The organism is Nannocystis sp. RBIL2 (assembly GCF_026626745.1).
Lineage (GTDB): Bacteria > Myxococcota_A > Polyangia > Nannocystales > Nannocystaceae > Nannocystis.
The window spans coordinates 2,388,015-2,445,685 of sequence record NZ_JAPNJW010000001.1 but is presented as its reverse complement, the minus strand read 5'-3'; the positions used below and the strand labels follow the sequence as shown (position 1 = coordinate 2,445,685).

The following is a 57,671-nucleotide window of genomic DNA, read 5'->3' as shown; positions in this document are numbered from 1 at the left end:
CGTACGGATTTGGGTCAACACTGTCGACGGGGTGCTGCAGCCCTACGCGACGCCGGGCGATGTGCAGCAGATCGCCATGCACGGCTTCTGGGCGCTCATCCGGGCGTTGCGCCCGGGCCAGACGCTGGTCGACGTCCACCTGGTCAAGCAGGTCGGCGAGCTGTACGAGCGGACGTATCAGGCGATCGGCAGCGCCGCCAACCCCGCGGGGCAGGAGCGGGCCCAGGTGGGGCGGCAGGTGGTCGAGGAGGCGGTGGCGTCGGTGCTGCGATCGCCGGCGAACCCGAAGAACGCACCGAACGCGGCGCGACCGGGGAGCTGGTGAATTGGCGTACTGGCTGGCGCTGGCAGTCGTGACGCTGGCCGCGACGGCGGCGGCCATCGTGACGGCGATGGCGTGGCGACGCCGCAAGACGACGCCGCGGACGTTGTCGCTGGCGCTGTCGTGGGCGGCGTGCGTGGCGATGCTGGTGACGGCCGCCGACGCGTCGTTCGCCGTGCCGCGCGCCTTGTGTGAAGAGAGGCTGGCTGCCGGTGCCGAGAATGCGGCGCCGCTGGAAGAGCGCCTGCGGGCCGCGCTCGACCGCTGGACGTGGATGCTGCGCCCGCGTGGCCGCGTCGAAGTGACGGTCGAGCCCCGCGATCTGGTGGCCCCCATCGCGCTCGGCGATCTGGTCGAGCTCGCAGTTCGCGCCCGCGTGGCCGTCGATGTGAAGCTCGCCGAGGGGGTTCTCCCGACGACGGAGGAGATCCGACTTGCGCGCGCCGCAGACGAAGACGTTGAGGAGTGGTTTTCGGCGACGACTCCCATTCCACGATCGTACACCGACAAGATCTATCCCAAGCTGCCAGGCGCGCAGGGATCGATGCAGTGCCAAATCGACGACGAGCCGGTCGCTTCCGATCCGCGACTCGATCTGCTCATCGATCACCAAGATGAGGAAACAGAGAGAGAAAAGGTGCGGTTTCACCGCCTGCGCTGCTGGCCGAGCGAGCGGCCCGACGAGGCGGTGACGGCCTACGTGCAGATCGTGACCGCCGGGGTGGTATTCGCTTCCAGCGACGAAGCCTTCGTCAAGGAGATCGAGGCGGGCGAGGCGGGTAGCGGGGCGTGTTCGCAGAGCCCCGCCGACTGTCTGGGGATCCGCACCGGGCTCACGAAGTCGGCCGGGCTCGAAGTCGCCAGCGTCGTGATGGAGACGGACGCGCTGACGAAGGACGCGTCGATGCTGGTGCTCGACCGCCCGCGCAGGCCGGAGAGCTGCGAGGTGGCAGAGATGTTGCTCCGGCGAGGCGCGACGGTGGTCGTCGCGCAACCCGAAGGCGAGTTCTTCTCGAACTGCAAGCTGCCGATCCAGCGAATGCCTGAGGCCCAGGACGTCATCTTCGATCGGACGCCCCGGCTGACGTTCATGTTCGACGAGGAGTTCGAGAAGGGTCTCGACAAGAGCCCCACGGCCGTCATCGGCTGCGCCGAGCCGAACGTCTCTCGACGGTTGGAACCTTCGATCGAAGCGCAGAAGACGCTGGCTGCTGAGATCTGCAGGGAGACACAGTTTATCCGCGGACCCATGGGCACAGGTGACTGCTTGCCGAGCGACAAGGCAGCCGCGCGTGTGCGTCACCTGGGACGTGACACAACTCGTCAGGTCTCGTGCCCGGATAGCGCCGATTGCAAGCGGATCGAGCACAGCAGCCCGCGGTTTGCGGTCTCGGAGTACATGCGCGAGCGCAAGGCGCGAAGCGATGTCTGGGAGAACGAGCATCTCGTCATCTTCACCCACGACCCGCGCGAGGATCCTCCGCTCAGGTCGATAAAGTCGCTGCCTATATCGATTCATATGATAGGAATCGAAGATCCTTATGGGTCTTCCTTGTCGACGGCGTGGAAGGATCACCCGGGCGAGATGGATCCCCCTGGATGGCCTGATGTCGTCGCCGATCCCTCGATGCGTCTCTCCTCTGAGATCACATTGGATGCGCGGCCGCACCCGCCGCAGGAATGTTCTTTCACGAGGAGGATGCCTGCCCTCTTCGATATCCAGGCGAGCCAGTCCCGTGGCGCTTCGCAACTCAGCCTCGCCGCGCAGACGCGAGCTGCGTGGCAGCGGACCTCGGAGGTGTTCTCGCGCTTCCCGCACCCGGGCACGGCGAGCGACGAGGTGCCGACCGAGGCGCCGATTCGCTTCAACTGGTGGCAGCAGCCGCCGACCCGTGCTCTGCGAGTACGGGACATGGCCGTCGAGCTGGCGGCCACGACCACTGACGGAGGCCTCGTCGAGCGCCCGCTGGCCGTGGGGGCGATGGTCGGGCGGGGGCATCTGCTGCTCATGAGCTACTCGCCGTTCGAGGACGAGTCGAGCGGTGAGTCCTGGCGTGCGGGCGTCAGCACCCGAAAGCATGTCCTCGGCGGCATGGACCTGATCGAGGATCTCTATAAAAATACCGAGGCGTTCATCGCCGAGGTGCACGGCAAGATCGTCGGCGTGAAGCAACAGACGGACGGCGCGCTGTGGATCACCGTCACACGCGACGCCGTGGGGGCGCAGGGGCTCCGTGCGCTGAAGGTGCACACGAAGCAGATCGGCAGCATCGACGCGCCGTTGGTCGACTTCTCGAGCGAGCGCGGTCTCTACACCTACGCCCTGCCGGCGGTCGAGCTCGAGAAATTCGCCGAGTGCGAACCGCTGAGACCTCTCGGGACCGACGAGGCAGTCGTGGTTGCCTGCCCGCCCGTCAAGGTCGAGGGCACGAGCAGTCGCATGGCGGCCGTCCAGGCGCTGGAGCAGCTCGCGCGTTACTCGGGCGGCCGATTGTTGCTCGCCGGTGCTGCGGACATTCAGCCGCGCGTGCGCACGCGGACCTTGGGGCTCGGATTGCTCGCATGCGTATTTTTGGTCGCGTGGGGTCGTCGGGCGATTCGTCGCACGCGCGGCCGGGCGGCGGAGCGCCGATTGCGGCAGGCGGAGCAAATCGTGCAGCGGCGCTACGATCCGCCCGAGGCCGTCGTCGCCGCGGGGGGCGACTGGGACGGCCGGGCGACCACGTGGCCGCGCACGGGCGCCTTCGGAGGCTATCGGCCGATCGAGCCCGGCGATCGCGCCGGCGCGGCCGTGCTCAGCGACTTGCTCGTGCGTCAGCTGCAGGGCACGCAGGTGCTGCCGCGCGTGGCGTTGCGCATCGAGGAGGCGGCGCCGACGACGGGGATCTTGCTCAACCTCGGCGCGTCGATGCGGATGCCGGGGAGCGGCGAGCGCAGCAAGGGCCGGTGCGCGGGGCAGATCGGTATGCACATCGCCGCCTCGGCGTGGCGGATCGGCGGCGAGGTGGCGATGTCCGCGGTCGGGATCGCCGGGGAGACGGAGATCGTGCCGCCGCAACGCTTGAGCCCGGGCCACGAGGAGGCCGAGCAGAGCCTGCTGTTGCGACTGCGTCAACCACCGGTGCGCGACGCGACGCCGTGGCCCGCGGAGCTGCCGGAGAGCGGCGCGGTCGTGTATGTGTCCGACTTCCAGCACGAGGACGAGCGCGCGCTGCAGGCCTGGCTCGCCTCGCTGGAGGGCGCGGGGATCCGCGTGGGCGGCGTGATGATCTACAGCCCCGACGAATTCACGATGATCGAAGGTGGGCGCCTGGCGGGCTCGGGCGTATGGGTCGACCGCGCGGACTGGGATCCGGACGACGTGTTCGCCGCGTTCTGCCGCCGGCGCGACCAGATCGAGCGCATCTTCGAGATGACGACGGGCGGTCTGGCGGTGATCGCCACGACTTTTCACTCGCACGACGTCGAGCAAGCGCTGGCCGACGGCCGCTTGCTGCAGATCTTGAGGTAGCGATGATTTTTCTCGCCGTGATCGCCGGGACCGCTGCTTCGTTGTTGTGGATCGCGCTCGTGGTGATCGCGTTCGCCGCGGTGCTCTTGTACTGGCCGCGGCGCTTCTCCGGGCCGTTGACCGAGGACGAGCGGCGCCTCGCACATCGCCGTCTCGGGGGACGTTCGCTGGCGTGGGCGCTGGCGACGCCAGTGTTGACGATCCTCGGCTTCGGATTGCTGCTGCCGCCGTTCGTCCAGCTGCGCGTCGGCGAGGCGACTCCGGGGCGCGAGCCGCCGTGCGAGCCACCGTCGTCGCCGTGGGCGGCGATCTCCCGGCAGGAGGCGACGGATCGGTGGGTCGAGGCGGTGCTCTGTCACGTGCGCGATACGTCGCGGGAGGGCCTGGCGCAGGCGATCGTGGCCGCCGCAGCCGATCGCTTTTCGCGGGGCAGCCACTGCGCGCGGTCCGACGTGTCGCCGGCCGAGCGGGTGTCGATCGAGCTCAGCCTCGTCGAGCTCGCGGCGCGGGCGTATCAACTGACGAGCGTGGTCCTCGATCCGGGGCCGCGGATCGCGGATCCCGACCCGTGGGACATCATGAAGCGGACGCTCGACGCCCGCGAGGTCGCCACGTGCCGGCACGCGGAAGGCGACATCGAAAAGGAAGGCACGATCCTGCGGCTCGGGCCGGCGATGGTCGATTCGGACGGGGAGACGATCGAGGTCTCGGCGGTGGTGCTGGGCCGCATGGACGAGGGGGTCGACGGGAAGTTGTGGTCGCGGGACGAGACGATCGTCGGGGGCTGTCATCTCAAGCGTAGTGAGGGGGACGTCTCCGAATCCGGTCAGCGCGTGCTGCGGCTCAGGGGGCGGTGCGATAACCTCGCGCAGGGGGCGGTGCTATCCGCGGGGTTCGGGAAGACGCGGCTGCGTCGCCGCGATGTGCCGGTCGAGTTGCGATTCGAGCTGCAGGACGGCTCACTCGTCGAGCTGCTCACGGAGTTGGGGAAGGATGGCGACTTCCTGGCGGAGATGGGCCGCCGCGATTTGCAAATGCCGAGGGTCGTCGCGGATCTTGGTGATGCCAGCGTCGTCCGCCGCGAGGGCGAGACGCTGGTCATAGCGAAATCGACGGGAAGCTCGAGTGGGTCTCTGGAAGAGCCGTCAGCGATCATGCTGAGGCAAGGCCCGTTCTCCTGGGCGGGGTTTGCCAATGAGCCGACCATACAATGTTGGGGGGACAGGGTCGTCATCGAGCAGGCGGCGGCCATCCTCGATGGGGCGGCCGATCCGTCCGCCATGTATGCCTTGATGGGCTCGATCGTGTGGGCGGCGAACGTGCTGGCGACCGGCTCCTGTGAGCAGGTGCGGGAGAGCCCGGCGGACGTCGAGGGGGGTCAGCCGTTGCTGACGCCGGAGCAGATCGAGGAGGCCGTGGCCGCCATGCGGCAGGGTAGGGATGCGGTCGGGATGGTGTGTCTGGCGCTCGCCCTGGTCTCGCTGGCGCTGGGGCTGCTCCGCAGCGTCCGGTAGTGTCGTGAGCCCTGGGTTCGTCGGCTCATGCGAGCCAGAGGCGGAGCGCCCGCGGGGCGAACGAAGATCAATCGCTCGAGCTGCGATTCGGGTTCGCCAGCGCGCAGACTTTGTATGCCTGGGTCGCCCCCGGGTACTCCGATGCGGCCCAGGCGCCTCGGTGGTCGAGGCGCAGCCAGGGGAAATCGCCGCTCACGTGCTGGCACGAGGCCGGAGTCGCGGATCCACGCAGGATCGACCCGGAGCCCTGCGTCTGGACCTTGCTCAGCAACTCCGTGCATTCGCCGGCGAGACGGCGACAGGCGGTGTGGTCGGCGCCGGTCTGCGTCTTGTAGCAGAAGCACCACCATCCGTCGGGCTGCGGCGCGATGGACGGATTGTCGGCCCAGGCCCGGCGAGCGGTGAGCCCGCCCCAAACGTCGGGCTTTTCGGCGGGCGGCGGAAGGTTGACGGGCGGGGCGGGATTGTCGAGGCCCGGGCTGCGATGAGGCGATTCATGAGCGGCGCGATTGTCGGTATGCGGGGCGGGCGAAGACGACGAGGACGAGCCGAATGCCGCGAGCGTGGCGACCCCGCCGGCGAGCAGGAATGCGGCACCGAGGCCGCGGAGCCATCGGCGTGGTCGCCGGGAGGCGGGCTTGTTCCGCGGGGATTCAGGTGGTGATGGCCGGCTCGGCGCGACTGCCGGAGAGGGGGCTGATCCTTGCGTCCGGGCGTGCGGGGCTCGCTGACGCGCGGCCCACTGCTCGCGGGTCTCGGCCCGTTCACCGTGATGCTGAAAGCGAGGCTCGTGGGACATGGCGGCGCAGGTGAGGTTCGATGCGTCAAGCGCAGCGGCGCATCCGACCGGTGTTGACGCCGGCGCGCGCGGCGAGTGATAAGGCGGCGATGCACCGGCTCAGCATGGCCATGCAATGTATCGATCCCGCGCCTCCGACAGAACCCGGGCCGCGCCGCCGGTCCATGCGTGTCCTCACTACAATCGTGGTGACCGGATTGCTGGGCTGCGGCTCCGCGAGGACCGGCGCGACCACGCCGCCCGAGCCGGTCGTCGAGCGGGAGCCCGAGCCGCCGCGGGGACCTCCTCCGCCGACCGTCGAGCGCGGCGAATCGTCGTCGACCGTCGAGAGCCGGAGCACCACCACGGAGACCCACATCCGCGTGGAACAGCCGACTCCGCCGGCGTCGGAGCCGACGCCGGACGCGTCGCCGGCCAGCTCGTGCTGCCGCATGTGTCACAAGGGCAAGGCCTGCGGCAATACTTGCATCGCGCGCGACAAGGTGTGCCAAACGCCGCCGGGCTGCGCCTGCGACGAATAGTCGGAGGGGCCGGCTCGTGACGGCGAGCGAATGGTAGCGAGCCATCGACGCGACGGGCGGCGAGAGCTCCGGGGGCATCGCGCGGATTCGCGCGGTCCTGCCCTGCATTTCGCGTTACGATCCGGGCGGCCTGCCTGCAAGGAGGGGTGCGAGGAGCCTGCATGACCACGACCCCGCGGAGCCGCCCGATCGACCTCCTGAGCGAAGCCTGTGCCTGCCACGAGGCGTACCTGCGCGGGCGCCTGCGCGGCCTCGGGGTGCCGGAGGCGGGGCTCGACGACGCGGTCCAGGACGTGTTCGAGGTGCTGGTGCGGCGGATCGGGGCCTATGACCGGCGCTTCTCGCTGCGGCAGTGGATGGCCGGGGTGGCGCGCAAGATCGCGCGGCGGCACCGCGAGCGCGCCCAGCGGGCTCCGGGGGCGCTCGAGGAGGCGGAGCTGCCGGCGCCGGGGCTCGACCCGGAGAGCTGGTCGTCGCGGCAGGAGGCGCTGGCCGATCTGCAGGCGTTCCTGGGCGAGCTCGATCCGGACCGCTGGGCGGTGTTCGTGCTGTCCGAGATCGAGGGGCTGCGGGGGACGGAGATCGCGGCCGAGCTCGGGGTCAATCTGAGCACCGTGTACGCGCGGCTGCGGGTCGCCAAGGCCGGCTTCGAGCGGACGATGGCGCGGCGGCGGGGTGAACGGCGGGGCGCGTGGCTGTGGCTGCCGCTGTTCGGCGAATCGTCGCAGCGCGGCAGCCTGGCGCTCACGACCCCGCTGGCGCTGTTCGGGGTGCTGACTGCGAGCGCCGGCGGAATGTGGGCAGTGCGCGGGTGTGTGGCGAATGACGAGAGTGAGAGTCGAGGTGCGGCGGCCGGGGTGGGAGCGGAGCCGGCGTCGAGGATGGCCGGGGTTCCGGCGCGAGAGGTCGATCCCGCCGGGACCGGCGCTCTCGTGAATGGCGGCTTCGGCGACGCGCGAGCGGCCGACAACGACGGCGCGCTCGTGAATGACGGCTTCGCCGACGGGCGAGCGGCCGACCGCGCCGGCGCTTTCGCCGATGATCTCTTCGCCGGCGCGGGAGTGGGCGAGGCGTGGATCGGCGGCCCCAGCGGCTCGTCGTCGAGAGGGCGGGGGACGTGGCGCTGGCGGATGCGGTATCTGCTGCAGGGCGACGAGGTGGTCGTGGAGATCGCGTACGCGGGCGACGAGGCGATAGCGATGGACGGCGGGATTGGCTGGGTCGAGCTCGAGGGGCTGACGCGGGTCGAGGGGCCGGGCTCGTGGCCGATCGCGCTGGAGGCGGGCGAGCGACGGGTGGTCCGGCTGCGCCTGCGGGCGGGGCGGGACGGGGTGGTGGATGCCGTGTTCGGGGAAGGGCGGCAGTTCGGGCTGGCCAACGGCGGGTTCGGGCTGAGGCTGATGCGGGACGGGGGGCGCTTGCGGCGGTGCGGCGAGCGCGAGTGCTATCGCACCGCCGAGTCGATCGCGGACGAGCTGATCGGTGAGACGGTCCGCGTCGAGCTGCACAATCGGTGCAGCGAGGACATCGAGGTGGCGATGATGCCGTGCGAGCTCGAGGTGCCGCCGGCCGACGCGCCGCGCCTGCACCTCGCGGCCGACGAACTGCGCCCGATCACCGTCGATGCCGGCCTGTGCTTCGGACGCGTGCGGGATGACGGCAATGTCGGCAGCAGGGGCAGCGGCAGCGACGGGTTCGTGATCACGTTCTCCGGGGCGGGCTGCGGGACGGTGGCGGCGGACTCGAAACAGCCGTTGCCGGGGATGAAGCGCGGCGAGTAGGTCGCTGGCGGGCCCGGGTGATGCCCCGGGCAGGCGCCGGCTGGGAGCCGGCCTCGCTGCGCTTGCGGGCTGCCATGATGGGTGCTGCGATTCTTTGAATCATGCGCCCTGTGATTCGAGCTGCGCCGGATCCTCGTGGCTCAGCGTCTTCGCGGAGCTGCTATGATTGGTGATGCGAATCAGCGGATCAGGCGTCCTGGGATTCGAGCCGCGCCGGGTCGGCCGCCGGACCCTCGTGGATCAGCGTCTTCGCGGTGGTGATCGCCGCTTCCGAGCCCGTCAGCGTCAGGATGTCGCCGGGGCGCAGGAGCTCGCGCGGGGACGGGACCTCGGCGCTGGCGCCGTCGCGGCTGACTGCCAGGACGGTCGCGCCGGTGCGCACGCGCAGGTTGATCTGCGCCAGAGTCAGGCCGACCGCGGCGCTGCCCTCGTGCAGGCGCACCGGCGTCATGTCCGGGAAGCCGGGCAGCAGCGCTTGCACGTCGTCGAGCGAGCTCTGGGCCGTCGTCTCGCCGCCGCCTTCGCGGCTCTGCTTCGCCAGCACCTCGACGATGAGCTCGGTGCCGGCGCGGACGTGGCCGTGAAGGTGGGCGATGTTGCGCCACACGCTGATCACCAGCGCCACGACCACCACCAGCAGCACCAGCGGCGCGGCGCTCAGCGGCAGGAACGGCTGGGCCATGCCGACCAGCGGCAGGCCGACGACGAGGCACAGCGCCAGCTCGAGCACCAGCACGAACAGGCGGCGCGGCGCGGAGCCGAGGTCGAGCTTGCCGCCGCGGACCGGGATCACCATCTCGGCCAGGCGGTGGGCCAGCGCCGCAGCGCGCCGCAGCGCCCCGAGCAGGAAGATCGCGGCGAGCAGCAGCGTGCCGCCGAGCCACGTCAGCTCGACCAGCCACGGCGGCAGGGTGAAGCGCTCGGTGAGCTCGGTGACGACCCACCAGTGGACCAGGTTGGAGCCGGCGAGCACGGCCCACAGGAGCGCCGCGTCGAGCGCCAGCACGACCACGTCGCCGCGGATCTGCGACCACACCGAGACCGTGCGCGGCGCGCTGCGGAGCTGCTCGATCCACGACTGATAGAAGGTGATGAACGTCTGCAGCTTGGCCGGCAGCCGCTGCTCGAGCGCGAGCGCCACCGACTCCGAGCGGCCGATCATCAGCGGGGCGGTCAGCTGCGTCAGCACCGACACGCCGACGGCCACCGGGAACACCCAATCGCCGAGGATCCCCTTCGAGATGGCGAACGACGCCATGATGAACGAGAACTCGCCGTTGTGCGCGCAGCTCATGCCGGCGCGCACCGAGGCCTTGAAGCCGTTGCCCGACAGGAACGCGCCGATCGACACGCCGAGGACCTTGCCGACCAGCACCACGGCGGTGAAGATCAGCACCAGCGGCCAGTTGGCGAGGATCTGCAGCGGATCGATCTGCATGCCGATGGCGACGAAGAAGATCGCGGCGAAGATGTTGCGCACCGGCAGCACCAGCGGCTCGATGCGCCCGCCCTCGCCCGACTCGGACACGAGGATGCCGGCGATGAAGGCCCCGAGCGCGATCGAGTAGCCGGCCAGGGCCGCGAGCGACGCCATGCCGAAGCAGGCCGCGATCGCGGCGAGCAGCGTCAGCTCGTCGCGCCCGCGCCGCACCACCGCCCGGATCGCGCGCGGCACGACGAACAGGCCGCCGGCCAGCAGCGCGAGCAGGAAGCCGAACAGCTGGCCGACCGACAGCGCGAACTCCCCCGGGCCGAGGCCCGCGCCCGAGGCGATCGCGGTCAGCACCGCGAAGACCATGATCGTGGTCATGTCGTCGAACACGAGGATGGCGAAGGTGAGGTCGACGAAGCTGCCGCGCAGCTTCCGCTCCTCGAAGGCCTTGGCGGCGATCATGGTCGACGAGCTGCAGATGCAACCGGCGAGGAACAGGCTCTCGATCGTGCTCCAGCCCATCAGCGCGCTGACCAAGAACCCGAGGGTCATCATCAGGCCGATCTCGAACACCGCGGTGAGGCCGGCGCCGGGGCCGATGCGGGCGATCTTTCGCAGGCTGAACTCGAGGCCGACGCTGAACATCAGCAGGATGACCCCGAACTCCGACAGGTTTTGGGTCATGTCGAGGCTGTCGGGCCCGCCGAGCACGATGCCGGGCACGTGCGGGCCGATCAGCATGCCGGCGATCAGGTAGCCGAGCACTGGGGGCTGGCGCAGCGACTGCGAGATGAGGCCCGTCGCGGCCGCCGTGCCGAGGATGATGCTGAGATCACGGACGTAGTGCGCGAGGTCGGCGGCCATGCGCGAGCGACGATACACGCGCGGGCCGACCGCCGCACGGAGCGGGCAAAACATGTCCGAGATGTCATGCGCCGCGCAAGCTCGACGGGCCCGCGGCGTTCGTGGCTCCGTCGCGTCACGGCGAAACGGCTCGCGGTGGGACGGCTCACGCCCGCGAGCTGCTGCGAACGCGATGCGCAATGCGTACGACGGCTTGCAGGCGATGGGGTTCGCGCCGGTCGGGCCTCGTCGGTCTTGCCGGGAATGCCGGCGGCGGCGTACCGTGGCGAGGATGCGGCGCCTCGTGACCGTTCTGTTCTGCTTCGCCTGCGGCCCCGCCGCCCCGGGCGAGGACAGCGAGGGCGCACCCTCGGAGCCGGGCACCACCACGCATGCGACGAGCGACGGGGCAGAGACGACCGCGAGCACCGGCGTCGACCCGTCCGGCTTCGATCCGTCGCATGTCACGACCTCGTCGGAGTGCCGCAGCCTCGACATCCCCTGTCCCGGCTGGTGCGCGTACGATGAGGGCTGTCCTCTCGGACATGTCTGCGTCGACGCGAGCTGCACCGTCGCGCCGACGCTGCCCACCTGCGACGAGCTCGCGCTCGTGGCGGTCGACTGGGGCCTCCCGCACGCGCCCGGGGCCCTCGCGCTGGTCGATCTCGACAGCGACGGCGATCTCGACCTCGCGGTCGTCGAGCCCGCGGCGGCGCAGCTCGAAATTTTTCATAATGACGGCGCCGGCGCGTTCACGCCGGGCGGCGCCGTCGCGCTCGGACCGCCCTTCGAGCTGCCGGTGCTCGCCACCGGCGACCTCGACGGCGACGCAGACATCGACCTCGTGCTCGCGCGCGCCGACGCCGGCGAGGTGATGGTCCTGCTCGCCGATCAGGGAACATGGGTCGCGGGTCCGATGCTCGCCGGCTCCGTCGCGGCCCAGCTGTTCGTCGCCGACGTCGACGGCTTCGACGGCCGCGATGTCCTCGCGGTCAGCCTCGGCGATCCGGCGCTGACTCTGTGGCGCGGCGACGGCCTCGGCGGCTTCGCCGAGCGCCAGGACATGCCGGTCTCGCTGACGCCGCTGGCCAGCCTCGTCGACGTCACGCTCGACGGCTTGCCCGACGTAATTGGCCCCGATCCGTTCGGCGTTGCGATCTACCGCGCCCGGCCGAGCTCATGGTTCGACGACGAGGTCGGCTTCGGGTTCGGCGGCTACGAGGTCGTCTATCATCAGGCGCTCGCGACCCAGCTCGACGCGACCCCCGAGCTCGAGCTCGTCACCCTGCTCCGCGACCCGGCCGGCTCCGTCATCCACGTCCTGCGTCAGAGCGCCGACAGCCCGAGCGGCTTTAGCCCGTTCGATCACGGCCTGCGCCCCGGCGCCACGCCGACCTCCGCGCGGGTCGCCGACATCACCGGCGACGGTCACCCCGATCTGGTCGCGGTCACCACGAGCGACGCCCTGATGCTCCTCCCCGGCGACGGCGACGGCGGCTTCGTCTGCGAGGGCCTGGTGCCGATGCCGGCTCGCGTCACCCACGACCTCCTCGCGGTCGGCGACGTCGACGGCGACGCCCACCCGGACATCGTCGCGGCCAGCCCCTCGAGCCCCGCGCTGTGGGTTTTTCACGGGCTGTGAGGACACGGCCGAACCTGCCCGGTGGCCGGCCACGACGCCATGGGCGCGCGGGTCAGGGAGATCCCCGCAACGAGGAGCCGAAGACGAGCCGGCGTACGAGCAGGCCACGGAGCGAGCCGCGCGTCCTGCAGACGTCGTCCCTGGGCCGCTTGCGGTCGGGTAGCGTGACGCGCATGGCTCTCCGGCGCTGGCCCTTGCTCTTCGCGCTCTCCGGAACGTGCGCTGCGTTGTTGTCGGCGGAGGCGCGGGCCAACGGCAACGTCTCGCATCAGTGGATCTCGAAGACCGCGGCCGAGCTGGTGCCGGCGGAGGGGTCGCTGCGGGCGCTGGTCGGCGACCCGGCGCTGCGGCAGGCGCTGTACACGGGCACGATGTTCCCCGACTGGGGCTATACGCCGGGCGCGACGGCCGACGAGGGCGCGGCGGGCGAATCGTCGCACTGGGAGCCGGTGCAGGAGGCCTATCGCCGGTGGATCGCCGACAACTTCGCGCCGCCGTGGTCGGACGAGGCGCGGCTGCACCTGGCGTTCTACCTCGGCATGACGTCGCACGGGATCGCCGACCAGACTTATGATGCGATGTTCTTCGAGCGCTCGCGGTTCTACGAGGCGAAGGATCACTCGGAGTTCGATCAGGACTCGGACGTGATGTGGGCCGGGGCGACCGGGCCGGGCGAGGTGCCGATGGCGTGGCTGCCGACGGCACCGTTGCTGGCGCTGTTCGAATCGGTGGTCGGCAAGACGATCGACGGCGGGAGCATGGCGCAGAAGGTGGGCCTGGTCGGGTTCGCCATCCACGCGGTTTCGGCGATCGCGGCCGACCCGGAGGGGCTGGCCGACGCGGAGGCCGATTTTCCGTGGGCGGCGGCGCACGACGACGATCCGGCCGCTCCCGGCAATCCGCCCAGCGAGGCGGAGGTCGCCCGCCGCTACTGGCAGAGCAACTGGGCGCTGCTCCACGGCGAGCCGCTGCCGCGGCCGGTGCTGTGGACATTCCCGGCCGACGGCGCGAGCGGGCACGCGACCGAGGCCGCATCGATCGAGTCGTGGATCTCGATCGTGTTCCCGCGCGGGCTCGACGAGGCGGCGCTGAGCGCCGGCCAATTCCACGTGGTCGATTCGGCGGAGGTGGAGGCGCCGATCGAGATCGATCTGTTCTACGGCGACGATTCCCACGTGGTCCATGTCAAGCCGACCAGCGATCTGCTGGCCGACGAGGTCTACGTGGTGACCGTGGATCCCGGGGTGCAGACGATCCACGGCGAGTCGCTGGATGGCTGGAGCTTCACGTTCTCGACCGGGGCGATGGGCCCGCCGCCGGTGAACGACGATGGCTTCTGGGACGTGCCCGACGACTACGAGCCCGAGACCCCGGGCAGCAGCAGCGGCGAGGAGAGCGAGGGCGATGGCAGCAGCGGGACCGCCGATCCGACGAGCACGAGCACGAGCGGCGAGGCGGTGACGGGCGCGGGCGAGTCCGAGGCCGCGAGCAGCAGCAGCGGCGAGGCGACGAGCGGGACCGCGGCAGAGGACGCGGCGACGGCCGGGACGGACGCGGCCGAGAGCGGCTGCGCGTGCGCGTCGAGCCGCGAAGCGGGGCCGCTGGCGTGGCTGGTGCTGGTGCCGCTGCTGCGCCGGCGTCGCCGGATCTGACCGAATCCGTCGCCGGCGAAGACCCGACACGGTGACTCCAAACGCGCGACGAGGCGCTCGCGCATGGTCCAGACCGCCGGTCCGTGGCATGCTCTTCGGCATGCGCATACGCCTGGAATTACTGGTGGCAGGCCTTTGTTGGACGGCGTGCGGGCCGGATACCCAGGGCGAGACCGAGGGTAGTTCGGGGACGACGAGCGGCGGATCGAGCAGCTCCGGAGCGCCGACCGACGGGATGATCCCGCCCTCGGAAGACCTGCCGAATGATTCGTCCGATTACGTGGACTGTAAATGCCCCGTCGCGGGCGACACGCAGGAGTGCCAGGTCGACGGCCAGGCGGGCGCGCAGATCTGCGAGGGCGAGCCACAGCCCGAGATCTGCGGGCTCGACTGGTCGGAATGTCACGTGTGCGCGCCGGGCGAGCCGTGGCCGTGCAACTTCGTGCCCTGCGGGGGCGCCGACGGCGAATGCGGGGACAGTCAGGAGTGCAGCGAGGAGGGCTTTTGCAGGCCGCTCCCGGCGATCCCGACGTGTGAGCGCCAGCCCTTCGTGGTGTCGGAGTTCGAACTCCTCGGCAGGGCGGCCCAGGTGGAGCTGGTAGACCTCGACGGCGACGGCGCGCTCGACCTGGTGGTACTGCTCGCCGAGGACTCCCTGGTCGAGGTGGCGCTCGGCGACGGGGCCGGCGGATTTTTGCCCGGCACCACCCATTCGACCGGGCTGGAGATGTCGCATCAATCGCTGGCGATCGCCGACTTTGACAGCGACGGCTCGTTCGACCTGGCTATCGGTCGCGGGTGGGAGCCCGGGGCGATGAGCTTGCTCTTCGGCCAGGCGGCGTCGTTCGCCGAGCCGGTCGTGACGCCGACGACTCACCCTCCGATGGACCTGCGGGCCGGCGACTTCGACGGCGACGGAGACGCCGATCTGGTGGCGCTCGGCGGCTCGTACGAGGCCGAGATCGTGCTGTACCGCGGCGACGGAATGGGCGGCTTCGTGGTCGAGCCCCACGACGTGCCCGGTGACGAGTTCTTCTTCGCCGCGGTGGGGGCGGTGGCGGGCGAGCCGAGGCTCGACGTGGTGGTGACGCGCGCCTCCCCGCTGCGCGCGGAGGTCCTCGAGTACGAGCCGGAGACCGGTGTTTTTGCCACGGTGGCGACGATGCCCGGCGTCGGCGTCACGCCCTACGACGGGGTCGCGATCGGCGACATCGACGGCGACGCCGCGCTCGATGTGGTCGCCCACCGCGAAGTGGTCGGTGGCGGGCAGATTCAGACGTGGCCGCAGCTCATGCCGGGCACGGACCTCCCGGTCCAGCGGCCGATCCGCCTCGAAAGGATCGCCGACGTCGATGGCGACGGCCGCGGCGACCTGCTGGTCAATTCGTGGCACGCGTTGGCGGTCCACGTCGTCTACGTCGATGCGCCCTGCGTCCAGAGCAACGTCGGCGGGTACGCGTCGAGCCTGGCGGCAGGGGACCTCGACGGCGACGGCAAGGCGGACATCGTCGATGCCGTCGGCAACACGGTACAGATCCTGCTCACCGGGTCGTGACCCGCGCTCGGCTGAGGGCGCGGCATGTCTTTCGGGACATGCGCGCCCTCTCGCTGCACGCACGTGCGCGAACTCGCGCCGGGGCGCGTCGTGCACGTGCGCGGGTGGGGGCCGTTCGTGGTGTGTTTCGCGGCCTCAGGAGGCAAACCATGGCGATCCGGCAGGTCATCACGTTTCGCGTGCAGCGCGGCGCGGCGCAGGCGTTCATCGACGGGTTCGGCCCGATCATCGACAAGGTCCGCGGCGAGGACGGGTGCGAGCAATACGAGCTGTTCGTCGGCCACACCGACCCCGACGTGCTGGTGATGCTCGAGCGCTGGCGCGACGTCGCGGCCTTGCAAGGCGCGCTGGCGAAGCACTACAAGGGCCCGGACGACCCCTCGGTGGCATTTTTTAAATTGGTCGAGGGCCCGCCGGCGCGCGAGCGCTACGAGGTCTGAGTCGGCATGCCTGAACGAGAATGTCTGAAGAGACAGGCTCGACGAGCGCGGGCGAGCTGACCGGCGCGGACGCTCCGGCCGCCTGCGTCTGGACATGACGAGAAGGGCATGTTCGAGAGGGCATGTCCGAATGGACATGTCCGTTTTACTTCAAGCGGCCAGGATCAGCGCCGCGCCGAGGGCGATCGCGGCGGCCGCGGCGGCGCGCAGCGGGGTGACCTGCTCTTTGAGCCAGACGACGGCGATGACGGTGGCGACGAGGATGCCGGTCTCGCGCAGGGCGGACAGCGGGGCGGTCGGGCCGAGGCGGTACGCGGCGAGGGCGAGGCCGTAGGTGCCGATGCTGAGCGCGCCGGCGATCACGCCGGGGCGCCACTGCTCACGGGCGACCGCGAGGACGCCGCGGCCGCGGATGGCGGCGAACACGGAGCTGATGACGACGCCGTGGAGGACGAACAGCCAGGCGATGTAGCTCGCGCCGGACGGGGCCGCGCGCACGCCCCAGGCGTCGACGACGGTGTAGCCCGCGATGCACACGCCGGTCAGCAGCGACCAGCCGAGCGCGGCGCGGCTGAGGTGGCGACCGAGGCCCATGGCCAGCATGCCGGCGCCGATGGCGACGATGCCGACCCACTCGAGCGGCCGCGCGGGCTCGTGGAACACGCCGAGGACGACCACGGCGGTCAGCAGCGGGGCGGTCCCGCGGGCCACCGGGTAGGCGGCCGAGAAGTCGCTGACCTCGTAGGCGCGCACGAGGGCGTAGAGGTAGACGAGGTGGATCACCAGCGAGGCGACGAGCCAGCTCCAGGCGCCCGCCGGCAGCGGGACGAAGGCGAGCGCGGGCAGGACGAACGCGGCGCTGGCGGCGTCGATGAGGGCGCGGCCGACCAACTTGTCGCTGCCGGCCTTGAGGATCGCGTTGACCGTGGCATGCAGCGCGCCCGACACGAGCACGAGCGCGTAGGCGAGGTCGGTGCCGCTCACGCGGACGACGATAGTCGTTCGCGCCGGCGTCCGCCAAGCGCCGGCGCGTCGGCCGGGGCTCGCAGCACCGCGGCACCGTGAGCGTCACCACGAGCGCGCGAGGGATCCGTCGCGGCGGCGGGCGCCGCTATCTCGGCAAGCGGGGGCGCGAGCGCGGGTCCTGACGAGCGCCCGACGCTCTCCGACGGACACGCTGCGAGCGAACGGTCCTCGCCATTTTTTATGCCCGACGAATTGCGAGTGGTGCTGGACGGGGGACCGGCTGCGATCCTGGACGCGGCAGCGGTCCGTGCTCCCTTGAATTGGGGCGTCCTGGCCCAGGCCTGCGCGCGCAGGGCCTACGCCGCGGTCGCCTCGTCGCCGACGGGCCCGGCGCTCGACGTCGACGCTTCCGGTTGGGCGGAGGCCACGATCGTCTCTTATGATACGGCCGCCGCCGAGATCTCCGAGGCGTTCACGCGCCAGGGGCTCGAGTGCATCGGTCATGCGTGGCGGACGACGTGCATCCTGAACCGGGGCCTGGGCGACGGCCGAGCACGTGCGTACCTCGCCGAATCGGTGGCCTGGATCGAGGCGGGGATCGCCGCATTTCTCGGCCCCGAGTCGTTTCGCCGGCGCTTGCACGAGGACGACCTGTCCGAGAGCGGGGCCGAGGCGTTCTTGCTGCGCGAGCGACTGCAGGCGGTGGGCACGTTGTGGCGCGCCGGCGTGTTCCCGGCGGCGCTCGACGAGTGGTTCTACGCGGCCGGGATCCGCGGACCGCTCGATTAGTCGCGGGCCTGGACGGCGGCGCCGACGAGGCGCAGCAGCGTGTCGAGGTCGACCGGCTTTTGGATGCAGTCGAAGGCGCCGGCGTTGCGGCAGCGCTGCTCGGTGTCGTCGGACGCGTAGCCGGTGACGACGATGACCGGCAGGCGGGGGTCGAGCTGGCGCAGGCCCATGAGCGTGTGCAGGCCGTCGATGCCGGGCATACGCATGTCGGTGATGGCGACGTCGAAGCTGCCGCGGCGGCACAGCTCGATCGCCCGCTCACCGCTGTCGGCGACCTGCACCGTGTAGCCCTCGCTCTCGAAGAAGTCTTGCAAGATCTCGAGCATGTCGCGCTCGTCGTCGACCACCAGCACCCGCGGGAGCGCGCAGGCGTCGGTCGCTCCGCCGGCGGCGTCGACGGCGGTCACGGGGCCTCCTGGGCCAGGCGCGTCGGCTCGGGCGGCAGGGGCGGCTCGGGCGGCTCGGGCGGGACCAGCGGCAGCCACATGCGGACGGTGGTGCCGCGCCCGAGCTCGCTGTCGACGTGGATGGTGCCGCCGTGGGCCTGGACGAACTTCTGCGTCATCGGCAGGCCGAGGCCGGTGCCCTTGCCCGGGGCTTTGGTGGTGTAGAACGGTTCGAACACGTGGGGGAGGGCCTGCGGGGCGATGCCGACGCCGCTGTCGCGGATGAGGATCTCCGCGCCGTCGACGTCGTCGTCGCCGGCAGCGGCGCGCGCGTGGACCTCGATGATACCACCTCGGCTGGTGGCGTCGGCGGCGTTGCCGATCACATTCAGCAGCGCGGACTCGAGCGCGGGTCGGTGGACCACGAGGGCGGGCAGCTTCTCCGCCGCGAAGTCGGCGACGAGACGGATCCCGCGCTCGGCGGTCTCGGGGCGGGCGAGCTCCAGCAGCCACGTGAGCACGTGGCCGAGCTCGCAGCGCTCGGCGACCTGGGGCCGGCGGCGGCTGTAGGCCAGGAGCGCCTCGACCAGGCCGGCGCACCGCTGCGAGTGGCGATCGATCCGCTCGAGCGTGCGGCGGACGAACGGGTCGCGTGAGCCCCGGCGCAGCAGCATCTGCGCGCTCATGCGGATGATGGCCACCGGGTTGTTGAGCTCGTGCGAGAGGCCGGCCACGAGGGTGCCGACGGCGGCCATCTTGCTCGACTGGACCAGCTGGTCCTGGGTGTCCTTGAGGATGTGGAGGGTCTGCTCGAGCTCGTGCTTCTGGGCGACGACCTCGAGGTGGACGCGGTGCAGGCGGAGGGCCGCGCCGACGCGGGCGCGCAGCTCGGCGGGGGCGAACGGCTTGGGCAGGTAGTCGTCGGCGCCGATCTCGAGGCCGCGGACGGCCTCCTCGCGGCTGGCCTTGGCGCTGAGGACGACCACGGGGATGTCGCGCAGCTCCGGCGCGCGCTTGAGGCGGGTGACGAGCTCGTAGCCGTCCATCTCCGGCATCATGATGTCGGACACGATGACGTCGGGCCGGCGCTCGCGGATGGCCGCCAGCGCCTCGGCGCCGGTGGCCGTGAGGACGATGTCGTAATCGGGGTGCAGGACCGAGGCGATATAGGCCCGCATGTCGGCGTTGTCCTCGGCGACGATGACGCGCGGGCGGCCCGGCGCGGGCGCCGGGGATACGACGGGGACGGTGACCGCGGGGCCGACGGGCGGCGGGGGACGCGTGGGTCGCTGCGTCGGCGGGCCCAGCTGGGCCAGACGGTCGGCGTCGATCGGCAGGTCGACGACGAAGCAGGCGCCGGTCCCGAGCTCGCTGCACAGGTGGACGGCGCCGCCCATGGCCTCGGCGAACTCGCGGACGATGGCGAGGCCGAGGCCGGTGCCCTCGTGCTTGCGGCTGATCGAGCTGTCGAGCTGCTGGAAGCGCTGGAACACCCGCTCGTGCTCGTCCGGCGCGATCCCGGGGCCGGTGTCCCGGACGGACAGGCGCATGCGAGCGTCGCCGTGGCGCGCGAGCGAGACGGTGACCGTGCCGCCGGCGGGGGTGAATTTGAGGGCGTTGCCGAGGAGGTTGAGGATGATCTTCTCGAACATGCGCCGGTCGAGCGGCACGGTCCGCACGTCGCCGGCGAGCTCGTGGCGCAGGCCGATGCCGGCGCTGTGGGCGGCCGGCTCGGCGTCGAGGACGATGCCCTCGACGAGGTCGTGGACGTCGACCGGCTCCCACACGACCTTCATCTTGCCGGCCTCGAGCTTTTGATAGTCGAGGATGTCGTCGACCAGGCGGCCGAGGCGGGAGGCGTTGCGCCACGTGCGGGCGAGCGAGGCGCGGGTGCTGTCGCTGAGCGGCTCGGCCGGGTCGGCGAGCAGCGCCTCGAGCGGGCCGAGGATCAAAGTGAGCGGGGTCCGCAGCTCGTGGCTCATCACCGTGAGGAACTCGCTCTTGGCCCGCAGCGCGGCGTCGGCGGCCTCCTTGGCGCGCTGGACCTCGAGCTCGATGCGCTTGCGCTCGGTGATGTCGACGTAGATCCCGAGCAGCCCGGTGACCTCGCCGGTGTCGTCGCGGATCGGGACCTTGCTGGTGAGGATGAAGGTCTGGCGGCCGTCGGGGCGGCGCAGCGGCTCCTCGATGTCGAGGATCGGCACGCCGCTCGACATCACCCGCTCGTCCATCAGGCGGAAGAAGTCGGCCTCCTCGCGCGAGGCCCAGATGTCGTGGTCGGTCTTGCCGAGCAGCTGGTCCTCGCTGTCGAGGCCGGTGTGCTCGAGGAACTTCTGGTTGCAGCCGAGGAACCGCCGCTGGCGGTCCTTCCAGAAGATCGCCTGCGGCACGTTGGCGAGCAGGTACTTGAGGACAGCCTGCTGCGAGGCCAGCTTCTCCATCGCCCGCTCGCGCTCGGTGACGTCGAGGGCGACGCCAAGCACGCCGGTGATCTCGCCGCGGTCGCCGCGGACCGGCGAGTAGTGGACGTCGAACACGCGCCCGCGCAGCTCGCCGACGATCGTGACGGGCTGGCCGGCCAGCGCCTTGCGGATGCTGTCGAGGATCCACGGCACGTCGCGGTAGGCGTCGAAGCAGGAGCGGCCGACGTTGGTGCCCGGGGCGCGGCCGAGGAGGCTGAGGCCGTGGCCCTCGCTGAGGGTGATGATCGCGTCGGCGTCGACGGCGAACAGCACCACCGGCACGTGGTCGAGGATCGTGCGCACCACGTCGAAGTCCTTGAGCGCCGCGGGGCTCGGCTCGACCTGCCCGCGCACGAACACCCACGCGTCGGCAGCGCGGGGGACGATCCGGACCGCCACTGCGAAGCCGCGGCGGGTGGTCGCGCGCAGGCTCAGCTCGCGGCTGCCGGCGCACGCCTCCAGCAGCAGACCCTCGGGCGCGCCCACGAACAGCGACGCCAGGCCGCGCCCGATCAACGCGGTCCGCTCCGTCCCGAGCACGTGCTCGGCCGCGGGGTTGGCGGCCCTTACCCGGCCCTCGTGGGAGACGACCAACAGGCCGTCGTCGAGCAGCTCGGCCAACTCTGTCCCCGGAATCACGGCGACGACAAGGATACGTGAGCGCCGCCGGCTCCCTCGCGCCGGTCGCGAAAACGCCGTAGCCCCCCGTCATAAGCTCCGCGGGGGCTCCGCACCGGGCGCCGCGGGTTCGCCGCACCTCGCGCCGGCGCCCGGTGACGGCCGACACGGATGCGCTCGCCCGTACACGGAGCCGGCGCTCGCGCCAGCCAGGATGGCTCTTCGGGCATGTACTTCGGAGCATGTGCTGAGAGTCATGTCCCGGGGGAACGCGCGCGCGGCCTGCGGCGTGGCGCCCGCGGTGAAGTCGGTTATGCTCGCCCGCGCCATGGGAGATGTCCTCGGAGGGCTGTTGGAGCGGTCCTGGCTCGGGATCACGGGCCTGCAGTGGATGGCCGCGTCGGTGATCCTGCTGGCGATGACGCCGACGCTGATGCTCGTGCGGCGGACCTTGTGCAGGCGGGTGCGCAAGCACGCGGTGAAGACGGACTCGGACGTCGACGACGCGATCGCCGACTTGATCGAGCGCACGCGCGGGTGGTTCTTCGCGCTGCTCGGGCTGCGGCTGTCGACGCTGATGCTCGACCTGCCGGAGCGGTGGGACCATCGGGTCCACACGGCGCTGATCGTCGGCGGGATGATCCAGGGCGGGATCTGGGCCAGCACGGTGGTGCGCTACCTGGTCGACCACCGCTTCGCCCGGCACGTGCACGCCCAGGGCGCGTCGCCGCAGGTCACGCCGATCGCCCAGGCGCTGCTGCGCCTGGCCGGCCTCGTCATCGTGTGGTCGATCGTGCTGCTGGTGGCGCTGTCGGCGTTCGGCATCGACATCACGGCGCTGGTGGCCGGCCTCGGCGTCGGCGGCGTGGCGATCGCGCTGGCGGTGCAGAAGGTCCTGGGCGACATCCTCGCGTCGGTCTCGATCATCATGGACAAGCCGTTCCAGCCCGGCGACGCGATCCAGGTCGGCCAGCTCTCGGGCACGGTGCGGCGGATCGGCATGCGCAGCACGGTGCTCGCGGCCGCCGGCGGCGAGGAGCTGGTGCTGTCGAACAACGACCTGCTGTCGAGCCGGATCCAGAACTTCACCCGCATGCAGGAGCGACGGGTCGTGCTGCGCGTCGGCGTGGTCTACTCGACGCCGCAGGAGCTGCTCGAGCGGCTGCCGGAGCTGCTGCGCGCCGCCGTCGAGCGGCGCGAGCAGGTCCGCCTCGACCGCGCCGCGCTGGTCGCCCTCGGCGAATCGGCGATCGAGTACGAGGTCGTGTACTGGGTGACCACCGCCGACTATGGGGTGTTCGTCGCGCAGCATCAGATTCTGCTGCTCGAGCTGCTCCGCGACATGCGCGAGCTCGGCTACGAGTTCGCGTTCCCCAGCCGCACCCTCTACGTGGTGCCGCCGGAGGAGAGCACGTCGCCGGGTCCGAACAGTCCGGGTCCGAACAGTCCGGCGGTCGCCGCCGCGGGCTGACCCGCGCGACCAGGCCGGCGCTGCCGGCGCTCACGCGGGCCGCAGATCTCGGCGGCGAGGCAATTCCTCCCGCGTCCGGGTGCAGACAGTCTGCGCTGCGCGGGGCCCGTCTATCGTCGCGGTCAGACAGCGCGGGCGCGCGTCGATCGGCGCCCGGCGACGACGCGGGCGCGGAGCGACGGCGGCATGCGGCGATGTCGACGGATTGGCCTACATCGGCGCCGACGCCTTCGGCGACGACCTATCGTGACAGTAACCTGTCGTTTCAGACAGCGCGACAGCGGCGCTTGCGGCCGCATTCGGCCTTGTGGGCCGGTCCTGACGCGTGGCGGCGCCGGTAAGATCGATGCATGGATGCAGCTCTTCGCCGGCGCCTCGGCCTGGTCACTGTCGCATTGTCGATCGTCGCGTGTCAGGACGCGCTGCAGGATTACCCGGGCGCGCCGACGGGGGCGCAGGTCGACGAGGCCGACGAGGGCGGCGACGCGGACGACCCGCGGCACGGCGGCTGCGCCGGGCCGACCGGTCGCGCCAACGACGGCACGAAGTTGTTCGACGAGCTCGTCGGCGGGGCGCACGGAGGCTGCGATCTGCAGGCGCCGTCGACCGAGCCCGAGCCGCCCGAGCCGCCCGAGCCGCCGCCCACCCCGCCCGGGCCGTCGTTGCCGCTGTTCGTCGAGGGCTCGACGACCTTCGTGGTCCTGCCGGACACCCAGTACTACTCGCTGCGGTTCCCCGGGGTGTTCTCGAGCCAGACGAAGTGGATCGCCCGCAACGCGATCGATCGCAACATCGCCTACGTGTTCCACCTCGGCGACCTCGTGCATTACAACAAGGAGTCGGAGTGGAAGCGGGCCAGCGCGGCGATGGCGGAGCTCGACGGGATCGTGCCGTACGGGCTCGTGACCGGCAACCACGACTACGGCCCGTCGGGCGACGCCTCGACCCGCGAGACGCTCTTCAACCAATGGTTCTCGTTCGACGACACCGAGCTGATGCCGAGCTTCGGCGGCGCGTTCGAGGCGGGCAAGCTCGACAACAGCTTCCACCTGTTCGACGCCGGCGGGCACTCGTGGGTCGCCCTGCTGCTCGAGTGGGGCCCGCGCGACGAGGTCGTGGAGTGGGCCAACGACGTGATGGGGCTGTACGCCGATCGCCTGGGGATCCTCGTCACCCACGCGTACCTCAACCACAACGACCGGCGCTACGACCACGACGACGACATCTACCCGCAGGCCTACAACCCGCACTGGTACGGCACCCCGGGCGGGGTCAACGACGGCGAGGAGCTGTGGCAGAAGCTGGTCCGGCAGCACCGCTTCGTCCTCACCCTGAGCGGTCACGTGCTCGGCGACGGCACCGGCTACCTGGCCAGCGTCGACGACCACGGCCGGGTGGTCCACCAGATGCTCTCCAACTATCAGCACCGCGAGCTCGGCGGCGAGGGCTACCTGCGGCTGCTCGAGCTCGAGCCCGACGGGCGGACGATGCACGTGCGGACGTACTCGCCGTGGTACGATCAGTACCTCACCGCCGCCGACCAGGACTTCACGATCGAGCTCGACGTCGGCTGACGCGCGGCCCAGAAACGGCGGCGGGGCACCGCCGATCCGCCGCGCGGACGACGATGCCCCGGGCGCGCGGGACGAGGCTCAGTTCTTGCCGAAGTCCTGCGTCCAGTAATGCTTGTAGGTGGCGCCGGCGGCGTAATAGTAGCCGACGCCGAGGTGCTTGTAATTGCCGTTCATGATGTTGTTGCAGTGGCCGGTGCTGGTCATCCAGCCGGCGACGACCTGGGCGGCGGTCGAGTAGCCGGCGGCGATGTTCTCGCCGGCGGCCTTCCACACGTAGCCGGCGGCGGTGATCCGCTGGGAGAAGGCCGAGCCGTTCGAGCCGGTGTGGCTGAAGAAGTTGTTGACGCCCATGTCCTTGGAATGGTTACGGGCGGCGCAGCGGAGCTGGGCCTGGGCAGTGACCGCCGGGACGGGCGGCTTGCTGACGCCGCCACAGACGGCCCCGGCGGCGCGCTTCTGATTGACGAGGGTGAGCACCTGGTCCTCGAACGTGGCCCAGGCCGGGTCCCAGCCGGCGTCGCTGCAGGCGAACGACGGGTCGACCGCGTCGGTCAGCTCCTCGATGCCGAGATCCTCCATTTGGGTCGAATCGAGGCCGATGCCCACGACGCCCTCGCCGATGGCGGTCGCGGTTTCGTCGTCGACGTCGCAGGCGACGGGGGCGAGGAGGGCGAGGAGGGCGAGAATGCGCGAGGTGTTGTTCATGCTTGCATCTATATCATCACTGCCGCGATCGTCGGCGCGCATGTGCGGAGCGGCGCGGGCGTGAGCGCGCCCCGGCGATCGCGCGGGCCGCAGAACGCTGGTTATGGCGAGATTTTTGGAGATTATGGTTCAAGGGACATATGTCTATTGGCCGCGTGCGGTGTGGTGAGGCCGCGAGGCAACGCGTGAGGACCGGGCGGCCCAGCCCCGATGTCGCACCCATGCGAGGCACGGTCTCCCACTCGCGCGCACCTGTGATTTGCAATGCGCGTGTCGGCTCGTGTCCTTCCATTCGAATCGCATCAGGCCGGCGACCGTGCGCCGCGCTCGCGGAGCCAGGCCACGAGCTCGTGGGCGCCGCTGCGTCTCGCGGCGCCCAGCGGGGTCAGGCCGTCGTGGCCGATCCACTCGAGGTCGCCGCCGTGGGCCACGAGCAGCTCGGCGGTGTGACGCTGGCCGCCGTGGCAGGCGCACCACAAGGCGTTCGTGATCTCGGCCGCAGGCGGCCGGGCCGCGAGCGCCGCCTCGACCTGCGCCGACAGGCCCAGGGCTGCGGCCTGCCACAGCGAGGCCCGAGCGCCGCGCTCGATCAGGCGGCGCGCGGCTCGCCACTGGCCGAACGCCACCGCGTCGGCCAGCGGCGTGCCGCCGCCGATCACTGCGCCCGGGGCTTCGATGTCGGCGCCGGCGTCGAGCAGCGCGTCGAGGGCCGCGACGTCGTCCGCGCTGGCGGCCCAGTGCAGCGGCGTCTCTTGGTGGGCGCCGCCGCTGAACCGGGCGTGCACGTCGGCGCCGGCGGCGACGAGGGTGCGGACGAGCGCGGCTGCGTTGGGAACGTTCGCCGGCCAGTCGGTCGCGAGGTGCAGGAGGCTGCGGGCGCTGCCGTCGGCGCTCACGAGCTCCGCGGTCGCCAGATCGTCGTCGTCGCCGAGCAACCGTTCGAGGGTGGCGAGGTCGCCGCGGCGGATGGCGCTCGTGATCGCGTCGGCGAGCGGCTGGCCTTGCACGAGTCTGCGGGGCATGGCGGCGATCGTACCAGGCCAAGCGGCGATTCGGAATCAGCAGCTCGCAGCGATGGCCAGACTACTGACTTTTACGACGAGGGGGCGCGCGGTGAGCCTGCAATGTTTGCCGGGGCGGGTCGGCAGAGCCCGCTGCTTCTTTTGCGGTGAAGGTCGAATCGTGTGTGACTGCAGGGCCCACTCGCTGTATACGGACCTGTACTCGCCACGGGGCCTTCATGAAGAAACTCTGGACCGTGTTCGTGCTCGTCATCGTCCTCTCGTTCGGCGTCCTCGGCTGGGTCGGTGTCCGCATCTATCAACAGGCGCCGCCGATCCCCCGGCAGGTCGTGACGCCTGACGGCGCGGAGGTCATCGACGCGGGGGCGATCGAGCGCGGGCAGAACGTGTGGCAGGCGCTGGGGGGCATGCAGATCGGCTCGGTGTGGGGGCACGGCAGCTACGTCGCGCCGGACTGGAGCGCAGATTGGCTGCACCGGGAGGCGATTTACATCCTCGACGCGTGGGCCCGGGACGAGGGCGGCCAGAGCTATGCCGCGCTGCCGGACGAACGACGCGCGGCCCTCCGCTCGCGCCTGCAGGCCAGCATCCGCCCCAACGGTCACGACGACACGAGCGGCGTCCTGACGATCGAGCCCGTCCGTGCGCGCGCCTTCGCTGCCAACGCCGCGCACCTCGCCGAGGTGTTCGGCCGCGGCCGCGAGGACTATGCGATCCCGGCCGGCACGCTCACCGATCCCGGCGCGCAGCGAGATCTGGCCGCCTTCGTGTTCTGGTCGGCGTGGGCGAGCACCACCCTGCGGCCGGGTGACACTGTGACGTATACGAACAATTGGCCGCACGAACCGCTGGTCGGCAACACCATCACGGGGGACGCGCTCGTGTGGACCGGCGTGTCGGTGATCCTCCTGCTCGCGGGGATCGGCGCGATGGCGTGGTGGCACTCCGCGCGGCCGCCGGAGCCGCTCCCCGAGGCCACGCCGGAGTCCGATCCGCTGATCGGCGCCATGACGACGCCGTCGCAGCGGGCCACCGTGAAATACTTCTGGGTCGTGTCGGCGCTGATCCTCGTGCAGATCCTCCTCGGCGTGATCGCGGCGCACTACGGCGTCGAGGGCGACGGGTTTTATGGCATCCCGCTGTCCCAGGTGCTCCCGTACGTCCTGGCGCGCACGTGGCACACCCAGCTCGGGGTGCTGTGGATCGCCACGGCCTGGCTCGCCGCCGGGCTGTACATCGCCCCGGTGATCGGCGGCGCCGAGCCCCGCGGCCAGCGCGTCGGCGTCGACGTGCTGTTCGGCGCGCTCCTGCTGGTCGTCGTCGGCTCGATGGTCGGCCAGTGGCTGAGCGTGATGCAGAAGCTCGGGACCGGCGACGCGTGGTTTTACTTCGGCCACAGCGGCTACGAGTACATCGAGCTCGGCCGCGCGTTCCAGATCGGCCTGTTCGTCGGCCTGCTGCTGTGGCTCGGTCTGGTGGCCCGGGCGATCGGGCCGGCGCTGCGGCGGCGCGACGAGCAGCGACCGATCCTCGTGCTGTTCACGGTCGCCTCCGTGGCGATCGCCGGGTTTTACGGCGCCGCCTTGGCGTACGGCAAGCACACGAACCTGGCGATCGCGGAGTACTGGCGCTGGTGGGTGGTGCACCTGTGGGTCGAGGGCTTCTTCGAGGTGTTCGCCACGGTGGTGATCACGTTCCTGTTCGCGCGCCTCGGGCTCGTGCGCCTCGCCACGGCCGGGCGGTCCGTGCTGCTGGCGTCGACGATCTTCCTGTCCGGGGGCATCATCGGGACGCTGCATCACCTCTACTTCTCCGGCACGCCGACGTTCGTGCTGGCGCTCGGGTCGGTGTTCAGCGCGCTCGAGGTCGTGCCATTGATGTTCGTCGGCTTCGAGGCGTGGGAGAACCTGCGCCTGTCGCGGGCGAGGCCGTGGGTCCAGGCCTACAAGTGGCCGATCTACTTCTTCATCGCGGTCGCGTTCTGGAACACGATCGGCGCCGGCCTGTTCGGCTTCATGATCAATCCCCCGGTCGCGCTCTACTACATGCAGGGCCTCAACACCACGCCGGTGCACGGCCACACCGCGCTGTTCGGCGTCTACGGCATGCTCGGCATCGGCTTGATGTTGTTCTGCCTGCGCGCGCTCAGGCCCGGGCTCGCGTGGCGCGAGGGGTGGATCGCGGCGGCGTTCTGGGCGATAAACGGCGGGCTGGCGGCGATGGTGATGTTGAGCCTGTTGCCGATCGGCCTGCTGCAGACCCAGGCCGCGGTCGACGTCGGGTACTGGTACGCCCGCAGCTCGGAGTTCCTGCAGACTGGCGTGATGGACGTGCTCCGCTGGCTGCGGATCGTCGGCGACACCGTGTTCGCGCTCGGTGCAGTGACTCTGGTCGCGTTCGTCGGGGCGCTCGCCACCGGCCACGCCTATCGCCGGCCCTGACGCCAGGGCCAGCCGCGTGCGCGCGATTCTGCGACAGTCGCGAACGCGGAGATCACCGTCTCGAGAGGATTCTTGTAGTTCTCCGCCGAACCAGCCTCGAGATGCACATCGACGTAGTCGATTCTTTCTGTCCCGGTCGGGAGGGCTTGCCCGCGACTCGGTCGCCGATCGGCGCTCGCGGTGGGCGTTCGGGCGGCGCTCAATCGAAATTGTAAGGGCGCGAGATCTTGAGAGTCCCGCCGGGGAATGGCTTGACGGTCAACTCGCGGAGGGCCGCTTCGACTTGCGCCTGATGCCGGGTCCCCTCGAGGTTGCGCACGCGTAGCGCCTGCACCGCGCCTTCGGACGAGACTTCGAGGGTGATCTCGACGTGGCTGACATAACGGCGCAGCTCCAGTCGTTGCACGAGCTGCGACATCGCCTGCTCGAGCTGGCGCTGTCGGGCCTTGCGGACCGACGTCGACGACGGCCCCGACGCCGGCACAGGTGAGTCGAGGGGGGCGACGCTCGCTAGCGCCAGCGGTGCGCCCTCGGGCTCCATCTCCGGCGCTGGCGCGTCCGCGCGGGTGACCGACTCGCACTGGACGATCGTCGTCGTCGGCGGCTCATCCATGTCACAGCGGCCCTCGTCGACCTCGGGCATGCGCTGCACCGTCGTCGGTGGAGCCGCCGCGCTGTCCTCGTGCCTCGGCTTCGCTTCGGACGGCAGGGTTGCCCAGGCTACCGCGGTCGCACCCGAGAGCAACACCGCTGCTCCCAGGGCCCGGCGACGCCGGCCGGGGCGGGGCTGTGAAACGGTGCTCGCATTCGGGTCGGCCATCCGAATCACCGGGAGCGACAGGGACACGGCGGCGGGCTCGGGCTGGTGCTGCGGGCTGGGCAGGAGCGACGACTGGCTGGCGCTGGCAGGCTCCGGAAGGACCTCCTGGGGGGTGGTGGCCGAGCACGCTCGGAGCGCCGCTGCCAGCTCTCGCATCCCTTCGTAGCGGTCGTCTCGGCGCCAGGCGAGCGCGCGCCGGACCACGAGCTCGGCCGCTGCCGGGCAATCCAGCCGCTCGGCGACCGAGGCCATCGTCGGCGGCTCCATGCCGTTCAGTCGGGTCACGAACTCGAAGGGGCTTGCCCTGCCGAAGGGCAGGCGCCCCGTGAGCAGCTCGAACATCATCGCGCCCACGGCGTACACGTCGGCGCGCGCGTCGATGTCATCGCCGATGCACTGCTCGACCGGCATGTAACCTGGCGTCCCGCAGATCTGGCCGAATGCGGTCGAGTGGGCCTTGTCGCCCGCGCGATCGACGGGCCTCGAGACACCGAAGTCGAGGATCTTGAGCCGGCCGTTGTGCGCGAGCTCGAAGCAATTGGCGGGCTTCAAGTCGCGATGGACCAGGCCGCACTCATGGGCACGCTGCATGCCGTCGCACACTTGCAGCAAGAGCGCCTGCACGCGCCTCCAAGGCAGCCGGCCCTCCCGCTGCAACAACGCCGAGAGATCCTCACCGACCAGCAGTTCGGTCACCAGGTACGGTTCCGCCGCCTCCGGCTGCATGTCGATGAGCTCGACGATGTTGTCGTGCCGGGCCAGCGCCAGATACTTGGCCTCGCGTTGGAGTCGGCGAACGAACGCGAGATTGGCACAAAGTTCGGGGCGCAGGAATTTCACGGCGAGCGCCGCCTCTGTTTGCACGTGACGGGCCCGGTAAACGAGTCCCATGCCGCCCTCCGCGAGCCGTTCCACCAGCTCATAGCGGCGGTCCAGCACCCGACCGATGTTCCGATCCCAGCTCACCCCCCGGTCATGTTACCAGGCCCGAAGCGGGACAACCAGGAAATTTGCCAAGAGCCATCGCGGCTATCCAGTGCCGTTATGGTAATTTACCATACAAAAAGATCTGAGAAAGCACCCTCGCAATCGCCTGGATCTTGCCGTCGATCGGCCGTATCTTGGCCGCCTTTTGATGAAGCTCCTGATCGTGTGCTGCAGCGCCAGCCTCGGCAGCGCATCGGTTGCGCAGCCGATGCGCGAGTGTCCTCCTGGTGCCTCGGCGCTCGAGGCCCGGGCGCGCGAGTCCCGTGCCAATGCCGAGCACGCCGCCGGCAATTATGGGTCCGCCGGCGCGCTGTATGATGAATCTGCGCAGGAATATGCGGAGTGCGACAAATATCATTTGCGTCGCATGACCGCGATCGAGCGGTCGACGCGGGCCTACGAACGTGCTCACGATGCGGCGCTGCAGGCTGGCGACCACGCCGCGGCGCACGCCGCTTTGACGCGCGCCATCGTGGTCGTCATTCGCTACCTGGACACGCTCGAGCACGCGTACCCGGGCGTCGCCGAACACACGGAGGGGCACCAAGCTCTCTACGCCCGCCTCGTCGAGCTGAGGACGCGACGAGCCCCGGGGGAGAGGGCGGCCATGATGCCGCCGTCGCCCCGGTTGGGCCCCGCATCCTCCGGGGACGCGCTCGAGCCGGCCTCGGATGAAGCGGCCGTCGTGGAGACGCCGACCCAGACGCAGCCCGTCGACATGGAGATCACGTCGCCGAAGCCTGCCGACCCCGAGCAGGAGCCCGGCCGCGAGATGCCCCGCTGGCGCGGCCTCGCGGCGGGCGGGGCCATCAGCCTCGCAGCCAGCATCGGCGCCTTCACCGTCATGGCTGTCAATATCGTCCGCATCCGCTCGCTCGAGCGCGAGTACGTCTCCCATCAATGTCAGCCCGGCGCCGGGCGCGATCCGTGCGCCACCGTCGACGAAGACGGCAAGCGGGCGAACCGTCTCGCCCTCACCGGCCTCGTCACTGGGCCTCTCTTGCTCGGCACAGGTATCGCTCTCGTCATCCTGGCGGCCCGCCAGCGCCACGCCGCGCCCCGGCTCCGTCCCTCCATCGGCCCGACCAGCGTCGGGCTCACGTGGGTGGGCCGGTTTTGAGTGCTCGCCGCATGCGCTGTCATGTTGCGCCTCACGCCACGAACAACGCTCCAGCGAGCGTCTCGCGCGCATCGCCGGGGGCGACCGCGAGCGCCGCGTCTTCACGTTTGATCGAGCACCCTGTCTTCGGGGTGGAGTACCAGCTCGACGTTACCTTTGCCGTCGAGCGCCACCACATCCTCGCGGACTTCGCCCTCCTTGAGACGCGCCCGGAGCCGCGCCATCGTCGCGTCGAAGTTCTTGCGAAGCAAGATGCGGTCCATCTCTCGACCCCATACTTCGCCCGCCAGCACGTCCCACGACACTGGACCGCCGCCGAAGCGGACCAACTCGCTGGTCAGCTCGGACGGCTTGCCATGGACGATCAGCGTACGGCCGCCCTGCTGGACATGAAGCGAGGTGTAGCGGGCGATCAGCACCAGCGGACGCAGCGAGCTCGGCCCCTCGACGTCGCGATTGGCCAGGGTGTCGGACGTGCTGGTCAGGGGCAGCTCGACCAACCACAGCGGGCAGCCGGCCACCTGCCATTTGCGCCCGGGCACCAGTTCTTCGGCCGCGCCGTCGGCCTGGCGGATCCACAATGTATTGGCGCTGTACCACACGTGGGCCGGCGCACCGTCGACATAGTCGGGCACCAGGCGCACCGTCGCTCGTCCCTGGCTCGTCCCCGGTAATAGCGAGTAGGTCGCCGCCCCGAGCTCCACCGTGCCCTGTTCGGTCCCACAGAGCACCAGCATGACCGGCGGGATCTGGACATCCTCCACGAACATCTCGATCCCGGATGCCAGCTCGATCTGCGTCCCGGGCTCGAGCGGCGCCGGGTCCACGGTCTTGCCGGCCACGCGCAGCGGGCCGCGCAGCGACAGCAGTTTGAGCGCGTTCCCGCGCAGGCTGACGAGCGCGTGTGCCTCGGAGACGCGGGGGTCGACGATGTGAATGTCGGCAGTCGGCAGGCGGCCGACGAAGCTCCCCGGATGTACGGTGACGACGACCTGGTTGAGCGGGACGTAGATCCGGGCCGAGGGGAACTGCATGACGAGCGCTCTTACCCCGCAGGCGGCACGACTTCAAGCCGGGTATCCCACGTCGATCCCACGCGCTCGGGTTGAGACCGGCGTGTGGTGCGTGGGCCGCCGTCATTCATTAGAAGGGTTCATGACGCTGCCGAGAGCGACGGATGTTCCTTCGCATCGGCGCCGCTTCTCCCCTGTATCGAAGGATCGATCGACGTCATGAAGAACCTTTCCTCAATCTCCCTCGCCCTCCTCGCCGGGGCCCTGACCTTCGGCGCGTGTGACACCGAACCGACGCCCGACGGCGAGCTCATCGCCGAGGAAAGCGACTCGGACGCGCTCACGCCCGCGGCGCTAGGGTTCGGCGACGAGTGGGTCGCCGTCGAGCCTGGCCTGTGGGCCAGCTGGGACGAGCTCGGCAACAAGAAGTTCCTCGGCCTGGGCGAGGCCGGCAAGGCCCACGCGATCGCCAGCCTGATCTCCGTGGCCGAGGAGCTCGAGTCGAACCTGTCCGTCAAGGACAGCGACGACGCCCGCGCCAAGCTGGCGGAGCTGCATGACTACATCACCGACATCCAGGCGAGCTCGAGCGGCGAGGCGGCGGCGGACGAGCTCGAGTTCCGCTGCTCGTTCGACATCAGCGGCTTCGTGGACGCCCATCCGGTCGCCTGCGGCGCGGCGGCCGTCGCTTCGGCCTCGTTCTCGCACCCCTGCGGCTCGCAGAAGGCCTACGTCAAGACCTTCGCGTCGGCGTCCTGCGAGTACGACACCAAGACGCACACGTGTGGGCCGTTGCGCGGCGACCCGGTGTCGTGCAGTTCGTTCGTCTCCGACACCGGCAATGCGCCTTGCAGCTCGTACGCGATCGCGCAGATCTACGACGCGCCGGGTGTGAACGTGTACCTGTACGACCACAACTCGCAGCGCGGCGCTTGCGGCACTCCGACCACGAGCGGCTCGACCTCGTTCAACCCGACGGGCGGCGGCGGCTGCAACGGGCTGTACGTCCAGTGCGATCCCCTCTGAGCGCGAAACGTCGCGCTGGATGAGGATCGCCGAGCCGGGATGATGCTGCGTGGGCCCGGCTCGAGGAGCCGGAAGCGCTCGAGACCCCTGGGAGCGCGCAGTCCTACTGTCGCTCGGGGCAGGGGGTTGAGCCGGTGTCCGGGTCCTCGAGCTGCTTCGGGGCGAGCGGGAGAGGAATGCACACATGTCTTTTTCGGCAGGTGCGTGCATTCCTCGCCGGCGACGAATCAGGGCAGGGCGACGAGCAGGGGCACTGCGCTGTTGGTGGCGTTGCCGGAGTCGCCCTTGCCGAGCTGGCCGAACGAGTTGAGGCCGAAGGCCCAGACGCCGCCGTTCTCGTCGAGGATCACGGAGTGGGCCAGGCCGGCGGAGATCGCCCGCACGGGGGGCAGGCCGGGGACCAGGGTGGGCGCGGGGCGGTCGGCGGTGTCGCCGAGGCCGAGCTGGCCGGAGAAGTTCTGGCCCCAGGCCCACAGCGCGGCGTCGCCGGCGAGGCCGAGCGAGAGGTTGCCGGAGGCGGCGACGGTCAGGACGTCGGCGAACTCGGGGACGGCGACCGGCAGCAATTCGTTGTCGGCGTTCAGGCCGTCGCCGAGCTGGCCGGACACGTTGAGGCCGCAGGCGGCCAGGCTGCCCAGCGGGGCGACTGCGAGGGTGTGGGCCTTGCCGGCGGCGACGGCGACTGCGTCGACCATCGAGATGGCCTTCGGGACAGGCGAGTCGACGGTCATGCCGTCGCCAAGCTGGCCGTCGGTGTTGTTGCCCCACGCCCACACCGCGCCGGTGCCGTCGACCGCGAGCGAGTAGGTGCCGCCGGCGGCGATGGCGACGATGTCCTCGAGGCCAGGTACGACTGCGGGCAGCGAGTCGCCGTCGCGGCCGAGCTGGCCGGCGTTGTTGAGACCGAACGACCACACCTGGCCGTCCTCGGTGAGCGCGAGGCTGTGGCGCTGGCCGGCGGCGACGAGCACGACCTCGGGCAGGTCGAGGAGCGCCGGGGTCGAGACGTCGGCGCCGGGCGCCTGGCCGAGCTGGCCCTCGTCGTTGCGGCCCCACACCACGACCGCGCCGGCCTCGGTGACCGCCAGCGAGTGGTTGAGGTTGGCCGACAGCGAGACCGCGTCGTCGAGGCCGAGCGCGGCGGTCGGGACGAGGCGGTCGACGAGGTCGCCGACGCCGAGCTGGCCCTCGTTGTTGCGGCCGAAGCCCCAGGCGCCATTGTTTACGAGCGCGAGCGAGTGGGCGCCGCCTGCAGCCACCGGGACGCCGAGGTGGACATGACGCACGCTGCTGCCGCTGTTGTCAGCGGCGTCGCGGGCGACGATCTCGATGGTGTTCCAGCCGCGCCGCAGCCGGAGGTCGGCGCTGAACTCGAGGACAGGTCCAGGGACGATCGAGAGGGCCACGGGGGCCTCGCCGTTGACGACGAGGTCGACTGCGACGACCTCGGTGTCGTCGCTGGCCTGGCCGGTGACGACGAGCCGGCGGCTGGCGAGGTGGACGTTGTCGAAGGGACGGGCGAGGAGGACGACTGGCGGGGTGTCGTCGACGGCGCCGGTGGTGGTGGTGTCGAGCGTGGTGGTGGTGTCGGCGGTGGTGCTCGTCGTCGTGTCGCTGGTGGTGGTGTCGCTCGTGGTGCTGGTGGTGTCGAGCGTGGTGCTGGTGGTGTCGAGGGTGGTGGTGCCGGGGGTGGCGCTGGTGGTGACGTCGATGGTGGTGGAGGTGATCGGCTCGGTGGTGCCGGTCTCCGAATCGGTCGACTCGGTGGTGGTCGAGGTGGTGGTGGGAATCGCGGTGGTCGGCGCCGCGGTCGGGTCGTCGGTGGTGGTGCCGGTGGTGGTGTCGGCGGTGTCGCTCGCGCTGGTGGTCCCGTCGTCGCCGCAAGCGGCGTGCGAGAGGACGGCGGTGAGGAGGATGGAGGTCGAATGACGAGCGATCATGAAGGTGCCTCGAAGGTGCGCGGTTTCGCGTCGCCCGTGTTGATAACAGTTTTCAAAAAGTTGGGTCAACCGGCCTCGCCGGCGTCAAAAGGGCCGGAAGGTGTGAGGTAGGATCAACTTTGGCTTTCAATTTCAAAATTCGGACGGTTGGCCGCACCGTGGCGAACCCCGATGCGATGGCCGCAAGCATGTCCCTGACAGCGCGGCCAATCGACGAGTCCCAGGCATCGTGGACCGGTCTGTCGCCGTCCCGACAGCGCTCGCGCCCGTTGAAGCGAATCCTCCGACCGCTCCGTCCCCGTCCCGGCCGGCCCCGGAGGCCGGGAGCGTAGCGACGCCCCCGGTTCTCTCGGAGGAGAACAAGGCGACTCCGCCGTCGTCGGCCCGCACCAAGACGCGAAAGCCCACGCCGACGACGCAGCGCCGAAGGAGCCGCCGCTGCGGTCGCCGATCCGTTCACCACGAAAGATGATGTATTGCTTGCGATACAAAAACAGGCCCGGCGATGTCGAAGTCCATACAACGCCGAGGACTCTGCGAAGATCGTTGTCTCCTACGGGATCAGGGAGGACGGCCCCGCTCATCACCCTCGAGTCCGGCCCCGCCGACGATCCGGTCCTGCACGCGCGTCTCCGCCGCCTCGCCACCAACTCGTGGCAACTGGAGATGGCTACGCACACCGGGCGCTGGGAACCAACCCCCTTTCGCGCCACCCGCGACGAACTCCTCGAGGTGCTCCTCGGTAACTTCGGCTGGACCCGCACGGAGAGGGCCTGGCGAACCCCTGGAGGACTTCGAGTCGGCTGTCCTGGTACAGCCACTCCGAAGTCCTTCCGGCCATGACCACGCAGACCGAGAAGCCCCCGAGACGACGACCGAAGCCCCAGCGGAGAATCAAGTATCTCGGAGCGGCGATGAAGATCGCGCCCCCAACCGCGGCAAGCAGGAATACGCGCCACGCTTTTTCGCGCATAGCGAGCGCGAGCGCGGCGTCGCTCGGGCTCGTGCGTGACGACCAGCCATGCCCCATCGAACCCGCGAGACCCGTCGAATTGGGCTCTCTGCTGCTTCGCGTGCTGTCGCGCCGATCGCGTCGAAGATGGCCGCTCCCGTCTTTCGCAGAACGACATCGCTCATTGACTGGCGAACGTAGATAGGTCTTTATCCTGGCGGGCAAACAACACCGGGGAGAGGATACATGGCAGGAATCATCGTTTTCTACGAAGGTAACAACGCCACTCAGAACATCGTCCAGACGGTCGAGGATGTTCCGGGTCAGGATTTCAGGCCGGTCCACAACGATGTGATCCGCTCGGCCAGGTTCTTCAATGTCAGGCCGGGAGCGGAGATCCGTCTATACGATGACCCGTCCGGGGCGATGACCGACGACTTCTGCATCATCAACGTCAAGCGGGTGGTCCCGGAGTACGTCGTTCCCACGTTCGAGCGCACGTACGAGGATGAGTTCGTGAGGGTCACCTTCATCCGCAACAACGGGCTGGACGGCCAGATCTCGCGGATCCGGATCAATTAGGCGGCCGCGGTCGCTACCGGGCTCGTGCCGCGACCGCGATCGGTGGCGCGGCAAGGGCTGCCCCGCCGTGCGAACCGCGAAGGACTTCGGAGTGACTCTACGAGTACAGCCGACCCGAAGTTCTCCAGGGGTTCGTGAGAGCCTCTCCGAGAGGGTGCAGCGGAGGTGCTACTCGTACTCGAAGAGCGGCTCGCCTTCCCTGACCGCCTGTTCCTCGGTGATGAGAACCTTTGTGATGGTGCCCTCGTCCTCGGCCTCGACGGGCATCTCCATCTTCATCACTTCGAGGATGGTGACGACCGTCCCCTCCTCGATCGGATCTCCGACCTTTACCTCAATCTTCCAGACGTTGCCCGTGATGTGCGCCTTGATGACCTTTGCCATGAGCCGCAACCCTACCAACGCGCGCGGCGGAATGAAAGCAAAGGCCAAGAGAGGGGCGAAACTCGCGTCCAAAAAGGGGGGGCACCGGAGGCCCTGGGGAGACGCATCGCGCCGAACAGTCAAGTGAGCCCCGGAAGGACTTCGGAGCGACTGGACTCGCGGCGCGGCTCGGTCCGTCGTTCCGGAGCCGCGCCGCCGCGCATCGGGTCCTTCGGTGCGCGGCAGTTCGAATCGACGCTGCGAAACTCCCGATCGGGCTAGGCGCGGCGGCGGCGGAGCAGCAGGAGGGCGAAGGCGCCGAGCCAGGCGGAGGCGCCGGACCTGTGGCTGTCGCAGCCGCAGCCCTCGTCGTTGCCGAAGCCGGGCGGGAGGCCGGCGCTGGCGGGGTCGGGGCTGCTCGAGTCGGTGCCTGGATCGGTGCCCGTGCTGTCGCCGCCGGTGTGGCTGGTGGTCGGCTCCGCGGCGCTGTCACTCTCGCCGGCGGTGCCGGCCGGGGCCGGATCGAGGTCGACGTCGAGCAGCCAGACGGTGTCGCCGGTGCCCTTGACGAGGGTCGGGCGCGGGCGCAGCGGCGGGGCTTCCGGCAGCGCGAGCAGCTCGGCGGTCGGCCACACGGACGCGGTGTCGAGCTGCAGGCGCCACGCGTGGGCAGTCTCGAGGTCGGGGACGTGGCGCCGTCGCTGTGGATCGTCGCCGTCGAGCAGCCAGACCTCGGGGCTGCCGTCGTCGGCGCGCGCGAGCGTGGGGGCGGGCGGGATGTCGAGGCCGAGCTCGAACTCGTCGACCTGCGCGTCGGTCAGGGTGACCAGATCGGCGAAGGTGGAGAATTGCCAGGCGCCGAGGACGTCGGGATTGGCGACGCGACGGCGCACGCCGGTGAGCCGCGGCAGGGGGCACTCGAGGGTCCGCGGGCTCGAGCCGAGCTCGGGGTTGTGGCCGCCCTGGGTGTCGATGCCGTAGGCGTGCACGGGGCGCGGCTGGCCGTCCTGCACGCTCAGCGGGGTGGGCATGCGAAAGCCGTGCTGGCACGAGCCGATCGCCATGCACAGATCTTCGCGGCTGACGTCGGCGTCGATCGCCACGCCGACAGCGTTGGGGTCGCCCGCGGGGCCGCCGAAGTAGAGGTGAGTGGGGATGACTGCATCGGGCGCGGTCGGGTCCTGCGACCAGCCAGTGATGTGGTCGCAGCCGGCGTCGTCGAGGTAGCCGATCGGGGCGAGGTTGCACTCGAGCCGCTCGATGATGTAGGCGTGCGGATCGACGGTGGTGCCCTGAAACACGCCGTTGGCGGCGGGCGCCATGGTGAGGTGGAGGTGGGCGCCCTGCGAGCAGCTGCCGGTGTTGCCGACCTGGCCGACCTGCTGGCCCCTGGTGACCGCGGTGCCGGGGCCGAGCGGCGAGGCGGCGATCATGTGGCTGTAACCCGAGAACATGCCGTCGGCGTGCTGCACGACGACGACGTTGCCGAGGCAGCCGGACCATTGATTGAGGGCGACGACGCCGTCGGCGACCGCGGGGATCGGGGTGCCTGCCGCCTGCGGGAAGTCGACGCCGCGGTGCGGGCTGGTGCGGCCGCAACAGGTGCTGCCCCAGCCGTCGGCGAGGTTGGGGTTGGGGAACGGGAGCTGATAACACACCGCGGCGTGAGCGGTGGCCGCGGGCGCTGCCACCCACGCGATGGCGGCCAGGCGCGCGAGGGCCTGCAGCGGCTTGCGAGACGATCCGTGTCGAGCGAGCATGTCTGCAGCGTGACGGAGGCCGCGGCGGCGGGTCAAGCGAGCGCGCGAGGATCGGGGCGGCGCCCAGCGGTGATTGCAGACATTGCCCGCGCAGTTTCGCGGCGGGATGATTCGTCGTCCGGGTGATTCCGCACGCGGCAGCGACGCGGCCCGCGAAACGAGTCTGTGGCACCCTGTCGGCGATGCTGCCTCGCTGCCGTGGTCTGGTGATGAGTTTGTCGTGGATGCTGGTGGCCTGCGGACGCGCTGCCACGAGCGCGCCGGAGCCGGCCGACGCGACGCCGCCGGCCGCTGCGACGGCGCCGACGGAGGGGCCGCTGGCGGCGGTGTACGCGGCGATGGACCGCAGCGCGGCGCCTTGCCAGGACTTCTACCGCTACGCCTGCGGGGGCTGGCTGGCGCGTAACGAGATCCCGCCGGACAAGGCGTCGACGTCGCGCGTGTCGGGCATCGACGACGTCAACCATGCGGTGCTGCGGACGCTGCTCGAGGAGGCGGGGCAGCGACGCGGCGAGGACCCACGGCGCGACCGGATCGGCGACTTCTACGCGGCGTGCATGGACGAGGCGGCGATCGAGGCGGCCGGGACGACGCCGCTGCAGCCGGCGCTGGCGGAGATCGCCCGGGTGCGCGACGCCCAGAGCGCGCTCGAGGCCGCGGCGCGGCTGCAGCCGTACGGGGTCGAGGCGTTCTATACGACGGCGATGGAGCCGGATTACAAGCAGCCGCGCGTGAACCTGTTGATGCTGATGCAGGGCGGTCTGGGCCTGCCGAGCCGCGATTATTATTTGGGCGACGAGGCGGCGACGCGCGAGCGGCTGGCGCGCTACACGAAGCACGTGGCGGGGATGCTGACCCTGGTCGGCGAGGCGCCGGCGGAGGCCGAGCGGCGGGCCGCAGAGGTGGTGGCGCTCGAGGCTGCGCTGGCGCAGGCGTCGCTGCCGCTCGAGCAATTGCGCGACACCGAGGCGACCTACCACAAGCATTCGCTGGCGGAGCTGCGCGCGCTGACGCCGGCGATCGACTGGCCGCGGGTGTTCGCGGCGGCCGGCAACGCGGCGGTGAAGCAGGTGAACGTGGCGACGCCGGAGTTCTTCCGCCAGACCGCGGCGCTGCTGGCGAAGAGCCGCAAGGAGGTGCTGCGCGCGTACCTGCGGTGGAAGCTGGTCAGCGGGGCGGCGCCGCACCTGTCGCGCGCGGTCGAGGCCCAGGGCTTCGCGTGGGCGACCGAGCTCACCGGCCAGCAGGAGCTGCCGCCGCGCTGGCGCCGGTGCGTCGACCGGACCGTGGCGGCGCTGCCGGAGGCGGTCGGGCCCGACTTCGTGGCGCGGGCGTTCCCCGGGGCCAGCAAGGCGACCGCGAACGCGATGATCGTGGCGATCGAGCAGGCGTTCGAGCGCGGGCTTGCGACGCTGCCGTGGATGGACGCGGGCACGCAGGCGCGGGCGCAGGCGAAGGCGCGGGGGCTGAGCAACATGGTCGGTTACCCCGACAGCTGGCGCGACTACTCGCAGGTGAAGGTCGAGCGCGGCGATTACTTCGGCGCGGTGGTGGCGGCCCGCCGGGCCGAGCTCGCGCGCGAGCTGCAGAAGGCGGACCGGCCGGTCGATCGCCAGGAGTGGCTGATGCCGGTGAGCGTGCTCAATGCGTACACCAACCCGCTGACGCTCGAGATGGCGTTCCCGGCGGCGATCTTGCAGCCGCCGCTGTTCTCGATCGAGCTGCCGATGGCGGTCAACTTCGGCGCGATCGGGTCGATCATGGGCCACGAGCTGACGCACCACTTCGACGACGAGGGCAGCACGTTCGACGAGACGGGGGCGCTGACCGACTGGTGGACGCCGGCGGCGCGGGCCGGCTTCGACGCGGCGGCGACGTGCGTGGTGAGCCAGTACGACGCCTATGAGGTGTTGCCCGGGCTGCGCGTGCGCGGCAAGCAGACGCTCGGCGAGAACATCGCCGACGCCGGCGGCCTCAAGTACGCGCACGCGGCCTATGTGCAATGGACGCAGGAGCACCCCGAGACGCTGCCGCTCGGCCCGCTGACCGGCGAGCAATTGCTGTTCGTGGCGTTCGCCCAGAACTATTGCGGCAAGGACACGCCGCAGAGCGAGGAGATGGACGTGCTGAGCGATGTCCACTCGCCCCGCCGCTTCCGCGCGATCGGCTCGCTGGTCAATCTGCCGGCGTTCTGGCAGGCGTTCCAGTGCGCGGAGGGGACGCCGATGCGCGCGCCCCGGCCGTGCGCGGTGTGGTAGCGGCGGGCCCGCCGCCGCGGCCGCGCTTGCCTGCATACATCGGGGCATGCCGGGCTCGACCGCGCGAAAGACGCGTAGGACTCGATTCGGGAGCGGCGGAGGTTGCGCTCTCGCGCTGAGAGAGGGCCCGATCGAACTGGATGCAAAGTGAGTTTGCGTGGGGTTTGTGCCCAGAAACTGGGTCTTCCCTCGTGGACTGCGAAGCGCGGCGCGCGGGCCGCCGGCGCGGACGGGCCGCTGGGCCGGCGCGGCGGCGTGGCTTCGATGTGGGACATGGCGGAAGCGACATGTCCTTTCGAGCATATGAGCAATCGACGCGAGCGCGGTAGTGCGACGGCGTCGAGACCGCGGCGTTGACCGCCGGCGCGGTCACGACGGATTGTGGTGAATGGAGGTGGTCTGATGAATCTCGGCAGTCGGCAATTCATCCGTCGCGCGGTCCTGGCGGTCCCGATGTGCGTGGGTCTTTTCAGCACAGGCTGCGGCGACGACGGGGGGCGGGATTCGGCGTCGGTGGGCGCGTCGCTCGGTGCGGTGACCACGGTGTCGCCAGGGACCTCACCCGAAGTGTCGTCGTCGTCGTCGTCGTCGACCGGGGAGGAGGCGACCCCCACGACCTCGGAGGGCACGAGCACGGGCGCCGGCGGGGACACCGGCGAGACAGAGGAGGCGCCGCCGGGCGGCGAGGCGCCGTCCGATTCGGGGCCGAAGTTCGACCTCGGCGATTCGCCGGACCCGGTCGACCCGGGGTCGCAGGCGGACAAGCCGTGCGTCAAGATCGATCTGCTGTTCGTGGTCGACAATTCGAGCAGCATGAAGCAGGAGCAGGTCAATCTGGTGGCCAGCTTCCCCACCTTCGTCAGCGAGATCCAGCAAGAGCTGGCGGACGCGGAGAGTCTGCACCTCGGGGTGGTCTCGACCGACGATTACGAGCACAACGACCCGGTCTGCGCCGACACTCTCGGGGCCCTGGTGACGCAGACGACCGGGGCGGAGGGGGCCAGCGACGCGGTGTGCGGGCCGTTCAAGAGCGGCCAGCGCTTCATGACCGAGGCCGACGACCTGCCGACGAGCTTCACCTGCGCGGCCCAGGTCGGGATCGACGGCAGCGGCGACGAGATGCCGATCGACGCGGCGCTGGCGGCCCTGGGCCCCGAGCTGGGCGCACCAGGCGCGTGTAACGAGCAATTCGTGCGAGAGGACGCCCTGCTGGTGCTGGTGATCATCACCGACGAGGAAGAGGAGGGCTCGGCCGGCGACCCGCCACAATGGTTCAACGCGCTCACTGCCCTCAAAGGCGGGGTCGAGAGCAACATCGTGGTGCTGTCGCTCATCGGCCCGAAGAACCCGGCCTGCAAGGACGCGGCGGAGATCGGCGAGCGCTTGACCGAATTCACCGAGATGTTCACCTACGGCAGCGTCGGCCAGATCTGCGCCGAGAACTATCAGATGTTCTTCCACGAGGCGATCTCGGGCATCGCCGAGGCCTGCGACGGGTTCATGCCGCCGGGCTGAGAGCGTCGGCGAGAAAAAACGCGGCCGCGGTCGGGATGTCCCTTCGGACAGGTGGTGGCTCCGGCCGCTCGCGGCTTGCTCCGGCGCACGGCCCGCGCGGGGACGCCCACCGGGTCGGGGCCGATCGCCGCCCGCGCCGTAGCCGGGCTTCTGCTTGCTGCTGAGCCTGGGTCGGGGTCGGTCGTCGGCAGGGCCCTGCGCATGCGGCACAACCCCTGGGACGGCGGCGGCGGCGCAGGTGGATCCGCTTGGAATCTCCGGGGGCGGGTCTGTCACAGTTCACAGACATGTCCTCGCTCACCAGGTCGATCCTCGCGCGCGCCGCTGCGTGCGCCTCGCTGTCCCTCGTGATCGCCAGTTGTAACCCGCCCGACGACGGGGTGGCCGACCCGGAGTCGGCGCGGCGGGCCTACCTCGGGCTCGATCGCGCGGTCGACCGCGCGCTGGGCCTCGGCTTCGACGGCTACAACGCCGCCTCGAACGCCAACATCCCCGAGCAGATGGCCGCCGGCGAGCTGTCCGGGACGATGGTGGTCGGCGGCAAGGTCGACCAGGGCGCGTCCGACAACAAGGAGATGGACCTGCAGGTCACCCTCACCGACTACTCGGATGGGCCGGTCGAGGACATGTTCGACGTCGTCTACGACGGCGGGCCCGCGCTGCTCGACCTCAGCCTGCGCGACCTGCCGGCCGGGACCGTGACGGGCAGCTTCAGCGGCGAGTTCGCGATGACGGGGGCGCTCGCGGGCATGGTCGCGCTCGACCTCGACATCACCGGCGAGACCGAGGAGGCGCCCGACGGGGCGATTCGCCGCAAGGCCGGGACGATTCATGTGACCGGAACGGCGACCTCGGATTACGGGGTGTTCGCGATCGACGTCGCGTTGTGAGAAAGGGTTGGAATCGCCGCTCTGGAGCCGGTCTCACGCGCCGATGCGACGAAATGTCTTTGCGTACGGATTGTCCATAGTTTGTCTGTCGATCGTCGGCTGCACCTCGGGGCCGGCCACGACCACCGAGACCGAGACCGGCACGACCACGACCACGGGGACGCCGTCGACCGTCGGCGAGACGACGACGACGTCCACGACCACGGGCACCAGCGAGCCGACGACCACCGGCGAGCCGGTCACGAGCACCGGGCCGACGATCGGGACCACGGAGCCGCCCGAGACGACGACGACCAGCACCACAACGACGACCACCGAGACGACCGACGGCGGGATGCCGATGCCGGTCGCCTGCGGCGGCAAGATCTATCAGTGCGGCGACGCGCTCGACAACGACGGCGACGGGGCGATCGACGGCGGCGACAAGGAGTGCACGAGCCCGTGCGACGACAGCGAGGGCTCGCTGCAGACCGACCTGCCGGGGCAGAACCTCGACTGCAAGAACGACTGCTACTGGGACGCCGACAGCGGGGTCGGCAACGACAAGTGCGAGTACGACCTGCAGTGCGACCCGCAGAACCCCGGTGAGCTGATCGGCTGCGGGTTCAAGCAGGAGTGCGAGCCGGACGTGACGCCGCAGTGCCTCGAGGTCTGCACCGACCTCGTGCCGAACGGCTGCGACTGCTTCGGCTGCTGCCATGTGCAGACGCCGAACGGGACGGTGGACATCTTCCTCGGCTCGGCGCCCGACTGTTCGCTGACGAACCTCGACGCGTGCGGCAAGTGTACCTTCCAGGAGTCGTGCAACAACGTCTGCGAACCGGAGAAGTGCGAGCTGTGCTTCGGCGAGGACGAGCTGCCCGAGGGCTGCGAGGAGGCCGGCTGCGACGAGGGCGACGTCCCGTGCATGGTCGACAAGGAGGGCGTCTCGAATTGTCCCGAGGGCTTCTTCTGCTCGACCGGTTGTTGCCAGCCGATCGAGCCCGGATGAGGCGGGCGGCGCGCGCGAGCTCGCGACGCCGGTCGAATGACCTTGGAATCGCGGGGGCGGTCGTGGTCAAACTGGGTACGATGCGAAAGATCCTGGTTCTGACGTACGGGTCGATGCTCACGATCGGTCTTGCGAGCTGCGGGGAGAAGCAGCTCGACGTGACCGAACCTTCGGAGAAAGGCGGGCCGTGCGACCCGCTGATCGACCCGGCCACGGCCAACGGTCCCCACTGCGTCGAGGGGCTCGCGTGCGATCCGGTCGACGGCGAGACGGACGTGTGGGTGTGCGGCGAGCCGCTGCAGATCCACGGCATGGTGATCGACCTGCAGACCGGCGAGCCGCTCGAGGGGGCGCTCGTCAACGGGCAGGACCGCACCGGCGCGCCGCTCGGCGAGGTCGCGGTGACCGACGCGATGGGCCACTACGAATTGCAGGTCAGCGCGCCGCGCCAGCCGGACGGCGAGCTGGCGAGCGACGTGAATTACACGCTGCAGGCGTTCGCCCGCGACTACCTGCCGTTCCCGTCGGGGATCCGCGTGGCCCTGCCGATCCACGCGGCGGAGGCGGCGTACGACGAGGAGCTCAAGGTCAGCGTGATCGAGGGTCCGTTGACCACGGTGGGCCTGGTGATGCTGCCCGACGCGCTGCGCGGCGGGGTGACGGTGACGGGCACGGTCGGCGGCGTCGATCCGGGCGGCACTCTGGTGGTCGCGGAGGGGGTGAGCGGCGACGCGGTGGCCCAGTACGGGGTGGCCGATCGGACCGGTGCGTACACGATCTTCAACGTGCAGGCCGGCGAGGCGTCGGTCCGCGGCTACCGGCGCGGGCTCGAGCTGGCGGCGACCGCCACCACGGTGGCGGCGGCCGATCTCGAGAAGGTCGACCTGATGGCGGTGGCGGAGGGCGAGGAGAACGTCGGCGCGGTCAGCGGGACGGTGCAGATCGTCAACGCGCCGGGCGAGAGCGTGACGAGCGTCGTGTTGGTGCCGGTCAGCGTGTTCAACGCGACGCTCGAGCGCGGCCCGGTGCCGTTCGGCCTGCGCTCGCCCGACCCGGGGGTCGAGCCCGACGTGACCGGGACGTTCCGCATCCCCGGCGTGCCGGCGGGCACCTACAAGGTGCTGGCGGCGTTCGAGAACGACCGGCTGGTGCGCGACCCGGACAGCTCGATCGGCGGGACCGAATTGCAAGAGGTGACGGTCGCGGCCGGCGAGGCGGTGACGGTCGACGCGGGCTTCAAGATCACCGAGGCGCTCGCGGTCGTCGCGCCCGGGGCCGAGGAGCCGACGGCGACCTCCGCGACGCCGACCTTCGAGTTCGCCGACGACTCGAGCGAGAAGGGCTACATCGTCCGCGTGTTCGACGTGTTCGGCGAGCTGGTGTGGGAGAATGCGATGGTGCCGGGCGTGTCGGGGGCAAAGACGGTGGGGGTGCCCTACGAGGGCCCGGCGCTGACGAAGGGGCTCTATTATCAATTCCGGGCGATCTCGCTCAACGGCGACGGCGTGCCGCTGTCGGCCACCGAGGATCTGCGCGGCGTGTTCGTGGTCGAATGATCACAGGCGGTCCGCCGGGCGTGCGCGCCCGGCGGGCTCTGCCGTGGCCGATGATACGTGTTGCAGTGCGAGCGGCGAATCGCGCGAAAACGGCGATTGCCTTTTCGCGTGGCCGGCGACACTATCTGCATATGACGAAGATTCACGTCCTCGGAATATGCGCGCTGCTGGCCTGCAACGGGCCGAGCAAGGGCGAGACGGAGACCCAGGTCGCCAGCGAGACCGCGTCGGACAGCACGACGGTGACTGTGATGACGACCGCGGGGCCGACGACCGGGACCGACACCACGACCGGGACGACTGCCGAGCCGACCACCGCCGGGCCGACGACGAGCACGAGCACGAGCACGAGCACCAGCACGACGACGACGACCTCGGACACCACGACCGAGCCGATCACCACCACCGAGACGACGACCACCACCACGGGCGGTGGGTCGTGCGTCCCGCTGCAGTGCGACGGGGGCGTCTACGCCTGCGGCGATTGCATGGACAACGACGGCGACGGCCTGGTCGACCAGGCCGACCCGGAGTGCGTGTCGCCGTGCGACGACCGCGAGGACACGTTCGCGACCGGCCTGCCGGGCGACAACATGGACCCGTGCAAGCAGGACTGCTTCTTCGACGGCAACTCGGGCGGCGGTGCCGGCGACTGCGCGTGGAACCTGAAGTGCGACCCGAAGAGCCCGGGCGGCGACAAGTGCCCGTACGACGAGGACTTCAACAACTGCCCGATGGACCAGCCGCAGCAGTGCATCGACGAGTGCCAGGTGCCGAACGGCTGCGACTGCTTCGGCTGCTGCACTGTGGTCGTCGACGGGATGTCCTACGACATCTTCCTCGGCGACCAGGACTGCTCTCTGGCGCAGATCGACTCGTGCCAGCAGTGCACGAAGAACCCCGACTGCGACGACGAGTGCCACCCGGAGGAGTGCGAGGTCTGCTTCGGGGAGACCGAGCCGCCGCCGGGTTGCGACGACCCCTCCTGCGAGGGCGACGCGCAGCCGTGCGAGATCGACGACATGGGCCAGAGCGACTGCCCCGAGGGCTTTTATTGCAAGACCGGCTGCTGCCACGTGCTCGAGCCGGGCTGAGCCCCTTGGAAGCGCGGGAGTGGCGCCGGTCTACGGGGCATGGGACGAACCCTCCTGGTCACCTCCGCGCTCCTGTTGTTCACCGCCTGTGACGCCGCCGTCGTCGCCCAGGCCGAGACCCGCACCGAGGTCGAGGCCGAAGCCGCGGCGGCCGCGGCGGTCGCGGCCGAGGCGGACGTGGCGGTCGTCGCCGCGGCGCCGGCCACCGCGTCGATCGAGCTGCAGGCCGACAGCTTCCGCCTGGCCGAGGTCACCGCGCTGGTGCAGGGCGGGACGATCGAGACGGCGGAGGAGCTCGAGCTGGCGGTCAACGACCCGGAGGCGGGCATCAATCGCATCGACATCGACGCCGACGGGCAGGTCGATCACGTCGAGGTGGTCGAGGTCCGCGGCGACGCTCAGGTCGACTTCCAGATGAAGGTGATCCCGTCGTCGCGAGCGACCGTGGTCCACGCGGTCGACCTGGCGACTGCGACGGTGGCGGCGAGCCGCGCCACCAGCGAGGTGTCGTTCTCGGCCAACTTCTCGGCCGGGGTCCACTTCTCGGCCGGCGCGGCGGTCCACGCCGATGTGTTGACATTCGTGGCACCGGCGCGCTTCGAGGCGACCGCGGTCTTCGTCGCCCAGCCGCTGCTGGCGTGGGCGTTCGTGGTCGACCGGCCGATGTACCACAGCGTCTACGTCGAGGCGGAGACGGGGCGGTGGATCCCGCCGGGCCACCTCAAGCACGGCCACTGGAAGGCCACCGGCGGGCTGCCGCCCGGCCACGCGAAGGGCCACGGGGGCTTCGCCGGCGAGGGCCACGGCGGGTTCGGCGGGCACGCGAAGGGCCACGGCAAGGGCGGGTTCGACGGGCACGCGAAGGGCCACGGGTCCGCAAAGGGCGGGTTCGGCGGCGGCGGGTCCGGCAAGGGACATGGCGGTGGCGGATCTGCGAAGGGCGGGTCCGGCGGCCTGGGTGGCGCGAAGCACCACGGGGGCAAGTCGCACGGCGGGTCGGCCGGGCCGAAGCAGTCGATGCACGGCGGCGGCCCGAAGGGCGGCGGCGGTCCGAAGGGCGGCGGCGGTCCGAAGGGCGGCGGCGGGGGCTCGAAGGGCGGCGGGAAGGGCAAGAAATAGCGCGCGACCGGAATGACGTCACATGTCGCATGGGACATGTGTCGTCATTTCCGCGATCGACGAGGCGGCGGGCCTGGGCTCGCCGCCGCTGCGATCACTGCTTCTCGCAGCCGCAGCCGTGCTCCTCGAAGAACGGCTGCTCGCCGAGGCGGCACACGAACACTGCCACGGCGCACTCCTCACGGTCGTGGCTCACGTAGCGGCGCTTCGCCGGGCGCTCCTGGCAGGTGCCGAGGCAATCGATGTCGCCGGCGTCGGGGTCGCACGCGTCGCTCGGGTCGTCGACGCAGGCCTGCTTCTTCGAGCAGGTGAGGCCGGCGACGCCGCCGCATTGCGCGGGGCTCTGGACGGGCGGCGCCTCGACCTGGCGGCAGACCCCGGGGCAGTCGGTGTGGCCCTTCTTGGGGTCGCAAACGTCGTTGAGCTTGTCGACGCAGATCTGGCCCTTGTCGCACTGCTTGCCGTCGACGCCGCAGGAGAGGTCGGGCTCGGGCTGGGGCTCGACATCGGGGACGGGGTCGGGGCCGGGCTCCGCGGGCCGGCAGCCGCCGAGGCAATCGCTGTCGCCGCGCGAGGGGACGCAATCGTCGGCGAGGTCGTGGCAGATCCACCCCTCCTCGCATTCGACGCCGGCCGGGCCGCCGCACAGGCCCTGGGGCAGCGGCGCGGGCTCGGGCTCGGGGGCGGGCTGGTCGGCCAGATCGAGCGGACGGCAGCCGCCCAGGCAATCGGTGTGGCCGAGCTCGGGGTCGCATTCGTCGGCGAGGTCGTGGCAGACCCAGCCCTCGTCGCAGGCGATCTGGAGGACGCCGCCGCAGAGGCCGTCGATCGGCTCGCAGAGGCCGACGCAATCGGGGCCCTGGGTCTCGGGGCGGCATACGCCGCCGCTCGCGTCGATGCATTCGAGGCCGGCTGGGCATTCGAGCTCGTCGACTCCGCCGCAGCCGATAGGTGCTTCGCGGTCGGACGGGTCCGGGGTGATATCGCCGGCGTCGCAGGCCGCGACGAGGCAGAGGCCGAGGAAGAAACGGTGAATGGGGGCACTAATGATGATACGCATGATGTCTCCATGGTGCCGCTCCCATAATCGGAGCGGCGAGGGGTACATGGAATGAGTGTTCACCGAGGGGGCCGCGGATCAGGTGCTGACAGCACAAGTCCAAAATCGGTAGCACCCTGGACGGCCCACCACACACACCCGGGAATCATGCGAGATTTCGATCTGGAGAAAGTGAAATTGTCGGCCGTGACTTCTCACGGCGGCAATTTCAGCCGTCGGACCTGCGTCGGACCAGGCGCAGCTTGCCCCGCTCGCCGGCGCACCAGAAGCCGCCGTCGCCGGCGGCCTCGACCCCCGCGATCATGGCCACAGGGACGCTCAGGACCTCTTCCGGCGTGCCGTCGGCGGCCAGTCGGCGCAGCTCGGCGGGCTTGTCGTCGCCGGCCGCCGCGTGCCACAGCTGGCCGTCGACGCACGTCACCCCGGTGACGAACCGGTCCGACGTCAGGGTCTTCACGACCTCGCCGGTGGCGGCGTCGACCTTGTGGATCCGCGCGCCATAGCATTGGCCGATCCACAAATAACCGTCGGCCCAGGCCATGCCGCTGTCCTCGCCCTTGCCCGGGGATGGCAGGCGCCTGACAATTTGTCCATCGCTCGGATCAATGACGAGGATCTCGCCCTTGGCCAATTGATAGAGGTGCTCGCCGTCGTAGGCGGTGCCGGCGTCGGCGCCGGGAACGGCGAAGCGGCGCACGACGTTGCCGGAGATCGGGTCGAAGGCGACGACCTCGTCGTCGCGGGCGAACCACACCGACTTGCCGTCGAAGGTGACGCCGTGGATCTGGCGCTCGCCCTCCGGCAGGTACTCGCGCGCGACCTCGGCGGGCTGGGTGGGAGCGGGGAGTTGTTCGCGGGTCATGGCTTGCTGTCGCATGCCCGAGGGTCTAGCCGCCCGGGACGAGGCCGAGGAGTAACATCCGTGACGCGATCGGGGCGCCGGGTCGGGTGTAGCGGACGTCTTTTCCCTTGCCGGTGCGGACGACGACGCCGCGCTCGACGAGCAGCTGCAGGGCCCGCTGGGCGGTTCTTCGTGACACGCCGGCGTGCTCGGCGAGGGCCTGGGCCGACCACGCCGCGCCGTCGCCGAGGAGCAGGCCGAGGCGCGCGGCCTCGTCGTCGGTCGGCGGCAAGAGGACTGCGACGTCGCGCTCCGAGGCGAGCACGTAGCCGTCCTCGCTGGCGACCGGCGCGGCGGCGAGGCCGTCCATGAGCTTGCGCAGGCGGCCGAGCTCGACCCGCAGGCGGGCCCGGTGCGAGGCGTTGACGCGGCGGACGGCGAAGGCGCGGGCGGCCAGCAGGTCGCGCCCGACCGCGGCCGGCCAGGCGCGCGCGAGCTCGAGGAGCAGGGCGAACAGCACCGGGCGGCGCGCCAGGGGGATGGTGACGCGGCCGGCGAGGGCGAGGCGGCGACAGGCGTCGACGAGCAGCACGTGGCCGCGCGCCAGCGACTCGATGGCGAACAAATCGGCCTCGACGGTCGCGCCGGCGCGCCAGATCGACGCGACCGGGCGCGCGAGCTCGTGCCCCAGCGCCTCGACGGTGCGCGCGAGCAATTGATGCGGGGCGCGGGCCATGGCCTCGCGGGCGCGGGCGAGGGCGGCCCGGGCGTCGCTGGGGTGGAGGGCGCGCACTGCGATCTCGGCCTGCACGAGGGAGGCGACGGCGCGCAGGTCGGGGCCGAGGTCGCCGGCGAGGACGGCCTCCACGGCGCGGCGGGCCTCGTTGAGGCGGCCGAGCAGGACCTCGGCGCGGGCGAGGACGAGGCGCTGCATGGCGGCGTTGCGGGCGTCGCCGAGGCGCTCCAGCGCGTCGGCGGCGGCCCTGGCGGTGCGGGCGGCCTGGGCCGGGGCGCCGCTGCCGAGCTCGACCTCGACCATGGCGGCGCGGGCCCGGGCGGCCAGGAGCGGGTCGTCGTCGGCGCGGCCGACCGCCTGTTCGAGGGCCGTCCGCGCCAGCTCGAGGTCGCCGAGCTGGGCGTAGGCGATGCCGCGGAGGGTGAGGCCGCGGGCGCTGTCGTCGCGACCTACGCCGGTGAGCGCGCGCAGCGGGTCGCCGCCGGCGAGGGCGCGGGCGGCGTCGAGGAGGGCGTCGGGCGCGGGCACGCGGCGAGGATGGTCCGCCCGCCGGGAAATGTCACGAGGTGAATCGCGCCACGAATGTTACGCGCGACGCCGACGCTGCCCGCCTATGTTGTCGGCATGTGCCCTGCCTGTTGGACCTCCATTGCGCTCACCGTCGCCGCGGCGACGGGGACCGGCGCCGCTGTGACCACCCTGGTGGTCCGGGCGAAGCGGTCGTTCGAGCCGAAGCGTCGACCCGAACCGCGAAAGGATGAATGCCATGACCACCGTGAATAATGTCGTGAGCCGCGAGGCCTGGCTGGCGGCCCGCCTGGAGCTGCTGGCGCGCGAGAAGGCGTGGACCCGCGAGGGCGACGCGCTGGCGGCGGCCCGGCGCGCGTTGCCGCGGGTCCGCATCGACGCCCCTTACGTGTTCGCCGGGCCCGACGGCGAGCGCAGCCTGCTCGACCTGTTCGCCGGCAAGCGCCAGCTCGTGCTTTATCATTTCATGTTCGATCCATCGAAGGACCAGGGGTGCAGGAGCTGCTCCTTCGTCGCCGATCATTTCGCCGGCGCCCAGGTCCACCTGGCCGCCCGCGACACCGCCTTGGTGGTGGTCTCGCGGGCGTCTCTGGCCAAGATCGCCGCGTTCCGGGCGCGGATGGGCTGGACGTTCCAGTGGCTGTCGTCGCACGGCAGCAGCTTCAATTACGACTTCGGTGTGTCGTTCGACCCGGCCGACGTCGCGGCCCAGGCGGTCGACTACAATTATAAAAAGCAGGCGTTCCCGCACCCCGAGGCGCCGGGGATCAGCGTGTTCGTGCGCGAGGGCGACGCGGTCTACCACACCTATTCGACGTACGGCCGCGGCTTCGAGCCGGTGATGACGACCTACGCGATCCTCGACCTCACGCCGCTCGGCCGGCAGGAGGAGGGGCTCGAGTTCCCGATGGCGTGGGTGCGCCACCACGACAGCTACGACGTGACGTGACCGCAGGGACATGTCTCATAGGGCATGTCGGCCAAGACATGCCCTCGGGAGCATGTCCTTCCGGACATGCTCTTTACAGCGCGGCGCCGGACTGCTGGTCGAGCAGCAGCGCGCCGGCCACTGCCACGCGCTCGCCGGGGTTCACGCCGGAGACGACCTGGGCGTGGTCGCCGGCGGTGTGGCCGACGACCACGCGACGGGCCTCGAACACGCCGGGGTCGACCTCGACGTAGGCGGTCGCGGACTCGCCGTCCTTGATCAGGACGGCTTGCTTGGGCAGCGTGACGCCGGCGCCGGCGGGCCCGGCGATGTCGGCACGGACGAACATGCCGGGGCTGAGCTTGTGGGTGGTGACTGCCTCGTCGGCGATGGCGATGTAGACCGGGGCGCGGCGCTGGCCGATGTCGACCAGCGCGCCGACGCCGACGACGCGGCCGGGGACGGGCGCCGGCTCGGCGGAGAAGCGCAGCTGGACCGTGGTGCCGGGGCGGATCTGCAGCAGGTCGTCCTCGAACACGTCCGCCACCACCCACAGCGCGGTCTTGTCGCCGATCTCGAGCAGCGGGGCCCCGCCGGGCTCGACCTGGGCGCCGATGGTGGCTTGCCGGCGCAGCACCGTGCCGTCGATCGGCGCGACCACTGTGATGCTGCCCGAACGGCTGGGGCCGAGCATCTCGACCGCGCGGCGGGCGTGGCGGTCGGCGACGCGGGCGGCCTCGAGGTCGGCGCGGGCGGCCTGACGGTCGAGCTCGCGGCCGACGCCGGCCTTGATCATCTGCTCCTGGCGGACCAGCGCTCGCTCGGCCCGCTGCAGCTCCAGCCGGGCCTGGTCGCGTTGCAGGTGCAACGCCGACGCTTGCGGGCTCGACAGCTCGATCAGCGGGTCGCCGGCCTTCACCGCGGCGCCGACCTCGACCAGCAACTTGCGGACGCGACCAGCGGCGGGGGCGTCCACTCGGGCCGTCGAATTGTCGCGGAAGGCCACGCGCCCAGGCGCGCGGATCGACAGGTCCTCGGGCGCATGGGTGGCGGGCTCGACGCGGATGTAGGCCATCGCGCTCGCAGGCAGGCTCACGCGGTTGGGCGTGTCGTTGCCGCGGGCGGCGGAGCGCGTGTCGTCGCCGGCGCCGGGGCGGCGACCGGCGGCGGCCGAGGTGGGCTCGCAGCCGCTGAGGCTGCCGACCAGAGCGACGCACGCGAGGGCGGCTGCGCGGTGGTCGTGGCGCCGCTGCAGCGCCAGGGTGCCGAGGCCGAGGCCGAGGCCGCCGAGCATGACGCCGGCCTGCGGCGCGGACACGCCGCCGGCCGAGGCGGCTCGGGCGTCGCGCGGCTGAAAGGTCAACGCGCACAACACCGAGGCCGCGGCGGCCCAGCCAAGCGCGCACTCCCGGACACGACGAAGGGACGACATGGCGATCGAGGATTCAAGCTACCACATGCGCGACGAAACTCGACTCGCGCGAGGCGCGACGCGCCGCGTCACAGTGTGACCCCGCGCCCGCTTCGCCGCTTCATGGAGAACAATTCATACATATGCGCGCGCACGGTGTCGCGCGCGAAAGGTCGGACTGGCGCTCACGCGGTCTTGATCCACGCGCGGTCGTGACTGATGAGGGACAGGCGAGGCGCGAGCGCGCCGAGCGGCACCTCGTGCGCGCGGCCGGACAGCAGGTCGCGCACGCGGGCCAGGGCCCATACGCTGTAGAGCGTGGCGAGCAGCGGGACGTCGTAGACGAACGGGCGCGGGCCCAGCGAGTCGGCCTCGGCATTGAAGCCGCCGCTGCGGCCCTGGCCGGCCAGGAGCGCCAGCGCCGACTCGTTGAGCTCGCCGGAGGACAGGCTGCCGGGGCAGGCCGCGAGGCCGGCGAGGGCGTAGGCGGTGCTCAGCACGTGGCTGCGGCGGTCGTCGGGGTGGATCGGCCAGCCGCCGTCGCGCCGCCGCAGGTCGCGGAGGAAGCCGACGCAGCGGCGGCGGATGTCGGCCGCGCGGGTGCCGGGGCGCTGACCTGCGGCCGCGTTGATGACATGAAAGGCAGGGTAGGTGACGCACAGCTTCCACTCGCCGCGGAAGCCCCCGTTCGGCTGCTGGGCGCGGGCGAGCCAGGCCCAGGCGGCGTCGAGCACCGCGGGTGGGGCCATGTGGCTGGCGCGCAGGGCCGTGATCGACTTGGCGGTGATCTCGGCCTCGGACGCGGCGCCGCGGACGAACGTGGGGAAGCCGCCGTCGCTGTTCTGCAGCGCGAGCAGGTTGGCGACCGCGCGGCGGATGCTCGGGCGATGAATCAACGGATTGCGCCGCGCGAGCAGCGACAGCACCACGCTGGTGTCGTCGGCGTCGGTCTGCGAGACGCCCTCGGCGTAGCCCCAGCCGCCGTCGGGCTGCTGCTGCGATACCAGGAATTGTTCGCAGCGCTGCAGCTCGAGCGCGGGCCGCCGCGCCTCGGTGAGCACCAGGCCGGCGAGGCAGGTGACCCAGATGTCTTCGTTGGTGATGAACGGGACGCCGCCGCCGGGCCGTAATTGGCCGGTGATGAAATTGAGGCCGAGGACGCGGTGCGGCGCGGCGCAGCCGAGGCGGGTCAGCGCGAGCAGGGCGACGATGGTGACGAGCACGTGCTGCTCCCAGCTGCCGTCGGTCGCCTGGGCGCCGAGGATCGTCGCCACCTCGGCGTCGCCGACCTCGGCGGCGCGACCGGCGTGGCACAGCTGGAGCACGCGAATCGACGCCAGCAAGATCGTCACCCACAGATGTGAGGACTCGGAGCGGACGACCGCGAGTGGCAACACGGCCTGACCCGGAGGGAGTGCCCCGAGTTCCACCAGCATGACCTCGACGAACACGCGCTTGCGCCAAAGCGTCGGGTGATCGAAGGCGACCAGGGTGCGCTGGAGCGAGGCGAGGCCCTCGGCGCCGAGCCGGCCGTGGACCACGAGCTCGCACAGGATGCGCGAAAGCGTGCGGTCGAGGCGACTGGCATGACTCGAGTCGCCGTCGCCTTCGTCGCCCTCGGCCAGGCGGCGCCGGCAGAAGCCCGCGATCTCGGCCTGGAGCGCCGGGCCGTGATCGCAGGTGCGGAGCAGGTGCAGCGCCAGCGCGCTCTCCAGCGCCCGGCCGCTGCAGCCGGCAGCGAGTCGTCCGTCGGGTAAGCGATGATCGAGCACGAATTGCACGGCGCGCTCCAGCGCCGGCTCGATCTGTTCGAGCACGCCAATTCCGGTGAGCATAACCTCGATCAGAGCTACTCGAATTATTGGTTCCGATCAACGACCATCGCGCGGACTGGCGAAATATCCGGTGGCGCATGCGTCTGGGGTCTGGAGCATGCGGCTTCGCTCCGCTATGATCAGGGCATGACGTACGACGAACCCGTGGCACGCGTGGCGATCCTCGATGTCGACGGTACGATGCACCCGCGGTCGATCGGCCTGGCGCTGCTCGACGAGATGGGCCGCCGCGGCCTCGGCCGGCCCGACGCGATCGCGGCGGTGATGACCGCCGTGGCCCAGCTGCGCGCCGGTTCCATCGATTTCCCGGAGATGGTCGCCCGCAGCACCGCGGCCTACGCGGCGGCCCTGGCCGGCGCGGAGCAGGCTGCCCTGACGGCTCTGGCCCGCGAGACCTGGCAGACGCTGCGCGGCGAATTGTTCGCGTTCGTGCGCCCGCTGATCGCGCGGCTCATGGAGGCCGGCGTGGCTCCTTATATCGTTTCCTCCAGCCCCCACGAGATCGTCGCGCTGCTGGCCGCGGACCTGGGCGTGAAGGATTGTGATGGTTCGCGGTTCGCGGTCCGGGGGGGTCGCTACACTGGTGATTGTCACAGCATGCCCGGGGCGCTCGGGGGCAAGTTGACATTGTTACGACAGTTTGCCGCGGCCCGCGGCGCGTCGCTTTCGCGGTCCCTCGCGCTGGGCAATGGCCCCGGCGACATCGAGGTGCTCGCGGCCGTCGGTCGGCCCCTGGTCTTCGAGGCAGGGCCGCCCCTGTCAGCAATCGCACGCACTAACAATTGGCCACAGGTCAATCGTATCAATGTTCTGGATCATGTCGAGCTGGCGCTGGCCGCTTGACGCGACGTCAGCTTGACGCGAATCCCGCCGCGAGGGCGCAGCGTGGTGGAGAATTCGGCGGCGACCGGCGCGTGCTGGACGCGCTCGACGGTGAAGCGGCGGAGGATCGCCGCGGTCGCCAGCACGATCTCGGTGGTCGCCATGTGGTTGCCGATGCAGGTGCGCGGGCCGTAGCCGAACGGCAAATAGCTGGCCCGCGCGCGGCCCTGGGCCACGCCGCCGAGGAAGCGCTCGGGCGAGAAGCGCTCGGGCGCCTCCCACAGCGCCGGATGGCGGTGCGTCAGATACGGGCACAGCATCACCGTGGCGCCGGCCGGCACGAGATAGCCGCCCAGCTCGTCGTCGGCGACCACGTGGCGCGGGAACGCCCAGAACGGCGGGTACAGGCGCAGCGCCTCCTGCACCGCGGCGGCGAGGTACGGGAAGCGGTTGCGGTCGGCGACCGTGGGCAGCGCGTCGCCGAATGTATCGACCTCGCTCATCACCCGCGCCTTCGCCTCGGGGTGGAGGTCGAGGCAATAAAGCAACCACGTCAGCGCCTGGGCGGTGGATTCGTGGCCGCCGAGCAGCAGGCTGACCGCCTCGTCGCGGATCAGTCGGGCCGTGGCGGGCGCCTGCGGGTCGTCACCGACGTGGCGCAGCAGGAATGTGAGGAGATCGGGATCGCCGTCGGGGCGGCCGCGGTGGGCCTCGATCGCGCGGTGGATGAAATCGTCGATCACCGCGAGCGCGGCCAGGAAACGTTGATTGCGCCGGGTCGGCCACGTCAGCGGGACGCGGAACAGCTGGCCGCTGGCGCCGACGAAGTCGACCGCGTCGCGGATGGCGGCGCGCAGGCGCGCCTCTTCGTCGTCGAGGCGCTCGCCGAGCAGGGAGCCGAGGATCGCGTCGAGGGTGAGGGCGATCATTTCGTCGGCGAGGTCGAGCTCGTCGCCGCGGGCGGCCGCTTGCTGCCAGCGGCCCAGCTGTCGCTCCATGGCCCCGCGCAGGGGCGGGGCGAATTGTGGCAGGGCGCCGACCTGAAACCGCGGCGTCAGCAGCTTGCGCTGGCGCGCCC

42 protein-coding genes (2 of these 42 cut by a window edge) are annotated in these 57,671 nt (G+C 70.7%); 25 read left to right on the top strand and 17 right to left on the bottom strand.

Annotated elements, in window-relative coordinates; translation table 11 throughout:
* The 5 genes from OV090_RS09480 to OV090_RS09460 form a co-directional block, all read left to right on the top strand.
* A protein-coding gene (locus OV090_RS09480) for an AAA family ATPase (RefSeq protein ID WP_267703232.1) crosses the window boundary here: on the top strand, nt 1-325 show its 3' portion. The gene continues 1,388 nt to the left of window position 1, outside the view; only the last 325 of its 1,713 coding nucleotides appear in the window; the start codon falls outside the window, past its left edge; its stop codon occupies nt 323-325.
* A gap of 1 nt (nt 326) precedes the next feature.
* Nucleotides 327-3,833: a hypothetical protein gene (locus OV090_RS09475; protein ID WP_267703231.1), complete on the top strand. Its 3,507-nt coding sequence runs from the start codon at nt 327-329 to the stop codon at nt 3,831-3,833.
* A gap of 2 nt (nt 3,834-3,835) precedes the next feature.
* Nucleotides 3,836-5,347, top strand: a complete 1,512-nt coding sequence (locus OV090_RS09470; RefSeq protein WP_267703230.1) for a hypothetical protein — start codon at nt 3,836-3,838, stop codon at nt 5,345-5,347.
* Nucleotides 5,348-6,334: 987 nt separating this feature from the next.
* Nucleotides 6,335-6,667 (top strand): hypothetical protein, encoded by a 333-nt coding sequence (locus OV090_RS09465; RefSeq protein WP_267703228.1) that lies wholly within the window; start codon nt 6,335-6,337, stop codon nt 6,665-6,667.
* A 161-nt stretch (nt 6,668-6,828) separates the two neighbouring features.
* On the top strand, nt 6,829-8,448 hold the full coding sequence (locus OV090_RS09460; protein WP_267703227.1) for a sigma-70 family RNA polymerase sigma factor: 1,620 nt from the start codon (nt 6,829-6,831) through the stop codon (nt 8,446-8,448).
* Between the two features lie 187 nt (nt 8,449-8,635).
* On the opposite strand, the gene OV090_RS09455 is transcribed toward OV090_RS09460, so the two are convergent.
* Nucleotides 8,636-10,744, bottom strand: coding sequence for a cation:proton antiporter (locus OV090_RS09455; RefSeq protein WP_267703226.1), 2,109 nt, complete (start codon nt 10,742-10,744; stop codon nt 8,636-8,638).
* A gap of 283 nt (nt 10,745-11,027) precedes the next feature.
* Between OV090_RS09455 and OV090_RS09450 the strand changes: the two genes are divergently transcribed.
* From OV090_RS09450 to OV090_RS09435, 4 genes are all read left to right on the top strand, one after another.
* Complete coding sequence (locus OV090_RS09450; protein ID WP_267703225.1) at nt 11,028-12,365, top strand: VCBS repeat-containing protein; 1,338 nt, start codon at nt 11,028-11,030, stop codon at nt 12,363-12,365.
* Between the two features lie 173 nt (nt 12,366-12,538).
* Nucleotides 12,539-14,017, top strand: coding sequence for an Ig-like domain-containing protein (locus OV090_RS09445; protein ID WP_267703223.1), 1,479 nt, complete (start codon nt 12,539-12,541; stop codon nt 14,015-14,017).
* Between the two features lie 100 nt (nt 14,018-14,117).
* Complete coding sequence (locus OV090_RS09440; protein ID WP_267703222.1) at nt 14,118-15,572, top strand: VCBS repeat-containing protein; 1,455 nt, start codon at nt 14,118-14,120, stop codon at nt 15,570-15,572.
* A gap of 149 nt (nt 15,573-15,721) precedes the next feature.
* Nucleotides 15,722-16,012 carry a putative quinol monooxygenase gene (locus tag OV090_RS09435; RefSeq protein WP_267703221.1) on the top strand — a complete coding sequence of 97 codons (291 nt, stop codon included), beginning with the start codon at nt 15,722-15,724 and terminating at the stop codon, nt 16,010-16,012.
* 150 nt (nt 16,013-16,162) lie between these two features.
* Here the strand turns inward: OV090_RS09435 and OV090_RS09430 are convergent, their stop codons facing one another.
* Complete coding sequence (locus tag OV090_RS09430; RefSeq protein ID WP_267703220.1) at nt 16,163-16,996, bottom strand: DMT family transporter; 834 nt, start codon at nt 16,994-16,996, stop codon at nt 16,163-16,165.
* Nucleotides 16,997-17,293: 297 nt separating this feature from the next.
* Here OV090_RS09430 and OV090_RS09425 point away from each other — a divergent pair, with 297 nt between their 5' ends.
* Nucleotides 17,294-17,767 (top strand): hypothetical protein, encoded by a 474-nt coding sequence (locus tag OV090_RS09425; RefSeq protein ID WP_267703219.1) that lies wholly within the window; start codon nt 17,294-17,296, stop codon nt 17,765-17,767.
* Here the strand turns inward: OV090_RS09425 and OV090_RS09420 are convergent.
* Together OV090_RS09420 and OV090_RS09415 are read right to left on the bottom strand one after the other, a co-directional pair.
* A complete protein-coding gene (locus OV090_RS09420; RefSeq protein ID WP_267703218.1) occupies nt 17,764-18,174 on the bottom strand; it encodes a response regulator in 411 nt (136 codons plus the stop codon). The two genes, OV090_RS09425 and OV090_RS09420, sit on opposite strands and share 4 nt — an antisense overlap.
* Nucleotides 18,171-21,254, bottom strand: coding sequence for an ATP-binding protein (locus OV090_RS09415; protein ID WP_267703216.1), 3,084 nt, complete (start codon nt 21,252-21,254; stop codon nt 18,171-18,173). Before OV090_RS09415 ends, OV090_RS09420 begins: the two co-directional genes overlap by 4 nt.
* Nucleotides 21,255-21,489: 235 nt before the next feature.
* Here OV090_RS09415 and OV090_RS09410 point away from each other — a divergent pair, with 235 nt between their 5' ends.
* On the top strand, nt 21,490-22,704 hold the full coding sequence (locus tag OV090_RS09410; RefSeq protein WP_267703214.1) for a mechanosensitive ion channel family protein: 1,215 nt from the start codon (nt 21,490-21,492) through the stop codon (nt 22,702-22,704).
* 350 nt (nt 22,705-23,054) lie between these two features.
* Nucleotides 23,055-24,278 (top strand): metallophosphoesterase, encoded by a 1,224-nt coding sequence (locus OV090_RS09405; RefSeq protein ID WP_267703213.1) that lies wholly within the window; start codon nt 23,055-23,057, stop codon nt 24,276-24,278.
* Between the two features lie 78 nt (nt 24,279-24,356).
* Here OV090_RS09405 and OV090_RS09400 read toward each other — a convergent pair whose 3' ends face one another.
* Nucleotides 24,357-24,983, bottom strand: coding sequence for a CAP domain-containing protein (locus OV090_RS09400; protein ID WP_267703211.1), 627 nt, complete (start codon nt 24,981-24,983; stop codon nt 24,357-24,359).
* 302 nt (nt 24,984-25,285) lie between these two features.
* Nucleotides 25,286-26,005, bottom strand: coding sequence for an ankyrin repeat domain-containing protein (locus tag OV090_RS09395; RefSeq protein WP_267703210.1), 720 nt, complete (start codon nt 26,003-26,005; stop codon nt 25,286-25,288).
* Nucleotides 26,006-26,223: 218 nt separating this feature from the next.
* On the opposite strand from OV090_RS09395, the gene OV090_RS09390 reads away from it, so the two are divergent.
* Nucleotides 26,224-28,446: a nitric-oxide reductase large subunit gene (locus tag OV090_RS09390; RefSeq protein WP_267703209.1), complete on the top strand. Its 2,223-nt coding sequence runs from the start codon at nt 26,224-26,226 to the stop codon at nt 28,444-28,446.
* Nucleotides 28,447-28,645: 199 nt separating this feature from the next.
* Here OV090_RS09390 and OV090_RS09385 read toward each other — a convergent pair whose 3' ends face one another.
* Nucleotides 28,646-30,232 carry a serine/threonine protein kinase gene (locus OV090_RS09385; RefSeq protein WP_267703208.1) on the bottom strand — a complete coding sequence of 529 codons (1,587 nt, stop codon included), beginning with the start codon at nt 30,230-30,232 and terminating at the stop codon, nt 28,646-28,648.
* A 169-nt stretch (nt 30,233-30,401) separates the two neighbouring features.
* Between OV090_RS09385 and OV090_RS09380 the strand changes: the two genes are divergently transcribed.
* Entirely contained in the window at nt 30,402-31,373 is a 972-nt protein-coding gene (locus OV090_RS09380) for a hypothetical protein (RefSeq protein ID WP_267703207.1), read from the top strand.
* A 101-nt stretch (nt 31,374-31,474) separates the two neighbouring features.
* Here OV090_RS09380 and OV090_RS09375 read toward each other — a convergent pair whose 3' ends face one another.
* Nucleotides 31,475-32,407, bottom strand: coding sequence for an FHA domain-containing protein (locus tag OV090_RS09375; protein WP_267703206.1), 933 nt, complete (start codon nt 32,405-32,407; stop codon nt 31,475-31,477).
* Nucleotides 32,408-32,605: 198 nt separating this feature from the next.
* Here OV090_RS09375 and OV090_RS09370 point away from each other — a divergent pair, with 198 nt between their 5' ends.
* Entirely contained in the window at nt 32,606-33,412 is an 807-nt protein-coding gene (locus OV090_RS09370) for a hypothetical protein (RefSeq protein ID WP_267703205.1), read from the top strand.
* Nucleotides 33,413-33,639: 227 nt separating this feature from the next.
* Here the strand turns inward: OV090_RS09370 and OV090_RS09365 are convergent, their stop codons facing one another.
* On the bottom strand, nt 33,640-35,352 hold the full coding sequence (locus OV090_RS09365) for an RCC1 domain-containing protein (RefSeq protein WP_267703204.1): 1,713 nt from the start codon (nt 35,350-35,352) through the stop codon (nt 33,640-33,642).
* A gap of 1,198 nt (nt 35,353-36,550) precedes the next feature.
* Between OV090_RS09365 and OV090_RS09360 the strand changes: the two genes are divergently transcribed.
* Nucleotides 36,551-36,886, top strand: coding sequence for a hypothetical protein (locus OV090_RS09360; protein ID WP_267703203.1), 336 nt, complete (start codon nt 36,551-36,553; stop codon nt 36,884-36,886).
* A 168-nt stretch (nt 36,887-37,054) separates the two neighbouring features.
* On the opposite strand, the gene OV090_RS09355 is transcribed toward OV090_RS09360, so the two are convergent.
* Both OV090_RS09355 and OV090_RS09350 read right to left on the bottom strand, forming a co-directional pair.
* Complete coding sequence (locus tag OV090_RS09355; protein ID WP_267703201.1) at nt 37,055-37,270, bottom strand: acetyl-CoA carboxylase biotin carboxyl carrier protein subunit; 216 nt, start codon at nt 37,268-37,270, stop codon at nt 37,055-37,057.
* A gap of 257 nt (nt 37,271-37,527) precedes the next feature.
* Nucleotides 37,528-39,009: a M23 family metallopeptidase gene (locus OV090_RS09350; protein WP_267703200.1), complete on the bottom strand. Its 1,482-nt coding sequence runs from the start codon at nt 39,007-39,009 to the stop codon at nt 37,528-37,530.
* Between the two features lie 182 nt (nt 39,010-39,191).
* Between OV090_RS09350 and OV090_RS09345 the strand changes: the two genes are divergently transcribed.
* The 7 genes from OV090_RS09345 (at nt 39,192) to OV090_RS09315 (ending at nt 48,432) form a co-directional block, all read left to right on the top strand.
* Nucleotides 39,192-41,267, top strand: coding sequence for a M13 family metallopeptidase (locus OV090_RS09345; RefSeq protein ID WP_267703199.1), 2,076 nt, complete (start codon nt 39,192-39,194; stop codon nt 41,265-41,267).
* Between the two features lie 543 nt (nt 41,268-41,810).
* Nucleotides 41,811-42,782, top strand: a complete 972-nt coding sequence (locus OV090_RS09340) for a hypothetical protein (RefSeq protein ID WP_267703198.1) — start codon at nt 41,811-41,813, stop codon at nt 42,780-42,782.
* Nucleotides 42,783-43,069: 287 nt separating this feature from the next.
* Nucleotides 43,070-43,672 carry a hypothetical protein gene (locus tag OV090_RS09335; protein ID WP_267703197.1) on the top strand — a complete coding sequence of 201 codons (603 nt, stop codon included), beginning with the start codon at nt 43,070-43,072 and terminating at the stop codon, nt 43,670-43,672.
* A 70-nt stretch (nt 43,673-43,742) separates the two neighbouring features.
* Nucleotides 43,743-44,663 carry a hypothetical protein gene (locus tag OV090_RS09330; RefSeq protein ID WP_267703196.1) on the top strand — a complete coding sequence of 307 codons (921 nt, stop codon included), beginning with the start codon at nt 43,743-43,745 and terminating at the stop codon, nt 44,661-44,663.
* Nucleotides 44,664-44,743: 80 nt separating this feature from the next.
* Nucleotides 44,744-46,219: a hypothetical protein gene (locus OV090_RS09325; protein ID WP_267703195.1), complete on the top strand. Its 1,476-nt coding sequence runs from the start codon at nt 44,744-44,746 to the stop codon at nt 46,217-46,219.
* A gap of 131 nt (nt 46,220-46,350) precedes the next feature.
* Nucleotides 46,351-47,313, top strand: a complete 963-nt coding sequence (locus OV090_RS09320) for a hypothetical protein (protein WP_267703194.1) — start codon at nt 46,351-46,353, stop codon at nt 47,311-47,313.
* Nucleotides 47,314-47,352: 39 nt separating this feature from the next.
* Nucleotides 47,353-48,432, top strand: coding sequence for a hypothetical protein (locus tag OV090_RS09315; protein ID WP_267703193.1), 1,080 nt, complete (start codon nt 47,353-47,355; stop codon nt 48,430-48,432).
* Between the two features lie 94 nt (nt 48,433-48,526).
* Here OV090_RS09315 and OV090_RS09310 read toward each other — a convergent pair whose 3' ends face one another.
* The 3 genes from OV090_RS09310 to OV090_RS50585 form a co-directional block, all read right to left on the bottom strand.
* Nucleotides 48,527-49,492, bottom strand: a complete 966-nt coding sequence (locus OV090_RS09310) for a hypothetical protein (protein WP_267703191.1) — start codon at nt 49,490-49,492, stop codon at nt 48,527-48,529.
* 208 nt (nt 49,493-49,700) lie between these two features.
* The gene (locus tag OV090_RS09305; protein WP_267703189.1) at nt 49,701-50,369 is read right to left on the bottom strand and encodes a PQQ-binding-like beta-propeller repeat protein; all 669 of its coding nucleotides are present in this window, start codon (nt 50,367-50,369) and stop codon (nt 49,701-49,703) included.
* Nucleotides 50,370-50,379: 10 nt separating this feature from the next.
* Nucleotides 50,380-51,597: an HTH domain-containing protein gene (locus OV090_RS50585; RefSeq protein WP_267703187.1), complete on the bottom strand. Its 1,218-nt coding sequence runs from the start codon at nt 51,595-51,597 to the stop codon at nt 50,380-50,382.
* 238 nt (nt 51,598-51,835) lie between these two features.
* Here OV090_RS50585 and OV090_RS09295 point away from each other — a divergent pair, with 238 nt between their 5' ends.
* On the top strand, nt 51,836-52,546 hold the full coding sequence (locus tag OV090_RS09295; RefSeq protein WP_267703186.1) for a DUF899 domain-containing protein: 711 nt from the start codon (nt 51,836-51,838) through the stop codon (nt 52,544-52,546).
* A 73-nt stretch (nt 52,547-52,619) separates the two neighbouring features.
* Here the strand turns inward: OV090_RS09295 and OV090_RS09290 are convergent, their stop codons facing one another.
* Together OV090_RS09290 and OV090_RS50580 are read right to left on the bottom strand one after the other, a co-directional pair.
* Nucleotides 52,620-53,957: an efflux RND transporter periplasmic adaptor subunit gene (locus OV090_RS09290; RefSeq protein ID WP_267703184.1), complete on the bottom strand. Its 1,338-nt coding sequence runs from the start codon at nt 53,955-53,957 to the stop codon at nt 52,620-52,622.
* A gap of 164 nt (nt 53,958-54,121) precedes the next feature.
* Entirely contained in the window at nt 54,122-55,753 is a 1,632-nt protein-coding gene (locus tag OV090_RS50580; RefSeq protein ID WP_267703183.1) for a prenyltransferase/squalene oxidase repeat-containing protein, read from the bottom strand.
* Between OV090_RS50580 and OV090_RS09280 the strand changes: the two genes are divergently transcribed.
* Nucleotides 55,697-56,614, top strand: a complete 918-nt coding sequence (locus OV090_RS09280) for a haloacid dehalogenase-like hydrolase (RefSeq protein ID WP_267703182.1) — start codon at nt 55,697-55,699, stop codon at nt 56,612-56,614. The genes OV090_RS50580 and OV090_RS09280 overlap by 57 nt on opposite strands.
* On the opposite strand, the gene OV090_RS09275 is transcribed toward OV090_RS09280, so the two are convergent.
* A protein-coding gene (locus OV090_RS09275) for a cytochrome P450 (RefSeq protein ID WP_267703181.1) crosses the window boundary here: on the bottom strand, nt 56,587-57,671 show its 3' portion. It continues 304 nt past the right edge of the window; the window shows 1,085 of its 1,389 coding nt (coding positions 305-1,389); the start codon falls outside the window, past its right edge — the gene reads right to left on this strand; the stop codon is at nt 56,587-56,589. The genes OV090_RS09280 and OV090_RS09275 overlap by 28 nt on opposite strands.

What these genes read in the sequence shown, in the direction of transcription:
- OV090_RS09470 (WP_267703230.1), top strand. Translation starts at nt 3,836, where the DNA reads ATGATTTTTCTCGCCGTGATCGCCGGGACCGCTGCTTCGTTGTTGTGG.
- OV090_RS09460 (WP_267703227.1), top strand. Translation starts at nt 6,829, where the DNA reads ATGACCACGACCCCGCGGAGCCGCCCGATCGACCTCCTGAGCGAAGCC.
- OV090_RS09455 (WP_267703226.1), bottom strand. Translation starts at nt 10,744, where the DNA reads ATGGCCGCCGACCTCGCGCACTACGTCCGTGATCTCAGCATCATCCTC.
- OV090_RS09445 (WP_267703223.1), top strand. Translation starts at nt 12,539, where the DNA reads ATGGCTCTCCGGCGCTGGCCCTTGCTCTTCGCGCTCTCCGGAACGTGC.
- OV090_RS09440 (WP_267703222.1), top strand. Translation starts at nt 14,118, where the DNA reads ATGCGCATACGCCTGGAATTACTGGTGGCAGGCCTTTGTTGGACGGCG.
- OV090_RS09435 (WP_267703221.1), top strand. Translation starts at nt 15,722, where the DNA reads ATGGCGATCCGGCAGGTCATCACGTTTCGCGTGCAGCGCGGCGCGGCG.
- OV090_RS09410 (WP_267703214.1), top strand. Translation starts at nt 21,490, where the DNA reads ATGTCCCGGGGGAACGCGCGCGCGGCCTGCGGCGTGGCGCCCGCGGTG.
- OV090_RS09405 (WP_267703213.1), top strand. Translation starts at nt 23,055, where the DNA reads ATGGATGCAGCTCTTCGCCGGCGCCTCGGCCTGGTCACTGTCGCATTG.
- OV090_RS09400 (WP_267703211.1), bottom strand. Translation starts at nt 24,983, where the DNA reads ATGAACAACACCTCGCGCATTCTCGCCCTCCTCGCCCTCCTCGCCCCC.
- OV090_RS09395 (WP_267703210.1), bottom strand. Translation starts at nt 26,005, where the DNA reads ATGCCCCGCAGACTCGTGCAAGGCCAGCCGCTCGCCGACGCGATCACG.
- OV090_RS09390 (WP_267703209.1), top strand. Translation starts at nt 26,224, where the DNA reads ATGAAGAAACTCTGGACCGTGTTCGTGCTCGTCATCGTCCTCTCGTTC.
- OV090_RS09380 (WP_267703207.1), top strand. Translation starts at nt 30,402, where the DNA reads ATGAAGCTCCTGATCGTGTGCTGCAGCGCCAGCCTCGGCAGCGCATCG.
- OV090_RS09375 (WP_267703206.1), bottom strand. Translation starts at nt 32,407, where the DNA reads ATGCAGTTCCCCTCGGCCCGGATCTACGTCCCGCTCAACCAGGTCGTC.
- OV090_RS09370 (WP_267703205.1), top strand. Translation starts at nt 32,606, where the DNA reads ATGAAGAACCTTTCCTCAATCTCCCTCGCCCTCCTCGCCGGGGCCCTG.
- OV090_RS09365 (WP_267703204.1), bottom strand. Translation starts at nt 35,352, where the DNA reads ATGATCGCTCGTCATTCGACCTCCATCCTCCTCACCGCCGTCCTCTCG.
- OV090_RS09360 (WP_267703203.1), top strand. Translation starts at nt 36,551, where the DNA reads ATGGCAGGAATCATCGTTTTCTACGAAGGTAACAACGCCACTCAGAAC.
- OV090_RS09355 (WP_267703201.1), bottom strand. Translation starts at nt 37,270, where the DNA reads ATGGCAAAGGTCATCAAGGCGCACATCACGGGCAACGTCTGGAAGATT.
- OV090_RS09350 (WP_267703200.1), bottom strand. Translation starts at nt 39,009, where the DNA reads ATGCTCGCTCGACACGGATCGTCTCGCAAGCCGCTGCAGGCCCTCGCG.
- OV090_RS09345 (WP_267703199.1), top strand. Translation starts at nt 39,192, where the DNA reads ATGCTGCCTCGCTGCCGTGGTCTGGTGATGAGTTTGTCGTGGATGCTG.
- OV090_RS09335 (WP_267703197.1), top strand. Translation starts at nt 43,070, where the DNA reads ATGTCCTCGCTCACCAGGTCGATCCTCGCGCGCGCCGCTGCGTGCGCC.
- OV090_RS09325 (WP_267703195.1), top strand. Translation starts at nt 44,744, where the DNA reads ATGCGAAAGATCCTGGTTCTGACGTACGGGTCGATGCTCACGATCGGT.
- OV090_RS09320 (WP_267703194.1), top strand. Translation starts at nt 46,351, where the DNA reads ATGACGAAGATTCACGTCCTCGGAATATGCGCGCTGCTGGCCTGCAAC.
- OV090_RS09315 (WP_267703193.1), top strand. Translation starts at nt 47,353, where the DNA reads ATGGGACGAACCCTCCTGGTCACCTCCGCGCTCCTGTTGTTCACCGCC.
- OV090_RS09310 (WP_267703191.1), bottom strand. Translation starts at nt 49,492, where the DNA reads ATGCGTATCATCATTAGTGCCCCCATTCACCGTTTCTTCCTCGGCCTC.
- OV090_RS09305 (WP_267703189.1), bottom strand. Translation starts at nt 50,369, where the DNA reads ATGCGACAGCAAGCCATGACCCGCGAACAACTCCCCGCTCCCACCCAG.
- OV090_RS09295 (WP_267703186.1), top strand. Translation starts at nt 51,836, where the DNA reads ATGACCACCGTGAATAATGTCGTGAGCCGCGAGGCCTGGCTGGCGGCC.
- OV090_RS09290 (WP_267703184.1), bottom strand. Translation starts at nt 53,957, where the DNA reads ATGTCGTCCCTTCGTCGTGTCCGGGAGTGCGCGCTTGGCTGGGCCGCC.
- OV090_RS09280 (WP_267703182.1), top strand. Translation starts at nt 55,697, where the DNA reads ATGATCGAGCACGAATTGCACGGCGCGCTCCAGCGCCGGCTCGATCTG.